The sequence below is a fragment of the Pseudomonas sp. ANT_H4 genome, from assembly GCF_008369295.1.
In the GTDB taxonomy this organism is placed as follows: Bacteria; Pseudomonadota; Gammaproteobacteria; order Pseudomonadales; family Pseudomonadaceae; genus Aquipseudomonas.
Genome location: NZ_VOBG01000007.1, coordinates 171,685 through 226,493, shown reverse-complemented (window position 1 = coordinate 226,493; position 54,809 = coordinate 171,685). Strand labels below are relative to the sequence as shown.

The window sequence follows — 54,809 nt, the reverse complement described above, 5'->3', positions numbered from 1 at the left end:
AACTCCACTGCCAGCCACCGTTGTTGGCCGCCAGGTCGCCATCAATCAAGTGACGCATGAAGAAGCGCTCGCCTTCGCGCCAGTCGATCAACAGGTTCTTGGTGAGGAACATCGCCACCACCATGCGCAGGCGGTTGTGCATCCAGCCTGTTTCCAGCAACTGGCGCATGGCTGCGTCGATGATCGGCAGGCCGGTGCGGGCTTGCTGCCAGGCGGCCAGGTCTTCAGGTGCGTGGCGCCAGGCCACAGCTTCGGTTTGGGGGCGAAAGGCGCGGTGGCGGGAGACCCGTGGATAGCCCACCAGGATGTGTTTGTAGAACTCGCGCCACAGCAATTCGTTGATCCAGGTAATAGCGCCAATATCGCCGCTTTCAAACTCACCTCGGTTGCTTTGCAGTGCAGCGTGCAGGCACTGGCGCGGCGAGACCACACCGGCGGCCAGGTAGGCGGACAACTGGCTAGTGCCGGGCTTGGCCGGGAAGTCTCGCTCGTGCTTGTAGTTGCTGATCTGCCCGTCGGCGAATTGCTCCAGGCGGCGCCGCGCCTCGTTTTCACCCGCTGGCCACAGGGTACGCAGGCCTTCGCTGGGCGTGGCGAAACCGCTGACGTGCTCAGGGACCGGATCGCTTTTCAGGTCCAATACAGTTTGCGTCCTGGGCGTTGCCACCAATCGGGGCAGGGCGCTGTGCAGGCGGTTGTAACAGACTTTGCGAAACTGGCTGAACACCTGGAAGTAAGTACCGGTCTTGGTCAGCACGCTGCCGGGTTGGAACAGCAACTGGTCCAAGTAGCGGTGGAAGGTGACGCCCTGGCCCTCCAGCGTCTGGGCGACGGCTGCGTCGCGACGGCTTTCATGGATGCCATATTCTTCGTTGACGTGGACCGACTCGATCGATAGCTCCTGGCACAATTGCGCCAGCACCTGCGGCGCCTGATCCCACGTTGCGGCATGACGGATCAGCAGTGGGATGTTCAATTCAGCCAGGGCTTGGCTCAAGGCCTGCAGGTTGCGCAGCCAGAAATCCACCTTGCACGGTGCATCGTCATGGGCAAGCCATTGATCGGGGGTGATCAGGTAGACAGCTGCCGTTGAGCCTCGCTGGCTTGCGGCAGTGAGGGCGGTGTTGTCATGCAGGCGCAGGTCGGTGCGCAGCCAGGTCAAGTGCATTTAGAGAAGTCCACGCTGGATCAATGCCTGATGGGCCGACAACGGGTCTTCGGCCAGGAATAATTCAGGGATGTCATGGGTTAATACGGATAACTCGGCCTGGTGGATGCATACCGTTGGTCCGGCCATTAAGGTAGGGCAACTGACGCCGCTCAGGAGTTTCGCCAAGGCCATCAAATTGATGGCCTTGCTCGAGTAAAGCAGCACCGCACGGGGCTGCAAATGCTCGACGGCCAGGGCCAGTTCGCCGGCGGGCAGTGGCCAGTCGAAGACCTCTACAGGGCAGTCGGCGCTGCTGGCCAGCCAGGCGGTCAACCACAAGTGGGGTTCCAGTGGCAGGTCCGAGTGATTGATCAACAACAACGGCGCACCATTGAGCTGACGGTTGTTGTGGTACATCCGGGCGCCGAACTTGCTGCGCAGCCAGGAATGGAAAAACACCCGCTCCATTTGCGCACCGAATTGCCCTTGCCAGCGTTGTTCAAGTTCCTTGAGCAGCGGCAGCAACAGCTGCTCGCACAGGGTACGCGGCGGGTACAGCGCCATGGCCTGGTTGAAGGCATCGTCCACCCGGCGCTCGGCCAGTTGGCTGATGGCCAATAGCAGATGTTGGCGCAGGCTATACCATTCGTTTTCTATGTTGTCGTCGACGGATTGTGCAGCGTCGATCAGCTGTTTTACCTGGCTGACCGGTACGCCACGGTTGAGCCAGGTGAGGATGGTATGGATACGTTGCACGTGATCGGCAGAAAACAGCCGATGCCCCTTGGGCGTGCGTTGCGGCACGATCAGGCCGTAACGCCGTTCCCAAGCGCGCAGGGTTACGGCGTTGACACCGGTCTGGCGCGCCACTTCGCGAATCGGCAGCCAGCCTTGTTCCAGGGCCTGGGCAAAGTCTTCGCCGGGTTCGATAAGGTCTTGCTCAAGAGTGTTCATGGGTTAAATCGCATTACGCAGGCTGAGGTTTTCCGGGTGCGGTTGCAGGTAAGCCTGCTGCGCTATGTAGCGGTCCGGATGTTGGCGAAAGTGGTGTTTGAGCAAGGTCATCGGCACCACCAGCGGCACGATGCCGTGGCGGTATTGGCCGATGACGGTCTGCACTTCCTGTTTGTCTTCGGCGCTGATGGCCTGCTTGAGGTAACCGCTGATGTGTTGCAGCACGTTAGTGTGGGTACCGCGGGTGGCGCATTTTTTCAGCGCCGTCATCAGCTCACTGAAATAGGCTGCACTCAGTTGGTTGAGGTCGGCATTTTTGCTCATGCTGCCCAGCAGGTGGCCGAGGCTTTTGTAGTGGGCCGGGCTGTGGGCCATCAGCAGGTATTTGTAGCGCGAGTGGAATACCAGCAGGCGGTGGCGGGTCATGCCTTCGGCCAGCAACTGTTGCCAGGTGGCGTAGACGAAGACTCGGGTCAGGAAGTTTTCCCGCAGTATCGGGTCATTGAGACGACCGTCTTCTTCCACCGGCAGATTTGGGTGGCGGGTACAAAACGCCTGGGCGTAGATACCGCGTCCGCCGCCATCGATGGGCATGCCGTTGTCCTGATAGACCTTGACTCGTTCCAGGCCACAGGAGGGTGATTTCTGCATGAAGATGTAGCCGCAGAGGTCGGTGTGTTCGCCAGCCATCTGTTGGCCATAGTCGTCCAGCGGCTGGGTTACGTTCAGTTCGCGGTGAACGGTGCCGACCGCTTGTGGTTGCAGCGGGTCGCCCACCAGGCGGATCGGTTCTCGGGGGATGCCCAGGCCGATGGCGACTTCGGGGCACAAGGACACGAAGTCGAAATAATCCGTCAGTGTCTGGCTGCACAGTTGCGATTGCTTGTGTCCACCGTTAAAGCGCACGTTCTCGCCCAGCAGGCAGGCACTGATGGCGATTTTGGGTTTGCCGGTGGTGGACGGGGCGCTGGACATGCCAAAACCTCTGCAAGATTCCTGTACAGAATATTATTTGTGTACAACTAAACCTCATCATAGGTTTGATGCTGTACAAGTCAATTTATTTGTACAGTTATTTTCCGTCGGGTTATTTCCAGCCCATTTTCCAGTCTTCGGCATTTTGCAGGGTGTGCCAGGCCAGGCGTTCGCCACGGCGGGTGAGTACAGCTTGCAATTCGATTTCCAGCACCGTGCCTTCTTCGTCGCGGAACAATTCGCTGACCAGGAAGTGTTTTTCTCTGTTGCGGGGGCGGGCCGCTGTCCACTTCGACAGCAGCAATTTGGTGGGATTGATGCGGTTCACTGCAGGTGCTCGATCAGCCGCTTTGCCGCTTCCTGGCCGCTGAGCCAGGCACCTTCGACCCGGCCCGACAGGCACCAGTCGCCGCACACGTACAGCCCCAGATCGGCGTCGGCCAGCACGCCCCATTCGTGGCTGCTGGCCGGCCGGGCATAGAGCCAGCGGTGGGCCAGGCTGAAGGAGGGGGCAGGCATGGCGCAGTGCAGCAGTTCGGCGAACGCGCCGTGCAGCAGCTCGATCACCGCTTCCTTGGGCAGGTCAAGGTGCTGCTTGCTCCAGGTGCTGGTGGCATGGAGCACCCAGGTGTCGAGGGTGTTCTCGCGCCCCGGTTTGCTGCGGTTGCGGGCCAACCAGTCCAGCGGGCTGTCCTGCACGAAGCAGCCTTCCATGGGTGTATCCAGGGGCGTGTCGAACGCCAGGGCGATGGCCCAGGTAGGGTCCATTTTTACCCCGGCGGCGGCACTGGCCAATTTTGGTACGGCAGCCAGCAGCGCAGTGGCCTGGGGCGCCGGGGTGGCGATGATCACATGGCTGAAGGGGCCATGGTTGCCGCCGTCGGCGTCCAGCAGGTTCCAGTGCTGTTTACCCTGGAACACTTCGGTGATGCGGCAGCCGAACTCCACAGGCAAGTCGTCAAGCAGGGCGCGGGTGATGGCACTCATGCGGGGCGTGCCCACCCAGCGGGTCTGTTCATCAGGGGAGGGGCTGAGCTGGCCGGACTGGAAGTTGTACAGCTGCGGCTTCCATTGGGCGACCCAACCATTGGCCTGCCAGCGTTGCACTTCGTTGACGAAGCGCCGGTCGCGGGCGGTGAAGTACTGGGCGCCCAAGTCCAGGGCGCCAGCATCACTGCGCTTGCTGGACATGCGTCCGCCGCTGCCACGGCTTTTATCGAAGAGTTGTACAACGTGCCCGGCATCTTTTAACGCGCGGGCGGCCGAAAGTCCGGCGATGCCGGTACCAATGATCGCGATGGGAACAGTCATGGAGGGCCTCGTTTTACCGTTGGGTACAGGCTACGTCGTCACCAATAGCTGTACAATATTATTTTTTGGTATAAGTTTTGACGTGCCTGAACGTTTGGCGTGACCTATGGTTAAACCTGCGGGTTAAACCAACGTGCGCCGGATTAAAAAGATCCCTGCTTATAAAATAGACCAGTGATGGCCGGCGAACGTTACACGAGGAAAATCTCATGCATATTTTGCTGACCGGTGGTACGGGTCTGATCGGTCGCCAGCTCTGCCAACATTGGCTGGCACAGGGGCATCGCTTGAGCGTCTGGAGTCGTCGCCCCGAGCAGGTGGCCAAACTCTGTGGTGATCCGGTGCGCGGCATAGCCCGTCTGCAAGACCTGGCGGAGCCGGTGGATGCGGTGATCAACCTGGCCGGAGCGCCTATTGCCGACCGGCTCTGGACCCATAAACGCAAGGCCCTGTTGTGGAGCAGTCGGATCAGTCTGACCGAAACCCTGCTGGCTTGGCTAGACGGCCTTGAGCACAAACCTGCGGTGTTGATCTCCGGTTCTGCGGTCGGTTGGTACGGCGACGGCGGTGAGCGCGAGCTGACTGAAGACAGTGGCCCGGTGCAGGACGATTTCCCCAGCCAACTGTGTATCGCCTGGGAAGAAACCGCCCAGCGTGCCGAAGCCCTCGGCATACGCGTGGTATTGGTGCGTACAGGCTTGGTGCTGGCGGCGCAGGGCGGCTTTTTGTCGCGCCTGTTGCTGGCGTTTAAACTGGCGCTGGGCGGGCCCATCGGTAATGGTCGGCAATGGATGCCATGGATCCATATCAAGGATCAAATCGCCTTGATTGATTTTCTTCTGCACAAGAGCAACGCCAGGGGTCCTTATAATGCCTGCGCGCCTCATCCGGTGCGCAACCGCGAGTTTGCCAAAACCCTGGGCAAGGTACTGCACCGTCCGGCGTTCATGCCCATGCCGGCCTTCGCCCTGCGGGTGGGGTTGGGTGAGTTGTCCGGCTTGTTGCTGGGCGGTCAGAAGGCGGTCCCGGAACGGCTGTTGGCCGCCGGTTTCACATTTCAGTTCACTGAGTTGCACGCGGCCCTGGATGACTTGTCCAGCCGCCTCTAGAGATAGGATGTTGCATGACGGATCACGCGTTGTTACTGGTCAACCTGGGTTCACCGGCGTCCACTTCGGTGGCCGATGTGCGCAGCTACCTCAATCAGTTCCTGATGGACCCTTATGTGATCGACCTGCCGTGGCCGGTACGGCGTTTGCTGGTGTCGTTGATCCTGATCAAGCGTCCCGAGCAATCGGCCCATGCCTACGCCTCGATCTGGTGGGAGGAGGGTTCGCCGCTGGTAGTCCTTAGTCGCCGCCTGCAACAGCAGATGACTGCCCAGTGGACCCAGGGCCCGGTGGAACTGGCGATGCGCTACGGCGAACCGTCGATTGAAAGCGTGCTGACTCGCCTGGCCGCCCAGGGCATCCAGAAAGTCACCCTGGCGCCGTTGTATCCGCAATTTGCCGACAGCACCGTGACCACGGTGATTGAAGAAGCCCAGCGGGTAGTGCGCGAGAAGAAGCTCAAGGTGCAACTCTCGATCCTGCAGCCGTTCTACGATCAGCCGGAATACCTTGATGCCCTGGTGGCCAGTGCCAGGCCGCATTTGCAGCAAGACTTTGATCACCTGTTGTTCAGCTTCCACGGCCTGCCGGAGCGGCACCTGACAAAGCTCAATCCTGGTCATGCATTCGATGGCGCCTCTGACTGCTGCGCAAATGCCTCGCCAGAAGTCCGGGCCACTTGCTATCGCGGGCAATGCTTCAGCGTCGCCCAGGCTTTTGCCGAGCGCATGGGCTTGCCGGATGGCAAGTGGTCGGTGGCATTCCAGTCGCGCCTGGGTCGGGCGAAGTGGATCGAACCCTATACCGAGGCCCGGTTGGAAGCGCTGGCCAAGCAAGGGGTTAAGAAGTTGTTGGTGATGTGCCCGGCGTTTGTCGCGGACTGCATCGAGACCCTCGAAGAAATCGGTGATCGCGGGTTGGAGCAGTTCCGTGAGGCGGGGGGCGAGGAGTTGGTACTGGTGCCGTGCCTTAATGATAATGAGCAGTGGGCGGCGGCGCTCAATACGTTGTGTGAAAGAGCGCCGCTGCAATTGTAGGCGCCGTGGTTACAGGTTGAGGGTCAGGCTGACGGTGAAATTGCGCGGCTCACCGGGGTTGACCCAGTAGTTGCTGTAGGAGCGCTCGTAGTATTTTTCATCGAACAGGTTATTGAGGTTCAGGCCCACCGTGACGTTGTCGCTGGCTTTGTAATGGGCCAGCAGGTCGACGGTGTGATAGGCCGGCAATTGAAAACTGCCACCGGCCTCGCCCGAGCGATCGCCGACGTAGGTGAAGGCGGCGCCCAGATCAGAGCCACGCAGCAGGCCATCCTGAAACTCATACACCCCCAACAGGCTGCCACTGCGCTTGGCCACGCCGAGAATGCGGCTGCCGGCAGGGATGGCCTTGTCGCCCCTGGTGACTTCGGCATCGATGTAGGCAAAGGCGCCAATGACCCGCACAGCGTCGGTTAATTGCCCGGTCAGTTGCAGGTCAAATCCCTGGCTGCGAGCCTTGCCCATGGCGCGGCTGGTGTTGGTGTCCGGGTCCAGGGTGAGGACGTTTTCCTTTTCGATATGGAACGCGGCGAGGGTGGTGCTCAGGCGGTCGTCGAACAGCTCACTCTTGATACCTACTTCGTAGCCCACGTCTTCTTCAGGCTTGAAGGATTTACCGCCAGCGTCCAGGCCATTGTTGGGCTTGAATGAGGTGGAGGCGTTGGCAAACAGACCGACTTGAGGCGTCAGTTGATACAGCAGGCCGGCGCGCTGGGTCAGGGCGTCGTGGGTCTGCTTGCTTTTGGCGTGGTTATGGGTGAAGTCGTCAGTGCTTTGTTCGAAGTGTTCGAAACGCGCGCCGACCATGCCCCGCAGACGGTCAGTGAAGACGATCTGGTCCTGTAGGTTCAGTGCCTGGCTTTTGACCTGTTCGAAGAAGTCGGTGCCGGAGCGGGCGCCGTTGGGTTTGGGCTGGCCGTAGATCGGCTTATAGATGTCGATGGGGTAACTGCCAGCAATGGCGGTCACCCGTTCTTTCTTGCGGTAGTCCTCGTATTCGGTACCGATCAGCAGCTCATGCTGCCAACTGCCAATGTCGAACAGGCCGCGCAGTTCCAGCTGGGTGATGCTGTCGTGCCAACCGGTGGAACGTTCGCGATAACGGCGGTTGATGGTGTGGCCATCGGCGTTCACTGCGCGGTTCTCCGAGGCGTCGCCCCTCAGACTGCCTTGTTTGTAATGGCTGGCCAGGCGTAGTTTCCAGGCATCGTTCAGATGATGCTCAAGGGTCGCTTGCAGGCGGTTGTTGTGGTTGTCGATAGCGCCGTCGTTGGGCTCGCCGAGGAAGGTCGAGCGGGAGACGCCGCTCCAGCGGTTATTGGGGGCGACGATGCCGCGGTCGAAGGTCGAGCTGTGACGCACGAATTCACTTTCCACCAACAGGCGGGTGTCCGGGTCCAGTTGCCAGATGAACGATGGTGCGACGAACACGCGCTTGCTCTGCACGTGATCGCGAAAGCTGTGGTTGTCTTCCACCGCCAGGTTGACCCGCGACAACACGCTGCCTTCGCTGTCCAGCGGGGTATTGATGTCAACCGCGGTGCGGTAGCGATCCCAGCTGCCGGCGCTGGTCTGCACAGTGGTAAAGGCTTCGGGCTGCGGTTTTTTGGTGACGATATTGACGGTGCCGCCGGGGTCACCGCGACCATAAAGGCTGGCGGCAGGGCCCTTGAGCACTTCGATCCGTTCGATATTGGCCGCGTCCGGGGTGCTCGGGTAGCCACGGTTAGCGCTGAAACCGTCCTGGTAGAACTCCGAGGTGGTGAAGCCGCGCACGCTGTATTCGTAGAGGGTCAGGCCGCCGAAGTTGTTCTGCTTGGACACGCCGCCGGCAAACTCCAGGGCACGCTCGACATTGGTGCTGCCCAGGTCCTTGAGCACCGTGGCGGGAATCACGCTGATCGATTGGGGGATATCTCGCAGGGCGGTGTCGGTCTTGGTCGCACTGGCGGAGCGGGTGGCGCGATAGCCCTTGACCGGCTCGGTGGCCGATTCGTAAGCGTCGGCGGTGACGCTGATGGCGTCCAGTTCAACGGTGTTGGTGTCTTCGGCGAACACCGGGTCCACCAGCAGGCCCAGGGCGATGCCTGCCAGTGGAGCAAATTTACGAGACGTCATGGTAGAGCGTTCCAATATCAGTATTGAAACAATATAACATGACTGATGAGAGTGTATCTCTTTTGAGCTTTGCCCTTATTCCTGTTCTTTTACTGGCGCGGGCGGCGGCCGCAACCCGACTTCTGCCGACAGCTTGATCTCTTTGCCGTTGCGCATCACCTGGATGGCAACTTTCTCGGTGGGTTTTATCCGCGCCACCTGGTTCATCGACTTGCGGCCATCGCCAGCCGGTTCGCCGTCGATACTGAGGATCACATCGCCGACCTGCATGCCGGCTTTCTCGGCCGGGCCACCCCGCAGGATCCCCGCGATGACGATTCCTGGCCGCCCTGTCAAACCAAAGGATTCTGACAACTCCTTGGTCAGCGGCTGCACTTCAATCCCCAGCCAGCCACGAATCACTTGGCCGTGCTCGATGATTGACTTCATCACTTCGGTGGCCAGTTTTACCGGGATCGCGAAGCCGATGCCTTGGGAACCACCGGATTTGGAGAAAATTGCGGTGTTGACCCCGGTCAGGTTGCCGCTGGCATCCACCAGCGCGCCGCCGGAGTTGCCGGGGTTGATTGCGGCGTCGGTCTGGATAAAGTCTTCGTAGCTGTTGAGGCCCAGTTGATTGCGCCCGGTGGCGCTGATGATGCCCATGGTCACCGTCTGGCCGACACCAAACGGGTTGCCGATGGCCAATGCGACGTCACCGACCCGCAAGCCTTCGGAGCGGCCGATGGTGATCGACGGCAGGTTCTTCAAATCGATTTTCAGTACTGCGAGATCGGTTTCCGGGTCGCTGCCGACCACGCGGGCCAGGGTTTCCCGGCCATCACGCAGGGCGACGACGATCTGGTCGGCGCCGGTGGTCACGTGGTTGTTGGTGAGAATGTAGCCTTCCGGGCTCATGATCACCCCGGAGCCGAGGCTCGATTCCATGCGCCGCTGCTTGGGCGAGTTGTCACCGAAGAAACGCCGGAACTGCGGGTCTTCAAACAGAGGGTGCGCCGGTTTGTTGATGACTTTGGTGGTGTACAGGTTGACCACGGCGGGCGCTGCGACGGTCACCGCATCGGCATAGGTCACCGGGCCCTGTTGCACCGCGCTGGTTTGCGGTGCCTGTTGCAGGTTGACGTCCAGGCTCGGCAGGCCGACCCATTGGGGATAACGCTGAATAATCAGCGTGGCAATCAGCACGCCGGCCAGCAATGGCCATCCAAAAAAACGCAGTGCCTTGAGCATTAAGCAAATCCTGACAGGTTGCAGGGGGCGCGGGAGCGCCCATAATGTGGCGCATTATACGAGGCCGCGAGCGCCTCTGAACGGGATATTTAGGAGTCTTTTATGGCCGTCGCCCTGAGCACCCTCGTAGAAGAAGCAGATCGCTACCTAGGCAGCGCAAAAATTGCCGATTACTGCCCCAATGGCCTGCAGGTTGAGGGCCGGCCGCAAGTGCTGCGCATCGTCAGCGGCGTGACCGCCAGCCAGGCATTGCTGGACGCAGCGGTTGAAGCCCAGGCCGATCTGGTGCTGGTGCACCACGGTTATTTCTGGAAAGGCGAAAACCCGTGCATCACCGGCATGAAACAGCGCCGCCTCAAGACCTTGCTCAAGCACGACATCAGCTTGCTGGCGTATCACCTGCCTTTGGATCTGCACCCGGAGGTTGGCAACAACGTGCAGCTTGCCAGGCAGTTGGATATCACCGTTGAAGGCCCACTGGACCCGGACAACCTTAAGGTCGTGGGCCTGGTCGGTTCCCTGGCAGAGCCCGTGTCGCCCCGTGACTTCGCTCGCCGCGTGCAGGAAGCCATGGGCCGCGAGCCGTTGTTGATCGAAGGCAGCGAAATGATCCGCCGCGTCGGCTGGTGCACCGGCGGCGGCCAGGGCTACATCGATCAGGCCGTGCTGGCGGGAGTCGATCTGTACCTGAGCGGTGAAGCCTCCGAGCAGACGTTCCATAGTGCTCGGGAAAACGGCATCAGCTTTATTGCAGCCGGGCATCACGCCACCGAGCTCTATGGGGTGCAGGCGTTGGGGGATTACCTGGCAAGGCGCTTTGCCCTGGAGCATATATTCATTGACTGCCCCAACCCGATTTGAGAGCCAAACCCACCGGCATATTCATATATCGTTTCGATCTATCCAGCGCCCTGATTAGAAGCAGGTGCTGTGCTAGCATGCCTCGCTCGAACACGGCCCGTTGGCCGTCCATAAGATCGTTTTCGTGAGTAGCCATGGTCGACAAACTGACGCATCTGAAACAGCTGGAGGCGGAAAGCATCCACATCATCCGCGAGGTCGCCGCCGAGTTCGATAACCCGGTGATGCTCTACTCGATCGGTAAAGACTCCGCCGTGATGCTGCACTTGGCGCGCAAGGCATTCTTCCCCGGCAAGCTGCCGTTTCCGGTGATGCACGTCGACACCCAGTGGAAATTCCAGGAGATGTACACGTTCCGCGACCGTATGGTCGAAGAGCTGGGCCTGGAGCTGATCACCCACGTCAACCCTGACGGTGTGGCGCAAGGCATCAATCCGTTTACCCACGGCAGCGCCAAGCACACCGACATCATGAAGACTGAAGGCCTGAAGCAGGCCCTCGACAAGTATGGTTTCGACGCAGCTTTCGGCGGCGCCCGTCGCGATGAAGAGAAATCCCGTGCCAAAGAGCGCGTGTACTCATTCCGCGACAGTAAGCACCGCTGGGACCCGAAAAACCAGCGCCCTGAGTTGTGGAACGTCTACAACGGCAACGTCAACAAGGGCGAGTCGATCCGTGTGTTCCCGCTGTCCAACTGGACCGAGCTGGACATCTGGCAGTACATCTACCTTGAAGGCATCCCGATCGTGCCGCTGTACTTCGCCGCCGAACGCGATGTGATCGAGAAAAACGGTACGTTGATCATGATCGACGACGACCGCATCCTTGAGTACCTGTCCGACGAAGACAAAGCCCGTATCGTCAAAAAGAAAGTACGTTTCCGTACCCTTGGCTGCTACCCGTTGACGGGCGCGGTGGAGTCCGAGGCTGAAAGCCTGACGGACATCATTCAGGAAATGCTCCTGACGCGAACTTCCGAGCGCCAGGGCCGTGTCATCGACCACGATGGCGCAGGCTCGATGGAAGACAAAAAACGTCAGGGTTATTTCTAAGGGGTTGTCATGTCGCACGTATCTGATTTGATCAGCGAGGACATCCTCGCCTACCTGAGCCAGCACGAACGCAAGGAAATGCTGCGCTTTCTGACCTGTGGCAACGTCGACGACGGCAAGAGCACCCTTATTGGGCGCCTACTGCACGACTCCAAAATGATCTACGAAGACCATCTGGAAGCCATCACCCGCGATTCGAAGAAAGTCGGCACCACCGGTGACGATATCGACCTGGCGTTGCTGGTCGACGGCCTGCAGGCCGAGCGTGAGCAGGGCATCACCATTGATGTGGCTTACCGCTATTTCTCCACTGCCAAGCGTAAATTTATCATCGCCGACACCCCTGGCCATGAGCAGTACACCCGCAACATGGCCACCGGTGCTTCCACCTGTGACCTGGCGATTATCCTGGTGGATGCCCGCTACGGCGTGCAGACCCAGACCCGTCGCCACAGCTTTATCGCCTCGTTGCTGGGCATCAAGCACATCGTCGTCGCGATCAACAAGATGGACCTCAACGGCTTTGATGAAAGCGTGTTCGAGTCGATCAAGGCCGACTACTTGAAGTTTGCCGATGGCATCGCCTTCAAGCCGAGCACCATGACCTTTGTGCCGATGTCGGCGCTCAAGGGCGACAACGTGGTGAACAAGAGCGAGCGCTCGCCCTGGTACACCGGCCAGTCGCTGATGGAGATCCTTGAAACCGTCGAGATCGCCAACGATCGCAACTACACCGACCTGCGTTTCCCGGTGCAGTACGTCAACCGTCCGAACCTGAACTTCCGTGGTTTTGCTGGCACCCTGGCCAGCGGTATCGTGCACAAGGGCGACGAAGTCGTGGTGCTGCCGTCGGGCAAGAGCAGCCGCGTCAAATCCATCGTCACCTTCGAAGGTGAACTGGAACACGCAGGTCCCGGCCAGGCCGTGACCCTGACCATGGAGGACGAGATCGACATCTCCCGTGGCGACCTGCTGGTGCATGCCGACAACGTGCCGCAAGTGACCGACGCCTTCGACGCCATGCTGGTGTGGATGGCTGAAGAACCGATGCTGCCGGGCAAGAAATACGACATCAAGCGCGCCACCAGTTACGTGCCAGGTTCCATTACCAGCATCGTCCACCGTGTCGACGTGAACACCTTGGCCGAAGGCCCGGCCAGTGCCTTGCAGTTGAACGAGATCGGCCGGGTCAAGGTCAGCCTCGATGCCGCCATCGCCCTCGATGGTTATGCCAGCAACCGCACCACGGGTTCGTTCATCGTCATCGACCGTTTGACCAACGGCACCGTCGCGGCAGGCATGATTATCGCCCAGCCGGTGACTCATGGCAGCGCGGCGCAGCACGGCAAGTTGGCCCATGTAGCCACCGAAGAGCGCGCCCAGCGCTTCGGCCAGGAGCCAGCCACCGTGTTGTTCAGCGGCCTGTCCGGCGCGGGCAAAAGCACCTTGGCCTATGCGGTTGAGCGCAAGCTGTTCGACTTGGGCCGTGCGGTGTTTGTGCTCGATGGCCAGAACCTGCGCCATGACCTGAATAAAGGTCTGCCACAAGATCGCGCCGGGCGTACCGAGAACTGGCGTCGTGCCGCCCACGTGGCGCGTCAGTTCAACGAAGCTGGCCTGTTGACCTTGGCCGCCTTCGTCGCCCCGGATTCCGAAGGCCGCGAACAGGCCAAGGCGCTGATTGGTGCTGATCGTCTGCTGACGGTGTATGTGCAGGCGTCGCCGCTGGTATGCGCCGAGCGTGATCCGCAAGGCTTGTATGCGGCGGGCGGGGATAACATCCCTGGCGAGTCCTTCCCGTACGACGTGCCGTTGAACGCCGATCTGGTGATCGACACCCAGGCGTTGTCGCTGGAAGAAAGCGTCAAACAAGTGCTGGAGCTGTTGCGTCAGCGCGGCGCGATCTAAACATCGTCGCTACAAAAGAGCCCGCCACCGATCACTCGGTGGCGGGCTTTTTCATGGCATCAACCTGGATCATTTGTAGGCGCGAGCTTGCTCGCGAAAAACCCGAGAGTGCCGTTGGGTGTCAGGCTAACAGCGTTATCGTTAACGACCATCGCGAGCAAGTTTGCTCCTACAAAGGGCGCGCGGGGAAGTCGCGGTGCAGCTTTTCCAGCAACAGATCCTTCTCTTCCCACAACCCATTGATCCACCCCTGGAACTGCAACCGATACTCCCCATCCTGCTCATAATTTTTGCCAATGAACTCGGCCGGGATCTGCACCTCTTCGAACTGCACCACCACATCCTGCACATTGCCACACAGCAAATCCCAATAGCCGGGCCGCCCGCTAGGGTAGTGAATGGTCACGTTCACCAGCGACTTCAGTTGTTCACCCATGGCATCCAGCACAAACGCAATGCCGCCGGCCTTGGGCTTGAGTAGGTAGCGAAACGGTGATTTCTGCTGGGCATGCTTGCCCTCAGTAAACCGCGTGCCCTCGGCGAAGTTGAAAATGCCCACCGGGTTGTGGCGAAACTTCGCGCAGGTCTTGCGGGTGGTTTCCAGGTCTTTGCCTTTCTTGTCCGGATATTTTTCCAGGTAGGCCTTGGTATAGCGCTTCATGAACGGGAAGCCCAACGCCCACCAGGCCAGTCCGATCACGGGGACCCAGATCAATTGCTGCTTGAGGAAAAACTTCAGCGGGCGAATACGGCGGTTGAGCACGTACTGCAGCACCATGATGTCTACCCAGCTCTGATGGTTGCTGGTTACCAGATAAGAATGCTGATAATCCAGCCCTTCAAGCCCTGTCAGTTGCCAGCGCGTGCGTCGCACCAGATTCATCCAGGCCTTGTTATTACTGATCCACGCTTCGTGAGTGTGATTCATCAGCCACTCGCTGAAGCGCTGGGCGAACGGCAGCACCTTGAACAGCGCCACGATAAACAGGAACGAGCACAGCAGGATCGTGTTCAACGCCAGTAACAGCGAGGCGATCACCCCGCGCACGGCGGGAGGTAGAAAATCCAGCATTTAGACATCCATAGGTCGGTTGGCGGCTTGAATGGCGGTCAGGGCGATGGTGTAGACAATGTCGTCCACCTGGGCCCCACGGGGCAGATCATTGACCGGCTTGCGCAGGCCTTGCAACATCGGGCCAAGGCTCACGCAATCGGCGCTGCGTTGCACCGCCTTGTGGGTGGTGTTGCCGGTGTTCAGGTCCGGGAACACGAACACCGTGGCCTTGCCCGCGACCAGGCTGTTGGGCGCCAGTTGGCGGGCGACGGTTTCGTTGGCAGCGGCGTCGTACTGCAGCGGGCCGTCGATCAGCAGCGAGCTTTGCGCTTCATGGGCGAGCAAGGTGGCTTCGCGGACTTTCTCCACCTCTTCGCCGCTGGCCGAGTCTCCGCTGGAATAGCTGATCATCGCTACGCGCGGGGTGATGCCGAAGGCGGCGGCCGAGTCGGCGCTTTGCAGGGCGATCTCCGCCAGTTCCGCCGCGCTTGGGTGCGGGTTCATCACGCAGTCGCCGTAGACCAGCACCTGCTCGGGGAACAGCATGAAGAATACTGACGACACCAGGGTGCAGCCCGGCGCCGTTTTAATCAGCTGCAGGGCTGGGCGGATGGTGTTGGCGGTGGAGTGGATGACGCCCGAGACCAGGCCGTCGACTTCATCCAGCGCCAGCATCATCGTGGCGATTACCACAGTGTCTTCAAGCTGCTGCTCAGCCATCGGCGCGTTGAGGCTTTTGCTCTTGCGCAAGGCCACCATTGGCTCGACATAACGCTGGCGAATCAGATCAGGGTCAAGAATCTCCAGCCCTTCGGGCAGTTCGATGCCCTGGGCGCGAGCCACTGCTTCCACGTCCGCCGGTTTGGCCAGCAGCACGCATCGGGCAATGCCCCGCGCCTGGCAGATCGCTGCAGCCTGCACAGTCAGCGGTTCGCTGCCTTCCGGCAAAACGATGCGCTTGTTGGCCGCCTGGGCGCGCTGGATCAACTGATAGCGGAACACCGCCGGCGACAGGCGCATTTCCCGTGGCGTACCGCAGCGCTGGTGCAGCCAGCGGGCGTCCAGGTGGCTGGCGACGAAGTCGGTGATGATCTCCGCGCGCTCGCGGTCATCAATCGGGATTTCCTTGTTCAGGCTGTTGAGCTGGTTGGCGGTCTCGTACGAGCCGGTGCTCACCGACAACACAGGCAGCCCGGCCTGGAACGCACCACGGCACAGGTCCATGATCCGAGGGTCGGGCAGGGTGTCGCTGGTCAGCAGCAGGCCGGCCAATGGCACGCCGTTGATGGCGGCGAGGCTGACGGCGAGGATGATGTCGTCGCGATCCCCCGGCGTCACCACCAATACGCCGGGCTTGAGCAGCTCCACGGTATTGCGCATGGTGCGCGCGCAAATGATGATCTTGGTCATGCGCCGAGTTTCGTAATCCCCGGCGTTGAGTATCTGCGCGCCCATCAGGTCGGCGACGTCACGGGTGCGCGGGGCGTTGAGTTCGGGTTGGAAGGGAATGCAACCCAGCAGGCGGAAGTCGCCACTGCGTAGCAACGGCGAATGCTCTTTGAGGCGCGCGGAGAAGGCTTCCATGCTTTCGTCGGTGCGCACCTTGTTGAGGATCACGCCGAGGACTTTCGGGTCCTTCGGCCCGCCGAACAGTTGGGCCTGCAGTTCCACGCGGCCCGATAGCTCGGTGAGCACGTCGTTTTCCGGGGCCGAGACTAGGATCACGTCGGCATCCAGGCTTTTGGCCAGGTGCTGGTTGACCCGAGCCGCATAGCTGGCGCTGCGGGTCGGCACCATGCCTTCGACGATCAGCACGTCCTTGCCCACGGCGGCCTGTTGGTAAAGGGTGATGATTTCTTCCAGCAGCTCATCGAGCTGGCCGTCGCCGAGCATCCGCTCGACATGGGCCAGGCCCAGGGGCTGGGGCGGCTTCAGGCCGTGGGTGCGGGCCACCAGTTCGGTGGAGCGCTCCGGCCCGGTGTCGCCGGGGTGCGGTTGGGCAATCGGTTTGAAAAAGCCGACTTTCAGCCCGGCCCGTTCAAGGGTACGCACCAGCCCAAGGCTGATGGAGGTCAGACCCACACCGAAATCGGTGGGCGCGATAAAAAAAGTCTGCATGCGAATTCTCTGATGGGTTCAAGCCTATGTCTGGCCTGTAACCGAACTTCAATCCCTAAGGTTATCCCTAACTGAGCCTTGCGCGCACCAGCCACAGTCAAAGCGCTGGCCTATTTTTTCCAGGCGTTGTGCACGATCTTCTACCCAGGCCCGGGATTGCCAGGGTGGTTGGTGGCGCAGGTGTTGGGTGTGGCCACAGGAAAGCTCGGCGACCCAATGTTGGTCTTCATCCTGATGAAAACCGATGACCGTCGGGTCTATTGATCGACTCCGTCCGTCCGGGTTCTGTTCGCTTTCGGGCAAATCCTTGTTTAGACTTGTCCGTTCTTCATTCTTATGCAAAAGGTCTCGCCCCATGCTGATCGCCGCCAATAAGGCTGTCTCCATCGACTATACCCTGACCAACGACGCTGGTGAGGTCATCGACAGCTCCGCCGGCGGCGCGCCGCTGGTCTACCTGCAAGGCGCAGGTAACATCATCCCAGGCCTGGAAAAGGCCCTGGAAGGCAAGAAGGTCGGTGATGAACTGACCGTTGCCGTAGAACCTGAAGATGCTTATGGCGAATACGCTGCCGAACTGGTCAGCACCCTGAGCCGCAGCATGTTCGAAGGCGTCGACGAGATGGAAGTGGGCATGCAGTTCCACGCATCCGCTCCGGACGGCCAGATGCAGATCGTCACCATCCGCGACCTGGACGGCGATGACGTTACAGTCGATGGCAACCACCCGCTGGCAGGCCAGCGCCTGACCTTCCAGGTCAAGATCGTTGATGTGCGCGATGCTTCCCAGGAAGAAGTGGCCCACGGCCACGTTCACGGCGAAGGCGGTCACCACCACTGATTGATGGGCTACGCTCTGTCAGTTGGATAAAGGCGCCTTCGGGCGCCTTTTTTAATCGGCGGCTATTATTGCCGACTTGGCGGTTGTAATCTCGAACTGCCGTTTTGCGAAGAACATGGGAAATCGGAGTTCGTCATGAGTGCTTTCCACGACCTTAAACTCAAAGCCCTGGATGGTCAGGAGCTGCCTCTGGCGCCCTTCAAGGGGCAAGTCGTGCTGGTGGTCAACGTGGCCTCCAAGTGTGGTTTGACACCGCAATATGCGGCGCTGGAAAACCTCTACCAGCAATACAAAGACCAGGGTTTTACCGTGCTGGGTCTGCCGTGCAATCAATTTGCCGGCCAGGAGCCAGGCACCGAGGAAGAAATCCAGGCGTTTTGCAGCCTCAACTACGGCGTGACTTTTCCGTTGGGCAGCAAGCTTGAGGTCAATGGCCCTGAGCGTCACCAGTTGTACCGGCTGCTGGCGGGCGAGGGTGCGGAGTTTCCTGGGGATGTCACCTGGAACTTCGAAAAATTCCTGTTGGGCAAAGATGGTCGGGTATTGGCGCGCTTCTCACCGCGTACTGCACCTGATGATCCGACCGTGGTCCAGGCCATCGAGAAAGCCCTGAGCTGAACACAGCCTCACAAGGGGCGAGCAAGCTCGCTCCAACAATAATTGTCCTGCTTTTACCCTTTAATCACTGCAATCAATAGTGCTGTTCAGCACAACGCGCGCTCCATATTATCCTTGTCATAAAATCCTTCTCCCGTGGAGTGCTCCCATGCCTGTCCAAGCTCTGTTCAAACCCTTCCAGCTCGGTGCACTGCAACTGTCGACCCGCGTGGTCATGGCGCCGATGACCCGCTCGTTTTCACCGGGCGGCGTACCTAATTCCAAGGTGATTGAGTACTACCGCCGTCGTGCTGCCGCGGGTGTGGGCCTGATCATCACCGAAGGCACCGTGGTCGGGCATCAAGCCTCCAACGGTTACCCGAACGTCCCGCACTTCTACGGCGAAGCAGCGCTGGCCGGCTGGAAAAAAGTGGTCGATGCCGTGCACGCCGAAGGCGGCAAAATAGTCCCGCAGCTGTGGCATGTGGGTAGCGTGCGCCGCATCGGCACTGAGCCTGATGCCAGCGTGCCGGCTTATGGTCCGACCGAAAAGCTCAAGGACGGCAACGTTGTGGTCCATGGCATGACGGTCCAGGACATCAAGGAAGTCATCGCCGCCTTCGCCCAGGCCGCCAAGGATGCGCAGAACATCGGTATGGACGGCGTGGAAATCCACGGTGCCCACGGTTACCTGGTGGACCAGTTCTTCTGGGAAGGCAGCAACCAGCGCACCGACGAATACGGTGGCAGCCTGGCTAACCGCTCGCGGTTTGCCATCGAGTTGATTCAAGCGACCCGCGCCGCAGTGGGACCGGACTTCCCGATCATTTTGCGTTTCTCCCAGTGGAAGCAGCAGGATTACACCGCGCGCCTAGTGCAAACCCCTGAAGCGCTGGGTGAGTTCCTCAAGCCGCTGTCCGACGCGGGCGTGGATATTTTCCACTGTTCCACCCGCCGTTTCTGGGAGCCAGAGTTCGAAGGCTCCGAACTGAACCTGGCCGGCTGGACCCGCAAGCTCACCGGCAAGCCAACCATCACCGTGGGCAGCGTCGGCCTGGACGGCGAGTTCCTGCAATTTATGGTCAACACCGACAAGATCGCGCAGCCGGCAAGCTTGGAAAAGCTCCTGGAACGTCTGAACAACGATGAGTTCGATCTGGTAGCCGTCGGCCGTGCGCTGCTGGTGGACCCGGACTGGGCGGTGAAGGTGCGCGAAGGGCGTGAGGGCGATATTTTGCCGTTCAGCCGTGAAGCGTTGACTACTTTGGTGTAAGTGGCGGCAGGACGGGCAGTTGCTGCCCGTCCTCACACACCCCGCGCAACTGTCGTTCAAACTGCTCGATAATCGCTGGCCAACCCTGCCGACTGGCATGCTGCCTTGCATTGAGCCGCACCCGCCGCAAACTCTCGTGTTCTTCCAGTAGCCAGTTGGCCGCGTCGCAAAACGCTTCCTCATCCCCTGGCATCGCCAGCACGCCACTGTAGCCATGGCGAATATGCTGGGTGGCGGCCGCCTGGTCGTAAGCCACCACACCGAGCCCTGAAGCCATGCCTTCCAGCACCACATTGCCGAAGGTTTCGGTCAGGCTGGGAAACAGAAACAGATCCCCCGAGGCATAGTGCCGAGCCAGCTCCTCGCCGCGTTGAGTACCGCAAAAAATTGCCTCGGGCAGCGCTTTTCTCAGCATTTCTCGTTGGGGCCCGTCACCGACGATGATCAGCTTTAGCTGCCGCTGTGGATAAGTGGCCTGCAGCGAATCGAAGCAGCGTTTGAGCAGCCCCAGGTTTTTCTCTGGTGCGAGGCGTCCGACATGCAGCACCGCAATGTCCTCGTTCCCCAGGCCCCAGCGTTCGCGCAAGGCATTGTCGCGCTTGGCCGGATGAAACAACTGACTGTCGACGCCCCGTGACAACAGTTCCAGGCGCTCGAAGTGACGGCGCTCCAGTTCCAGGCGCTGACTGACGCTGGGAACCAGGGTCAGGGTCGAGCGGTTGTGAAACCAGCGCAAGTAGTGGGTCAACACCCGGCTCAACATGCCCAGGCCATATTGGCGGGTGTACTGCTGGAAGTTGGTGTGAAAACCGCTGACCACGCTGATTCCCAAACGCCGTGCCGCACGCAGTGCCGATAAGCCCAGCGGGCCTTCGGTGGCGATGTACAACACATCCGGGCGTTGGCGCTTCCAGCGGCGCAGCAGCTTGTGCATCGACGATTGCCCCCATTGCAGGCCTGGATACCCAGGCAGCGGCCAGCCGCGACACAGCAATAGGCTCTCGTCACTGGCACGGCTTTGGTCGCTGCCCTGGCGCGGTCGGACCAGTTCCACCTGATGCCCGCGCGCGCGCAGGCCGTCACACAGGCGGCCAAGGGTATTGGCCACCCCGTTGATCTCCGGTGGGAAGGTTTCAGTAATGAGGGTGATGTGCAGGGAAGCTGTCGTCATGACGCCAGTGTCGGCGCGGGCCATGTCGTCATTGTGTCATTAAGATGATGGATTTATGACGGCGTGGCCCGGCAACTGGATCAGTTAAACGGTGTCTTCGCCGGTTGCACCGGCAAGATAGGTTCGCTGGCGGCTACGGCTCCCCTGGCCTCGCCTCCCAGCATCAATCCGAGCATCAATCCGAGCATCAGCATCAACGGTCTGTACAGGGTGCGCTTCCCACAGGCTTATAGTTTTAATAAACGTGTGCCGGGTGTGCAATGCTGTTTACTTAAGCTCGGTGCTTCAGGTACATCCGCATTTGTGGCGAGGGGGCTTGCCCCCGTTGGACTGCGCAGCAGTCCCATTTTGGGGCCGCTTCGCGACCCAACGGGGGTAAACCCCCTCGCCACAGGTTTCTTGCTCACCTCAAGATTTTCTTAAGTGAACAGCATTGGTGCCAGATGTGGGATTGTCACCATGATCCAGATCAATCAAGCAGGTCAGCGCTTTTCCACCGTCATCGCCTCGGCGCCGCGCTCACGCACCCAGAACAAGGTCGCCCCGGCCACCGCCGCTGGCATCATCAGCAGGTTGACCACCGGGATCAGCAACACCAAGTAGACGATCCCGCCAAAACTCATGCTCTGCCAGCGTTTTTCACGCAGCCAGGCGAGCATTTCGTTCCAGCCCAGTTTGTGGTTGTCCGCCGGGTAGTCGATGTATTGGATTGCCATCATCCACACCCCAAACAGCAGCCACAGCGGTGCGGCCACCAGGTTGACCACCGGAATGAACGACAGGATAAACAGGCCGATGGCCCGCGGCAGGAAGTAGCCCAGCTTACGCATTTCCCGGGCCAGGGTGCGTGGGACCATGGCGAACAGCTCGGCCCAGCTGAAGGCCGGGAAGTCATCGGTGCCACGCACCACCACTTCGACCTTTTCCGCGAGAAAGCCGTTGAACGGTGCGGCAATGATGTTGGCAAGCATGGTGAAGGTGAAGAACACCATCAGCACCACCAGCACCACGAATAGCGGCCATAGGAGATAATTCAGGAAGCTCAGCCAGCTTGGCAGGGTCGGCATCAGCGTATCGACCCACAGGCTGAACTGATGGCCGGCCAAATAGATCAATCCGACGAACAGTATCAGGTTGATCGCCAGGGGCAGCAGGACGAACAGGCGCAGGCCTGGGCTGAGGATCAGTTTGAGACCTTCGCGCAGGTATTGTGGGCCTGAGAGGACGGGGGCGGGCATGGATGACTCCGGGCAAGGTGACGAACGCGCTGACCTTACCGGCTTTGCATTCAAGGCGAAAGCACGGCCGGTACGTCGACATTAACGGTAACAAACCGGTTGATTAATAGGCGTGGCAGCATAGAGACCACCTATGAGCTGGATTGTTATTCCGTATTTCCTTAATCTTGCCCCCCTCGATACGCTACACCCATTATTTTTCAGGGCCTGCGAGTTCAAGCCTTCCCCAAGTGCTTCGCAGTCCTTTTTTATTCCAGCCGGTCTGCCGGCGTTCCGCTCAAGTATCTCGGGGCGGTCGATAGGAGTGAGTCATGTCTGAAGTCCGTCATTCGCGAGTGATTATTCTCGGTTCCGGCCCTGCCGGTTACAGCGCTGCCGTCTACGCTGCCCGTGCCAACCTCAAGCCGCTGTTGATCACCGGCATGCAAGCGGGCGGTCAGTTGACCACCACCACCGAAGTCGACAACTGGCCGGGCGACGTCCATGGCCTGACCGGTCCGGTGCTGATGGAGCGCATGAAAGAACACGCCGAACGCTTTGAGACCGAGATCGTCTTTGACCACATTAACGCGGTCGACTTCTCGAAAAAGCCTTACAGCCTGACCGGCGACAACGGCGTCTACACCTGTGACGCGCTGATCATCGCCACTGGCGCCAGTGCCCGCTACCTGGGCCTGCCGTCAGAAGAAGCGTTCATGGGCAAGGGCGTTTCCGCTTGCGCCACCTGCGACGGTTTCTTCTATCGCAACAAACCGGTTGCCGTAGTCGGTGGCGGCAACACTGCCGTGGAAGAGGCGCTGTACCTGGCCAATATCGCCAGCACCGTGACCCTGGTTCACCGTCGCGAGACCTTCCGCGCCGAGAAGATCCTGATCGACAAGCTGCATGCCCGGGTTGCTGAAGGCAAGATCATCCTCAAGCTCAACGCCACCCTGGATGAAGTCCTGGGCGACAACATGGGCGTGACCGGTGCTCGCCTGAAAAACAACGATGGCAGTTTCGACGAACTGACCGTCGACGGCGTGTTCATCGCCATCGGCCACACCCCGAACACCTCGTTGTTCGAAGGTATGCTGACCGCCAAAGACGGTTACCTGGTGGTGCAGGGCGGCCGTGAAGGCAACGCCACTGCGACCAACATCGAAGGCATCTTTGCCGCCGGTGATGTGGCTGACCATATTTACCGCCAGGCCATTACGTCCGCCGGCGCCGGTTGCATGGCAGCACTGGATGCCGAGCGTTACCTCGACGGGTTGAAGGACGCTACGTTCTAAATCGTTGAAATGAAAAAAAACCGGCGAAAGCCGGTTTTTTTATGTGAGCGATCTGATGATCTGATCGTTCCCACGCAGGGCGTGGGAACGATCATTCAGCGGCGAGTCAGAGGCTGTGTGGCAAACTTCACGCCCGCCAACCCATGTTCAATCAATGCACGAATATTGCCATGGTCACTGCCCTCAGGCGTGGCCAGCACCGACCGGTAATGCTCGCCAAACGCCAGCAGTGTTTCCTGATCGCTCAAGCCTTCCAACAAGGCCAGGCCCAGGGTCTTGCAAGAACCTTCGTTCTGCCCTGCAGCGTTTTCCACACTGGCGTTGGTGAAGGCCTGTGGCTGGTAATCGTAGCCGGCGGCGACAAAGGCCAAGGTGTCGGCCAAGACGTGTTCGCCGCTATTGAGGCTGGCGCGGAGGGTGTTCAGGTCAGTCATGGGTTTTTCCCTTGGCGAACGCCGCGTGCTGTTCGGCGCTGGCTTCTTGCTGGTATTGGGCTTTCCATTCGGCGTACGGCATGCCGTACACCACTTCACGGGCGTCATCGAGGCTGACCTCGATCTGGCGCTCATCGGCCTCGGCCTTGTACCACTTGGACAGGCAGTTGCGACAGAACCCGGCGAGGTTCATCAGGTCGATGTTCTGTACATCCTTGCGGCTGTCCAGGTGTGCGACCAGTCGGCGAAAGGCGGCGGCTTCGAGTTCAAGGCGTTGTTGATCGTTCATAATGCTCACTGCGAATGTAAGGGGTTAGCGACTCGCCGCGAGGGTGATCGACACCGACTCGGCAAAACGCAACGCATGGGGCTTGTCGACTTCGACTTCGGCATACAGCACCGACTCGTTGCTCATCACCAGGTCCAGCAGTTCCTGGGTCAGGCGCTCCAGCAGGGCAAAGCGATTACCCTCCACGTGGGCAATGATGGCCTTGGTGATGGTGCGGTAGTTCAACGCGTGGTCGATATCGTTGTCGCGTACGGCTTTCTGGGCGGCATACAGGATGGTCAGGTTGATCAACACATCCTGCTTGTTGAGGATTTCATCCTCGTTGATCCCGATAAAGGTACGCAGGCACAGGTCCTTGACCCGGATGCGCGCCATGCCTGGCTGAAGTTGTGGCATTGCTACTTGCTCCGTCCAATCAGTTGCAGGAACTCCATGCGGGTGGTGTTCGACTCGCGGAAGGCGCCGAGCATCACCGAGGTGTTCATGGTTGAATTCTGTTTTTCCACGCCGCGCATCATCATGCACATGTGCTGGGCTTCGATCACCACCGCCACGCCAGCGGCCTGGGTAACGTCCTGGATAGCGTCGGCGATTTCCCGTGTGAGGTTTTCCTGAATCTGCAGGCGTCGGGCGAACATGTCCACGAGGCGCGCAATCTTCGACAGCCCCAGCACCTTGCCCGTCGGAATATAGGCCACATGGGCCTTGCCGATAAAGGGCAGCAGGTGATGCTCGCACAGGGAATACAACTCGATGTTGGCGACGATCACCATTTCGTCACTGTCGGAAGCGAACAACGCGCCGTTGACGATCTCATCAATGCTCTGGGTGTAGCCATGACACAGGTACTGCATGGCCTTGGCCGCGCGTTTTGGCGTGTCGAGCAAGCCTTCGCGTTCCGGGTCTTCACCCAGGCCCTTGAGAATCTCACGGTAGTGCTGAGGCAGGGATAAAGTCATACAGCATCCTCGCAAACGGCTTATTTGATGTGTCGCCCGCCGTTGACGGTCAGGGTCGTTCCGGTGATATAAGGGTTATCCAGCAGGTAACGCACGCTCTGGTAAATCACTTCGGGACCGGGCTCGATGCCCAGTACCGACTTGCCTAGGACCTTGGCGCGGTAGGCCGCGTCGTCGTCTTCGTTGAACATCACCATTGCCGGCGCGATGCCGTTGACCTTGATCTGCGGCGCGTATTTGGCGGCAAAGGATAAGGTCAGGCTGTCGAGCCCGGCCTTGGTGGCGCAATAGGCGATGTGCTGGCGGCTGCCCTTGCGGGTCACGTCGTCGCTGATGTGCAGGATATCGGCCGGTATGGAACGTTGCAGCAAGTGCGCACAATGAAGGTTGATCAGGTACGGCGCAAGCATGTGCACGCTGAACATGTCAGCAAAGGCCCGGCTTTCATCGCCCGGCGTTTCCGCTTCCCAGGCCGAGGCATTATGAATGATCGCGCGCAGGCTGCTGGTATGAGCGTTCAGTTCATCGATGAAGGCAAGGATGCCGGCCTCGCAGGAGAAGTCGGCAAACAAGGCAATCGCGCCGCGATCACGCAGGGTCTGTACGCCGGGACGTTCGCTGCGATAGCTGAAAATCACCGGCTGCCCCTCGTCCAGCAGGCGTAAAGCGCAATGCAGGCCGACACGCTGGCCGGCACCGGTGATCAGGATCGGGGCGGGAGATGAGGTCATGGGAGGCTCGGGTCGCTGGGAGGCTAAAACTATACCAGCGACCGGCCAGTTGCGGACTAGCTCAAACCGCTGCTTCAGTGGGTTTTACCCGCAATGGCGCAGGATGTAACCAACTGGCCAGCAGATGAGTCGACAGCGGAATAAAGAGGTAGACCATCAACGGCGTCAGCGCCAGGGTGCTGACCAGTACGCGACTCAATAGCCCCAGTTCGGCGAGCAACGGCTCAAGCCCGAAATTGAACAGTAGCGACACCGGGAAAAATGCCAGCCAGATGGCAACTGCCTGCTTCCAGCGCGGGGGGCGTTGGCCGATCGCGCCAAACCAGCCGTCCATGCCACGGACTCGATGTTCCGACGGGTCGGCGAACAACTCGCTGCCACGGCCGAGCCAGGCGCTGCGCGAGGCGGAGAACTCCCAGGCATGCAGGGTCTGCTCATTGGCAAAACGGAAGATGATCTGGAATTCGTCGTCATCGGGAGGCGGTGCAAGCACGCCGGAGCCCAGATAACCGGGGAAGTCAGTGGCCAATTGCTCGCCTTCGCGCAACCAGACCATCAAGTCTTGATAGCGACCTTTGGCCACGCGGCGCGCGACCATCAAGGTAACGGGTAGGGTAGACATTGTGTATCTCCGTATATATGGGCGCACGGTACCGGGTAGGTGGCGCACCAGACGCAGCTGCGGGGTAGAGCGGCTGCGCTAAATTTCTGGTTTTAAAAACCTAGCAAGGATTATTCCTGAATTGACGAAATACACCAGCGGCATTGGTCGGTTGGGCCAGGACCTTGAAACCGACAGGTGTAAGGCGTTAAATGGGATCCAACTTTTTTCCTGGTGTTTGTGTTCACTGATGCCTGTAATCACTGCTCTTCAACTTGAAACTGCGCATGGCGGCACATCCAATGGGGATGAGCTGTTCCCGATTCGCGAAGTAGCGAGATTGACAGGAATCAACCCGGTCACGCTGCGGGCGTGGGAGCGACGCTACGGCCTGATTCAGCCGGTGCGCACCGAAAGCGGGCATCGGTTGTATTCCCGGGACGATATTGAGACCGTCCATCGTATTCTCGATTGGATTGAGCGCGGCGTCGCGGTCAGTAAGGTGGGCAAGATTCTCGCTCGCGGCGATGGGCCAGACCTGTCACCGCGCAACGTCCGGGAAGACGCCGAATATCACGAGTGGACTCAGTGGCAACTGCAACTGCAGCAGGCCATCGGCGCTTTTGATGATCGGCAGTTGGACCGTCTGTACGGGCAGATCTTTGCCGCTTACCCCACGCCAGTGGTGTTTCAGGACATCCTGATGCCGCTCTGGCACCAGCTGTTGCGCCATCAGGGCCGTTTTGGCCAGGCTAGCGAGTGGCTGTTTTTCGACAGTTTCTTGCGTGCCCGGACCTGGCAGCGCCTGCAACTGGCATGTGCCTCCCAAGCGCCGCGGATATTGCTGGCCGTCATTGCTGGTGAATGCCGTGAACTGGAGTTGCTCGTAGCCGGTGTATTGATGGGCGGTGACGAGTTGGCTGTTCGCGTACTGAGCATGGGCCAGCCATTTGATGAGTTGACGCTGATCTGTGAAAAGACCCGGCCGCAAGCCTTGGTGGTGTTTTCCAACCATTCGCCGACCAGCGAATTGCCGCGACGTTTGAGTCGGTTGGCATTGACCCTCAATTGCCCGTTGCTGTTGGCCGGCGATGCCTCGGACCTGGCCGAGCACTACTTGGCCGGTTCGTCCATCGGCTGCCTGGGTAATGAAGGGCGATTGATGCAGCGGCGCTTGCAGCAGTTTCTCGGCGGGACGCTGGATACCTGAGATCAGGCGTGAACTTCAGGGTGGGCGAGGCGGTGTTGTTGCAGGATGAACTGGCGCAGGCGTTCGGTTTCGTCTACGTCTCCCTGGCTTAAGCGGTAGGCGAACAAGCCCTGGGCGTTTTCTCGCTCAAAGGTGCCACGCAGGGCAATACGCTCGTAGCCCGAAGGGCTGAACCACAAAGAAAAGGTTTTCGGCGGTTTGCTCCGGCCTCGGGCTTCCACCAGCACCCCTTTGAACGACACCTCATGAACAAGTAGCACGCCGGGCTGGCCCTTGATGTTCTCCAGGGCCACCGGCTCCTCAAGCAGCAACCGCCACGGCCGAATCATCGGCCCGTCTTCGAAAATGCTCGGCACGCCCAAGCGCAGGTGGACGGCATTAAACTCGTCTTCCACCAGTTGCAGCGGAAAGGTCATTTGCTGGTTATCGAATTGTGCCTGGATGGTGACGTGTTCATGGGCCGCCAGGCGGGTGAGCAGATCACGAATCTGCGCACCGCCATTGACCATCAGGCTCGACGACGCGTCCCGCACATTCAATTGCGGGTTATGGTGCATGGTCTGGATAAAATCCAGCTCGTCCTGCGTCAATAGCGCGTCGCGTTGCATTGATCGGGCTCAAGGAAATGCATGGAAAAATCGATTATCGCTCTAATGACCGCATTTTCTAAATTTTGTTAGATCCGCTCGTCGCTTTGAGTGCGAAAAGTTCGGCTGTAACGGCGGCCAGTTGGCTTTCCAGTTGCGCGACACGCTGCTGAGCCTTGACTTGAGCCGTGATGTCTTTTTGCACACCGACGAAGTAAGTCTGTTTATCGGCTTGGTTGTAAACCGTTGATAACGACAGCTCATTCCAGAAATGCGTGCCGTCCTTGCGGTAATTACGCAGGATTGCCCGGCAGGCGCCTTCGGTGTCCAGCGCTTCGCGAATGGCTATCAGTGAGGGCTGGTCACGATCGCCCGATTGCAGGAAGCGGCAGTCCTGGTAGAGGATTTCTTCGCGGGTGTAGCCGGTCAAGCGTTCGAAGGCGGGGTTTACATAAATCAATGGTTTGTCTTTGCCTTCCTTTTCGGCGATGACGATGCCGTCGTTGGAGGCGTTGATGACCATTTGCATCAATTGGGCGTTAATCATTGAGCGGTCCATGGCTTGTTTTTGGAGTGTGCAGTTTAAGACACGCCAACGGCCTGTCTACTTGCCATCATTGAATAGTAGGCGGCATTCACTGAAACGTTCGCGCCAGCTGTTAATATCCCAGGCTTTTACTCAGCTACAGGATCAGTTTGATGAAAGTCGCCATCCTTTCCGGCTCGGTGTACGGCACGGCTGAAGAAGTCGCCCGCCACGCTGCAACACTCCTTAATGCAGCCGGTTTCGACGCCTGGCACAACCCTCGGGCGACCCTGGCGGACATCCAGGGCTTTGCCCCCGAGGCTTTTTTGGCCGTTACCTCCACCACCGGCATGGGCGAGTTGCCGGACAACTTGCAGCCGTTGTATTCGACCATCCGCGACCAATTGCCGGCAGCCTGGCGTGGTTTGCCTGGCGCGGTGATCGGCCTGGGCGACTCCAGCTACGGCGATACCTTTTGCGGCGGTGGCGAGCAAATGCGCGAGTTGTTTGGCGAGTTGGGCGTGCGCGAAGTGCTGCCGATGTTGCGTTTGGACGCCAGCGAAAGTGTGACCCCGGAAACTGACGCCGAACCGTGGCTGGCCGAGCTGGTTACTGCACTGCGCGGCTGATCGGGTACTCGCGCAGCAATGCCAGCCAGGCCTGGGCAGCTTTCGACAGATAAGCGCCCTCACGCCAGATAAAGGCGATGTCCCAGCGCAGGTACTCCGGGGCCTTGAGCGTCAGGCGTACCACGCCGGGGCGCACCAGGCCCCGGGCCACCACGCTGGGCAGCAACACCACGCCCTGGCCGGCGGCCACCAGCGCCGCGAGAAAATCCGCCTGGCCGCTGCGTCCGCTTTCCTTCGGTGTAAAGCCCACCTGCTGACAGGCTTGCAGCAATCGGTCGTTCAAGACAAAGCTGCGCTGGTACATCAGGAACGGCGTGTCCGCCAATTCCTCCAGGCGGATCTGCGCGTTATCCGCCAGGGGATGGTCCATCGGCAACAAAGCATCCAGCGGCTCATCGCAGAACGCTTGCCAGGCAAAGGCCGGGTTGGTGGGCATCAAGCTGCCGCCTACTTCCAGTTCGCCATTGAGGATCGCCTGCTCAATGTTGCGGCTGCCGCCTTCAAGCAACTGGATGGTCACATTGGGATAGCGCCGTCGGTATTCGGCAAACAGGCGGGCGAACAGAATGTCACCGCCCAGTTGCGGCAAGCCCATGCGCAATTCGCCGCGGGTCATCTGATTCAAATCGTCCAGTTCACTGAGCAACTCGTTTTGCAGGCGCAACATCGCTTCGGCCCGTTGCAACACCACTTGGCCGGCGGCGGTCAGGCGTACCTGCGAGCCCATGCGATCGAGCAGCGGCGTGCCGAGGCTCTGTTCCAACTGCGCCACCTGCTTGCTGACGGCAGATTGGCTGATGTGCAGGGTTTTTCCCGCCTGGGTAAAACCACCTCGATGAACCACTTCGACAAAGCTGCGCAGCTGTTTGAATTCCATTGCCATGATTCCAGTTTGGAATAGTTTGCAGTCTAACAATTCGCTTTGGGGATGTCAGGCGACTCTTTAAAATGAGTGCTTGCGAGGACTCAAAGCTCATGAAAAGTTTCACCTTCAAACACCTTGGCCGGTTGCTGGTTGAACTGGTGGTACTGCTGGCGATTTACCTGCTGGGCTGTCAACTGGCGGTGTGGCTGGCGTGGCCAATTCCCGGCGGCGTGATCGGCCTGGGCCTGTTGTTACTGGTATTCGCCAGCGGCCTGATCAAGCCGGCGGCCCTGCAATTGGGCGCTGGCGTGTTGATTGCGGAAATGCTGCTGTTCTTTATTCCGGCCCTGATGAGCCTGCTCGACTACGGTGGCCTGCTGCGCCATGACGGTTGGCGGATCATGCTGGTGATCGGCTTCAGTACCCTGATGGTCATGCTGGTAACGGCCTTCACCGTAGAGGTGGTATGCCGCTGGAAACTGCGCCATGAAGCTTGAGCTGATGCCGATGTTCTGGTTGGCCCTGACGTTGGCCGCCTATGTGTTCAGCCGCTGGATCTACCGGCGCACCGGGCGCTACTTGTTGTCGCCGCTGATTCTGGTGCCGGCGCTGTTGCTGGCGGTGGCTGTGCCGCTGAACACCGCTTATGCCGAATACTCCACCGACACCCACTGGCTGATGTTGGTGCTGGGCCCGGTCACCGTGGCCTTTGCCATTCCGATCTGGCAACAACGCCAGTTGCTGATGCGCCATTGGCCGGCGTTGTTGCTGGGGATGCTGGCGGGCAGTGTGGCTTCCATCGGCACCTCGTTCGGGCTGGCCAAGGCGTTGGCATTGGACAGTTCGGTAACCCTGTCGCTGGTGCCGCGCTCGATCACCACGCCGTTTGCCATGCCCATGGCCCATGACCTGGGCGGCGTGCCAGAACTGACGGCGGTATTCGTGATGTTCACCGGCGTATTTGGTGCCATGCTCGGCGGGGTGCTGCTCAAGTGGCTGCCGTTGCGCAGTGCCCTGGCTCGGGGCGCCTTGTTTGGTGTCGGGGCGCATGGGGCGGGCGTCAGTCGTGCCCATGAAGTGGGCAGTGAGGAAGGTTCGGTGGCGGGCCTGGTCATGGTCTTGACGGGTTTGCTCAACCTGTTCGCCGCACCTTTATTGGTGTCGCTTCTCTGACACGCATTGAACAAAATCGAACTATCCTGATGGCTGACTCGCTCGGTCATCAAGCTGGCTGCCAATGCAACTACCGCAACCGTGACCTCTGACTAGACTGGCCTTTCACCCGAAAGCCCTTCGCCTAGAAAACAATAAGAAAACCACACCATCGAGGTCATTGCCGTGAGCCTAGCCCCCGTTCAATCGACACAGAGTGTAAAAGATCAGGTCAGCGCCGCCGAATGGCAGACCCGTATCGACCTGGCAGCCTGTTATCGCCTGGTGGCCATGCATGGCTGGGATGACCTGATTTTCACCCATATCTCGGCCAAAGTGCCGGGCACCGAAGACTTCCTCATCAACCCGTTCGGGCTGATGTTTCACGAGATCACCGCATCGAGCCTGGTCAAGGTCGATCAGGCCGGCAACAAGCGGATGGACAGCCCCTACGAGATCAATCCGGCGGGCTACACCATTCACAGTGCGGTACACCAAGTGCGGCATGACGTGGTCTGCGTGCTGCATACCCACACCGCTGCCGGTGTTGCCGTGTCCGCCCAAAAGCAAGGCGTGCTGCCCATCAGCCAACAGTCGTTGTTCGTACTGTCCAGCCTGGCCTATCACGCTTATGAAGGCGTGGCGCTGAACCACGAGGAAAAGGCTCGCTTGCAGGCCGACCTCGCAGAGAACAACTTCCTGATGCTGCACAACCATGGCCTGCTGACCTGCGGCGGTACCATCGCTGATACGTTCCTGATGATGTTCACCTTCCAGCGTGCCTGCGACATCCAGGTGCTGGCGCAGAACGGAGGCGCCGAGTTGATCGCCATCGAGCCGCAGGTTCTTGCCGGCGCCAAGGCGATGATCGCCGGGGTCACCAAGAGTGCCCAAGGCATGGGTGGCACGCTGGCCTGGCCGGCGCTGCTGCGCAAACTGGACAAACAAGACCCTGGATACAAACTCTGATGCCACTGGCCGAGATTCCTCTGAGTGCCTGGCGCAAGCGTGGGCAGAGCTTTGTCTTTCGCGGCCAGACCATTCGTTACTGGGTGGCCGGGCAGGGCGAGCCGTTGCTACTGATCCATGGCTTCCCCACGGCCAGTTGGGATTGGCACTACCTCTGGCAGCCCCTGGCCCAGCGCAATCTGGTGATCGCCTGCGACATGCTGGGCTTCGGCGATTCGGCCAAGCCCCTGGACCACACCTATTGCCTGTTGGAACAGGCTGATTTGCAGCAGGCGCTGCTGGAACATCTTCGGGTGCCGCAGCCTGTCCACGTAATGGCCCATGACTACGGCGATAGCGTCGCCCAGGAGCTGCTTGCCCGGCATTACGAGGGGCGCTTGCAGATGGCCAGTTGTGTGTTTCTTAACGGAGGGTTGTTCCCTGAGACCCATCGCCCGGCCTTGGTGCAGAAACTGCTGCTCAGCCCCTTGGGCTGGATGATCGGTCGTGCCTTTGGCCGCAACGCCCTGGCCAATAGTTTCATGCAGATATTCGGCTCTGACACCCGTCCCAGCGAAAGTGCCCTGGACGATTTCTGGAGTCTGATCGAAAGCCACTACGGCCCGCGCATCCTGCACAAACTGATCGCCTACATCCCCCAGCGACGCCAGCAGCGCGAACGCTGGGTGGCGGCCATGCAGCGTGGCGAGGTGCCGTTGCGGGTCATTGATGGTGAAGTGGACCCTATTTCCGGCGCCCACATGGTCGAACGCTATCGTGAGCTGGTGCCGCAGGCCGATGCAGTGTTGCTGGCCAACATCGGTCACTACCCGCAGATCGAAGCACCAGTTCAGGTGCTCAAGCATTACCTGTCGTTTCGCGAGCGTATTGCGCAAGCGCCGCCTCGGGTGGCCTATTCCTGACAATCATCCCCCAGCCTTATTGCGCACCATTCAGCCTTAGCCGTATTTATTGTGACCAGAAGCCCGGTGCCTGACACTCCACCCATCGTCCACTATTGCCGCTGGAGTTCTGTATGAGTGAGCCTGTGCATTTGCAAGATAAGGTTGTGATCGTCACTGGTGCCGGCGGCGGGTTGGGCCGGGCCCATGCGCTGTTATTCGCCAAGCACGGGGCCAAGGTTCTGGTCAACGATCTGGGCGGCTCGGCCCAGGGCGAAGGCGCCAATGCTTCGGCGGCAGACCGTGTGGTGGCCGAGATTCGCGAGGCTGGCGGGATTGCCGAAGCCAACCACGACTCGGTCACCGATGGCGACAAGATCGTGCAGAACGCTCTCGACGTTTTTGGTCGTGTCGATGTGGTGGTGAACAACGCCGGGATCTTGCGAGACAAGACCTTCCATAAAATGGACGACAGCGACTGGGACCTGGTTTACCGGGTGCATGTCGAAGGTGCCTACAAAGTCACCCGCGCTGCTTGGCCCCATATGCGCGAGCAAGGTTATGGTCGGGTGATCTTCACCGCGTCGACCTCCGGGATCTACGGCAACTTTGGCCAATCCAACTACGGCATGGCCAAGCTCGGCTTGTACGGCCTGACCCGCACCCTGGCCCTGGAAGGGCGCAAGAACAACATCCTGGTCAATGCCATCGCGCCGACCGGCGGCACGCGCATGACCGAAGGCTTGATCCCGCCGCAAGTCTTCGAGCGTCTCAAGCCGGAGCTGGTCAGCCCGTTGGTGGTGTACCTGGGCAGCGAGGCCTGTCAGGAAACCTCCGGGCTGTTTGAGGTGGGGGGCGGCTGGATTGGCAAAACCCGTTGGGAGCGCAGCCTGGGCATGGGATTCGATCCCGAGGCTGGTTTTTCCCCGGACGATGTGGCGGCCCATTGGCAGCAAATTTGCGACTTCGAAGGCGCGGCCCATCCCAGGGACACTATAGAGGCGTTGAAGGAGATGATGGCGAACCTGCAGAAGTACGCCCTGTGATCGTTACATGAAAAACATTTAATCCAGCGGGGCGCCTACAGTGCCCCGTTTTATTTCATGCATAAAAAAGGCCGCTGCAAAGGCAGCGGCCGAAGTAAGACGTTGGATCAAGGAGCAACAAATCAACGTCAGTAAACACGGGTAACAGACTGAAAGTAGAGGTCAATCTGTTGGATTCTGGCTTTTCTCCCCATTTGGGAAGCGGGTTGTTTACCCTGAAAGTCCAGCAAGAATAGTCCCTTGTAACAGAATGAAAAACACTGATTCAGGACAAGGACTGTTACCAATTCAGTAACAGTCGTCTTAATACTCATCCATCCTCTTGATAGCGCTTCATCCATCCCGTCCATATCCCCGCTAAGACCCAACCCAGAGCGCCAATTAATCCTTTCGAGCGACAACGCGAATACCTCCTTGGTGCGCTTATCGCTCCTGATGTTGGGCAGTAGGGTGGGGCCTTCTGTTACACCACCGGGGAAGACGCATGACAAGAACAACAATGCGCGCCATCTTCAGGCCACAGGCGCTGGCTGCTGCGGTTGCTTTGGGATGCTGCGCGCAGGCGCAGGCTGTTTCGTTCAACATCGGGGAGATCGAAGGGCAATTCGACTCCTCACTCTCGGTAGGCGCCAGTTGGGGCATGCGCGATGCCGACAGCAAACTGATCGGTATTCCCAATGGCGGCAGTGGCCAGGCGTCGACCGGGGATGACGGTCGGCAGAACTTCAAGAAGGGCGAAACCTTCTCCAAGATCTTCAAGGGCCTGCACGACCTGGAGCTCAAGTACGGCGACACCGGCGTGTTTGTGCGTGGCAAGTACTGGTACGACTTCGAGCTCAAGGACGAAGACCGCGAGTTCAAACAGATCAGCGACCACAATCGCAAGGAAGGCGCCAAATCCAGCGGTGCGCAGATCCTCGATGCCTTCGTCTACCACAACTATTCCCTGGGCGATCTGCCAGGCACCGTGCGCGCCGGCAAGCAGGTGGTCAGTTGGGGTGAAAGTACCTTCATCGGCAACTCCATCAACAGCATCAACCCTATCGACGTATCGGCCTTCCGCCGGCCTGGCGCCGAGATCAAGGAAGGGCTGATTCCGGTGAACATGTTGTTCGCCTCCCAGGGCCTGACCAACCAACTGACGGTGGAAGGTTTCTACCAGTTGGAGTGGGACCAGACGGTGCTGGATAACTGCGGCACCTTCTTTGGTGGTGACGTGGCGGCCGACGGCTGCACCAACAACTACACCGTCGGTAGCCCGGCGATCCGGCCGCTGCAACCGGTGGCCGCGGCGTTCGGCCAGGGCTTTGATGTGACCAATGAGGGTGTGGTTGTCCATCGTGCCGGCGACCGTGATGCGCGGGACTCCGGGCAGTTCGGCGCAGCTCTGCGCTGGTTGGGGGACGACACTGAGTACGGCCTGTACTTCATGAACTACCACAGCCGTACGCCAACCGTTGGCACCCTTACTGCCAACACCAACCTGGCGACGATCAATCGCATCCGCGACACCGCCAACGCCATCGCCCCTGGCACCGGCTTCGGCCTGGCCCAAAGCACCATGCTCGGGCGTGGCCAGTATTATCTTGATTACCCGGAAGACATCCGCCTGTACGGCGCGAGTTTCGCCACCACCTTGCCCACCGGTACGGCCTGGACCGGGGAAATCAGCTACCGCCCCAATGCACCGGTGCAACTCAACACCACGGACCTGACCCTGGCCCTGGTCAATCCGATTGTCGGTGGCGCCGCGTCACCGATCCAGAGCTCATTTGGCTCGGACAATACCGGCTACCGGCGCAAGGAAGTCACCCAGTTCCAGACCTCCATGACCCAGTTCTTCGACCAGATCCTGGGCGCTGAACGCCTGACTTTGGTCGGCGAAGCGGCCATCGTGCGGGTCGGCGGGCTGGAGTCGAAAACCAAACTGCGTTATGGCCGCGATTCGGTGTATGGCCAATATGGTTTTGGCGGCGATACCGACGGTTTTGTCACCTCCACCTCCTGGGGTTATCGCGCCCGGGCAATCCTTGAGTACAACAACGTGATCGCCGGGATCAACTTCAAGCCCAACTTGTCCTGGTCCCACGACGTCAAGGGTTACGGCCCCAACGGCCTGTTCAACGAGGGCTCCAAGGCTATCAGCGTCGGTGTCGATGCGGACTACCGCAACACCTACACCGCGAACCTGAGCTACACCGATTTTTTTGGCGGTGACTACAACACCCTGACTGACCGCGACTTCCTCGCGCTGAGCTTCGGCGTGAACTTCTGATTCGCAATAAGAAGGACAACAACCATGCGTAAGACGATTTTGCAGTGCGGCGTGTTGGCGCTGAGCCTGTTGGCGGCCAACGTGATGGCGGCAGTGTCGCCGGAAGAAGCGGCCAAGTTGGGCACCACCCTGACCCCGGTGGGTGCCGAGAAGGCTGGTAACGCCGATGGATCGATTCCGGCCTGGACCGGCGGTATCCCGAAAAACGCCGGCGCGGTGGACAGCAAAGGCTTCCTGGCGGACCCGTTCGCCAGTGAAAAACCCCTGTTCGTGATTACCGCGGCCACCGTCGACAAGTACAAGGACAAGTTGTCCGAGGGACAGGTAGCGATGTTCAAACGCTACCCGCAAACCTACAAAATTCCGGTCTACCCGACCCACCGTACGGTCAACCTGCCAGCGGACATCTACGAGTCGATCAAGCGCAGCGCGCTGAACGTCAAGTCGATCAACGACGGCAATGGCCTGGAGAACTTCACCGGCAATCGCTACTACGCCTTCCCGATTCCCAAGACCGGCGTTGAGGTGCTGTGGAACCACATCACCCGTTACCACGGCGGCAACCTCAAACGCATCATCACCCAGGCCACGCCGCAGACTAACGGCAGCTACACGGCGATCCGCTTCGAAGAAGAAGTGGCGGTGCCGCAGTTGATCCCGGACATGGACCCGGTCAAGGGCGCCAACGTGTTGAGTTTCTTCAAGCAGTCGGTCACGGCACCCGCGCGCCTGGCGGGCAACGTGCTGCTGGTGCATGAAACCCTCGACCAGGTGAAGGAGCCGCGTCTGGCCTGGATCTACAACGCCGGCCAGCGTCGGGTGCGTCGTGCGCCGCAAGTGTCCTACGACGGGCCGGGTACTGCTTCCGATGGCCTGCGCACCACCGACAACTTCGATATGTTCTCCGGCGCGCCAGACCGCTATGACTGGAAGCTGGTGGGCAAGAAGGAGGTGTACATCCCCTACAACAGCTACAAGCTCGACTCGCCGTCCCTCAAGTACGACGACATCATCCAGGCCGGGCACATCAACCAGGACCTGACCCGCTACGAGCTGCACCGGGTCTGGGAAGTGGTTGGCACCGTCAAGCCGAGCGAGCGGCACATCTATGCCAAGCGCCACATGTACATCGACGAAGACAGCTGGCAGGTCGCGCTGGTGGATCACTATGACGGTCGTGGCCAACTGTGGCGCGTTGCCGAAGGCCATGCGCAGTTCTACTACGACCACCAGGTGCCGGCCTACACCGTCGAGACCCTGTACGACATCATCGCCGGCCGCTACATCGCCCTGGGGATGAAAAATGAGGAGAAAAGCAGCTTCGTGTTCGGCTTTGCGGCCAAGGCGGCGGACTACACCCCGGCGGCGTTGCGCGCCTCAGGTGTTCGCTAATATTTAGTTGAAATGCAATCGAAATGTGGGAGCCGGGCTTGTCGGGTCCCACCTTTAGACGTCGTGCCGGGACTTCTTTGAATCCCGGTTTTTTTATGCCCGGCAATCAGCCCGCTGAATACTCCTTCAACAACCGCCGACCACAGGACTAGGGTAGGGGCACGCCGCCTAATAATAAAAAACAGGGATGCCGTAATGACTGCCATGACCCGGTGCCTGGATCGTCCTGGATTCATGCCACGCTTGTCTGCCCATCACCTGTTGCGCCCACGCCTGGCCGGGCCTTTGCTTACGGCAGCGGCGCGGGTGAAATTGCTCTGTGCACCGGCCGGCAGTGGCAAGAGCGCGCTGCTCGCCGAATGCGCGCTACAGGCGCCTTCGAGCTGCCAAGTGTATTGGCTGCCTCTCAATGGAGTGGTCCTCGACACCCTCGACTTTTGCCAGCGCCTGGCGCAAAGCCTTGGCTTGGCCTTTACCGATGAAGCCACGCTGCTGCTGGATCTGGGCCGCTGGCAAACCTCGGCGTGGCTGTTTCTCGATGACTTTTGCCGGGTGCCGTCGCCTGAGTTGGATGCCTTGCTCGACCGCGCTCTGGCGGCCAGCAGCCCGGCCCTGACCTGGTGGCTGGGCGCACGGCGGCGGCCGTCCTGCAACTGGCCGCGACTGCTGCTTGATGATGACCTGTGGGAGTGCGGGGGTGAGGAACTGGCCTTCAATCACGAGGACGTCCAGCAACTGATCAGCCATCACTCCCATGCCGGGCAGACTGCCGACAAGGTGCTGCAATTCAGCGCCGGCTGGTGCGCCGGAGTGCGTATCGCCCTGCTTGAGGGTGATGGTCACGCGGACAGAGGCGCTTGGCATGGCCGTTCGCAAACCTTGCTCGACTACCTGCAACACGAGTTGTTCAGCACCTTGCCCGCGGAACTGGCCGAAGCCTGGCGCGTGCTGGCACACCTGCCACGGTTCAATCCGGGGTTGTGTGAACACCTGTTCGGTTTTGGTGAGGGTGCAGAATATTTGCGCGATTTGCAGACCCTCGGCGCCTTTATCGAGCCGTGGGAGGATTCGCCGGACTGGCTGCAGGTCTTCCCGCCCCTGGCGCAACTGTTGCGGGACGAAGCCTGGCCGGCCAAACGCTCCTGGCACCGACGGGCCTGTCAGTGGTTTACCCTCGCAGAGGACTGGCAAGCGGCGTTCGAACAGGCGCTGTTGGCCGAGGAGTACGAAGTCGCCGTCAGCCTGTTGCAGCATTTCAGTTTTGAAGACCTGTTCCGCCAGCAAAACGCGGTGCTGCTGTTGCGCCTGCATGAGCAGCATGGCGATGAACTGATGCTGGGATCTGCGCAGTTGGTGGGGCTGGTGACGGCAGCGTTGCTGTTTGCTGGACGCTTTGATCAGGCTGCGTTATGCATTGATCAATTGGCCCGCTTCACCCCGCAACCCACGGCGCCGTTGCAGCGTCATCTGCTGGCTCGCTGGCAGGCGCAGTGGGGCTGGCTGTTGCATTTGGGCGGAGAGGCCGTACGCGCCCGCGAGCATTTTCTTGAGGCCCTGCAAGATTTGCCGGACAGCGCCTGGACGTCGCGGCTGATGTGCCTGTCGGGCCTGACTCAACAAGCCTTGCTGCGGGGTGAGCTGGACGTGGCCCAGACACTGAACCGTGAGGCGCTGTGCCTGGCGCGAGCTCATGGTTCGCTGTTGCTGGAGGCTTTGCTGGAGCTGGATCATGCGCAGTTGCTGGAGCAGCGCGGCGCGCCGTATCGGGCTCAGAGCCTGCTGGAGAATGTCCAGGCGATGCTGGTCCGGCAGCGGCTCAAGGCCGGGCCATTGGTGGGGCGAATCGCCCTGCGGCGAGGGCATCTCGCCTTGCGCCAAGGTCAAGATACCGTGGCCGCCGAGTGCTTTGAGTCGGGCCTGGGCATGTGCCTGCACAGCCAGGACAAACGTGTGCTGTATGGGTTTCTCGGGCTCGCCTTGTTGGCGGCCAACAAGGGCGATTACGACCAAGCCTTTATTCAGCTGCGGGACGCCGAGCGCCTGATGCAAACACGGCAGGTGCCCGACACGGTGTACCGGGCGGTTCTGTTGTTGCTCAGCGGGCATTTCTGGTTGCAACAGGGGCGCGCCGAACTGACCCTGGAGGCCGTCAGCCGCGTGCTGCGTCACTATCGCGGGCCGAAGGCGAAACAGGCACCGCCGGCCACCCTGGAGCTGATCCCTCGCCTGGAATATTTGCAGGTGCTTGCCGAAGTGAAATTGCGCCGCGCCGACGAACCGCTGGCCCGGCTCAACGCCTTACTGGACACCGCCCGGCAACGGGGCATGCTCTGCCTGGAAGCGGAATTGCACCTGGTATTGGGGGAAGTGGCCTGGCAAGTGGGTGATCGGCCGTTGGCCGTGCGCTCACTGCAAGCGGGGCTGGAACTGGCAGGGCGTTGCCGGGTGCAACAGGCGATTCGCGAGTTGCGGTTGCGTCAGCCGGGGTTGTTGAGTGAATTGGGGCTCGAACCCCAGGAAATGTTGACGGCCGCTGGCGAAAATCCCCTTAGCCATCGTGAGCTGGAAGTGCTGCAGCTGATCGCATTGGGCAGCTCCAACCTGGAAATTGCTGATCAATTGTTCATTTCGCTGCACACGGTGAAAACCCATGCGCGGCGGATTCACAGCAAGCTTGGCGTGGAGCGCCGCACGCAAGCGGTGGCGAAGGCCAAGACACTGGGGTTGATGGCTTAAGGCTGATACCCCATCCGCCAACTCACCGCCTGGGTTGCTGCCAGCAAGCGCTTGGCTGCTGGCCCGTCCTCATCGGCGTGAAACAGCGAAGTCGGCCCTACGACTGTCAACACTGCCGCCACTTGCCCGACGGCGTTAAACACCGGTGCCGATAGCGCATCGACCCCCGGCATCAGCAAGCCGTGGACAAAGTGCAGGCCGCGCTGGCGAATCTGTTCACAGGCCGTGGCGTATGCCTGATCGTCCGCTAATGTATGGGCGATCCCGGCCTCTATCTCCCGCTGGCGCAAGTCCACGGTTTCCCGCGACGGCAGAAAGGCGCTGAACACCAATCCTGTGGAGGAACTGAGCAGCGGCAGCACCGAACCCAATTGCGTCACCACCGTCACGGCGCGCACCGCCGGCTCGATATGCACCACGGTTGCGCCCTGGTTGCCCCACACCGCGAGAAAGCAGGTTTCGTTCAATTCGTCCCGCAGTTCCGCCAGGGGCAGGGCGGCGACTTTCAGTACATCCATGCTACCCAGGGCGGCCAACCCGACGCGCAAGGCTTCGCGGCCCAGGCCGTAATGGTTGGTGGCGGTGTTCTGTTCGGCAAAGCCCGAGGCAATCAGCGCCTGTAAGTAGCGGTGGACCTTGCTCGCCGGCATCTGCACATGTTCGGCCAGGCGCGACAGCGAGGTGGCCGGCGACAGTTCGGCCAGGGCCTTGAGGATGTCGGTGCCGACCTCGGCCGAGCGGACTTTCTGTTTACCGGTGTCGCGGGTAGCGCGCGGCTTTTCCATGGAGGGCATGAATCCGAAAGACGAATGGGCGTCTTTATAGCTTGACGGTCAATACCAATCAAATTACGTTATGCGTAATTGGATTACGATAAAAATAACTTCAGCGTAGAGGAAGATCCATGACCCTCGATTATCAATCGGGCTTTGGCAATGAATTTGCCAGCGAAGCCCTGCCAGGCGCATTGCCCGTCGGCCAGAACTCCCCGCAAAAAGCGCCCTACGGGCTGTACACCGAACTATTCTCCGGCACCGCCTTCACCATGGTCCGCAGCGAAGCCCGGCGCACCTGGCTGTACCGCATCCAGCCGTCGGCCAAGCACCCGGCGTTCGTCAAGCTGCAGCGGCAATTGGCCGGTGGCCCGCTGGGTGCTGTGACCCCCAATCGGCTGCGCTGGAACCCGCTGGATATTCCGATCGAACCGACCGATTTCATCGACGGCCTGGTGGGCATGGTCGCCAATTCGGCGGCGCAAAAACCGTCCGGCATCAGCATTTACAACTACTGCGCCAATCGCTCGATGGACCGGGTGTTCTTCAACGCTGACGGCGAACTGTTGATCGTTCCCGAGCAAGGCCGCCTGCGCATCGCCACCGAACTGGGTGTGCTGGATGTCGAACCGCTGGAAATCGTCGTACTGCCTCGTGGCCTGAAATTTCGTGTCGAACTGCTGGACGCCCAGGCCCGCGGCTACGTCGCCGAAAACCATGGCGCCCCGCTGCGCCTGCCGGACCTTGGCCCAATTGGCAGTAACGGCCTGGCCAATCCACGGGACTTCCTCACCCCCGTGGCCCATTACGAAGACCTCAAGCAGCCCACGACGCTGACGCAAAAATTTCTCGGTGAGCTGTGGGGCTGCGAGCTGGATCATTCGCCACTAAACGTAGTGGCCTGGCACGGCAACAACGTGCCGTACAAATATGACCTGCGCCGCTTCAACACCATCGGTACCGTGAGTTTCGATCACCCGGACCCGTCGATCTTCACCGTATTGACCTCGCCCACCAGCGTCCACGGCCTGGCTAATCTCGACTTCGTGATCTTCCCACCGCGCTGGATGGTGGCGGAAAAAACCTTCCGGCCGCCATGGTTCCACCGCAACCTGATGAACGAATACATGGGCCTGATCCAGGGTGCCTACGATGCCAAGGCCGAAGGCTTCCTGCCGGGTGGCGCGTCCCTGCACAGTTGCATGAGCGCCCACGGGCCGGATGGTGAGACCTGCACCAAGGCCATCGCCGTGGACCTGGGGCCCAACAAGATCGATAACACCATGGCGTTCATGTTCGAGACCAGCCAGGTGCTGCGTCCCACTCAGTTCGCACTGGAATGCACGCAGCTGCAAAACAATTACGACGCTTGCTGGGCCTCGCTGCCGGCAACCTTCAACCCGAACCGGAGATAACCCATGACTCAGTCCACCATCATTCGCAGTTGGGTGACCTCCGCCAACGGTCACCGCGATTTCCCTTTGCAAAACCTACCGCTGGGTGTGTTCAGCCTTAATGGTTCGGCGCCGCGCAGTGGCGTGGCCATTGGTGAGCATATTTTCGACCTGCATGCCGCGCTGGATTTCTTTGAAGGCCAAGCCCGCGGTGCTGTAGAAGCTACCGCTGGCGGTCAATTGAACGCCTTCTTCGACCTGGGCCGTGGCCCCCGTATTGCCCTGCGCGAGCGCCTTTTTGAGCTGCTCAGCGAAGGCAGCACCCTGCGAGGCAAACTGGAAGCCCTTGGGGCGAAAGTGCTGCCTCTGGCCGCCGATTGCCAGATGCACCTGCCGGCGAAGATCAATGACTACACCGACTTCTACGTCGGCATCGAACACGCACAAAACGTCGGCAAACTGTTCCGTCCCGAGAACCCATTGCTGCCCAACTACAAGTATGTGCCGATTGGTTATCACGGCCGTGCGTCGACTATTCGCCCGTCGGGCACGGATGTTCGCCGCCCAAAAGGCCAGACCCTGCCCGCCGGCCAGACCGAGCCAACCTTCGGCCCTTGCGCCCGGTTGGACTACGAACTGGAACTAGGTATCTGGATCGGTCAGGGCAATGCCATGGGCGACTCGATTGCCATTGGCGACGCTGCTGAGCACATTGCCGGTTTCTGCCTGCTCAACGACTGGTCGGCGCGGGATATCCAGGCCTGGGAATACCAGCCGCTGGGGCCGTTCCTGTCGAAGAGCTTTATCACCAGCATCTCGCCGTGGGTGGTGACGGCCGAAGCACTGGAGCCGTTCCGCAAGGCTCAACCGGCGCGTCCCGAGGGCGATCCGCAGCCGCTGTCATACCTGTCGGACACGCGTGACCAAGCGGCCGGTGCCTTTGATATCGAGCTGGAAGTGCTGCTGACCACCCAAACGATGCGCGAGCAAAACCTACCGGCCCATCGTCTGACCCTGAGTAACACCCGGCATATGTACTGGACCGTGGCGCAGATGGTTGCGCACCACAGTGTCAACGGCTGTCAGTTGCAGGCCGGTGACCTGTTTGGTTCGGGCACCTTGTCCGGGCCTGAGGCTGGGCAGTTCGGCAGCCTGCTGGAAATCACCGAAGGCGGGAAAAAGTCGATTGAATTGGCGTCCGGTGAAGTCCGTAAATTCCTTGAGGATGGCGATGAAATCATCCTGCGGGCCCGCTGCACCCGTGATGGTTTTGCCTCCATCGGCTTTGGCGAATGCCGGGGCACTGTGGTCGCGGCGCGCTGAGAGGGCAGGGCGATGGAACTCTATACCTACTACCGTTCCACTTCGTCGTATCGGGTGCGTATCGCGTTGGCGCTCAAGGGCCTGGATTTTCAGGCGGTACCGGTCAATCTGCTGGTGCCCAAGGGCGGCGCCAATCGTCAGCCGCAGTACCTGAGGATCAACCCGCAAGGTCGCGTGCCGGCCTTGCGTACCGAGGATGGCGAACTGTTGATTCAGTCGCCAGCGATCATCGAATACCTGGAGGAGCGTTATCCACAGGCGCCATTGCTCTCCCGCGACCTGGCGACCCGTGCCCACGAGCGGGCGGTGGCCTCGATCATTGGTTGCGATATCCACCCGTTGCACAACTCCAGCACGCAGAACCTGCTGCGCCAGTGGGGGCATGACGAGGCACAAGTGCTGGAATGGATCGGCCATTGGATCAGCCAAGGGCTTGGGGCTGTGGAGCAGTTGATTGGGGATCAGGGCTATTGCTTTGGCGAGCAGCCGGGGATGGCAGATGCCTTTCTGATTCCGCAGGTGTATGCAGCCGAGCGGTTTAAGGTGTCGTTGGCGGCGTACCCACGGATTCGACGAGTGGCGGCGCTGGCTGCGCAGCATCCGGCGTTTGTTCAGGCACATCCTGCCAACCAACCTGATACCCCGGACACGCCATAGAGCAGTGTGGCTTGCCTGCGATAGCTATACAGATTGCCAGCTTTCGCGCGCTACTCGACATTCGCAAAACCCTGGCTAAATCCTGAGTCGGTCGCCGATCAATTGTAGGCGCTGTCGAGCCTTGGCGAGGCTGCGATGGAAGCAATACGGTTTAGCTTGCAAGCCAAGCCATCAGCCTCTCAGTGCACCACCGAGTTGGGCGGCAAATGCCCCAGCCGCTCAGTCAGTCGCAGCCGTTGGATCGGGTCTTCACTGAGCATTAGCGCATGCTCCAAGTCAAAGCGCTCGGCGTTCGGGCAGTCCAGGCGCTGATACAAGCTGGCCCTGGCCAGGTAATCGGCGGCGCTGGCATTGCCCAGTTCGAGCACTCGCTCAGCGTCCACCAGGGCGGCCAGGTGATTGTCGTTGGACAGGTGCAGCTGGCGCAGGTTACGCGACAGCCGTTGCAGGATCTGCCGAGGTTCGGCGGTGTGCAGGTGGTCGGCTTGCAGCTTGAGGTTCGGCCCATATTGGCGTTGCAGCAGTTCGCGGCAATCGCTGGGGTACAAGCGCCTGCCACCGCAAGGGTCCAGCAGATGATCCGCGCCAGATACTCGCAGCAGGAAGTGCCCCGGAAAGTTCACCCCGACCATGGGAATGTCCAGGCGCCGCGCCAGTTCCAGGGCGATCAACCCAAGGGCCAATGGCTGCCCGCGCAGGCGTTGCAAGACTTTGTCCAATAGGGCGGCAGCGGGGCGCAGTGGGGTGTAGTCATCCTGGGCGAACCCCAGGTCGTTCATTCGCCGCAACAATGGCTGGCCGAGCTCATCGGCTGGCAGCATCGGCATGCTGAGGCTGATCCGCTGCTGCAGCAGCTTGAAGTCGTGCAGGATGGTCAGCGGTTCCACGGCCGGGTCATGCTCGGCAGCAATCCACAGCGCGGCTTCAAACAGCGCGGGCGGTGACCGGTCCAGACAGGCAAAAAAGGCTTGGCGGGGATTCATCACTTTCTCCGACGGATGTCCCGTTTTAGCCTTGCTGTGAAGTTTCGTCCAGTCTCTTGAGAAGCGTCCTATCTGGTTATGTCGTAAAGCCCGTAAAACCGGCGGGCTTATTCCGGCGTACTTCGGCAAGCTTTCACCGGCAGCCTATACTTATCGACTACAAGAAGTGATTCGGGAGCTCGACGATGTTTGCTCTCATGCACGGCACTCGCCTTGAATCGCTGCACCTGAGTGTTGACCCGGTGACCGGGTTGAAGGCGGTCATTGCCATTCATAGCAGCCGCCTGGGGCCCGCCCTGGGTGGTTGTCGCTACCTTGCCTATCCGGACGATGAAAGTGCCGTGGCGGATGCTGCGCGCCTGGCCCAGGGTATGAGCTACAAGGCCGCCCTGGCTGGCTTGCCCGTGGGCGGTGGCAACGCGGTGATCATTCGCCCCGCCCATGTGGAAAGCCGTGCGGCGCTGTTCGAAGCTTTCGGTCGCTGCATTGAACAACTCGACGGCCGCTACATCACCGCCATCGACAGCGGTACCTCCGTGGCCGATATGGATTGCATCGCCCAACAAACTCGCTACGTCACCAGCACCACCGCCGCTGGCGATCCATCACCCCATGCCGCCATGGGCGTATTTGCCGGCATCCGTACCACTGCCATGGCGCGCCTGGGCAGCGATAACCTGGAAGGCTTGCGGGTGGCAATCCAGGGCCTGGGCAATGTGGGTTTCGCCTTGGCCGAGCAACTGCATGCTGCTGGTGCTGAATTGCTGGTCAGCGATATCGACCACGGCAAGGTACAACTGGCCATGGAACAACTGGGCGCCCACCCGATTGCCAACGACGCCTTGCTCAGCACCCCGTGCGACATCCTCGCACCCTGCGGCCTGGGCGCGGTACTCAACCGCCTAAGCGTCGCCCAGTTGCGTTGCGCGGCGGTGGCTGGCTCCGCCAGCGCCCAGTTGACCAACCTGCAAGTGGCCGACCAACTGGAAGGCCGCGGCATCCTCTACGCCCCGGACTATGTGATCAACTCGGGCGGGCTGATCTACGTCGCCCTAAAGCACGGCGGTGCAGAGCTTTCGACCATCACTGCCCACCTGTCGAACATTGGCACCCGCCTGACCGAAGTCTTCGCCCATGCCCAGGCTGAAAAACGCTCGCCCGCGCGGGTGGCGGATGAGTTGGCGGAGCGCTTGTTGTACCGCTGAGCTGTTCGTACAAAAGCCAGGCATTAAAAAGGCCCTGAACCAATGATTCAGGGCCTGTTCAATTCTGGCTTTATTCCGCCGGCGGGTTCAGCAACTCGGACAGCGCGTCCGGTTGGCTCTTGAACGCCTTGGCAAACACATCGCGATTCTTCGCCATGTAGATCCCGGCTTCCTCCACCTGCTGCTCGCTCAGGGACGGCACGGCTTTTTGCAACACTTCTGCCAGCAACTCGGCGAGTTCAAGCATTTTGTCATGACGGTCAGCTTCGGCTTTATCCATGAACAAACGCTCCAGATCTCGGCTGCTGCGGTATACCACTTCGACGGCCATTCACCACCTCACATGCCTTCACGATAGTTGTCTATTGCGACTACTGTATTTATATACAGCGAAAAGGATAAGCCAATCCACGGGGTTTGGATAGCAGCTTTTTAATGTAGTCGGGAAATGACATTTGTCAGCTGCCTGATTGCCGCATCGATGCACCGTGACAGCAATATAAATGCCTCATATCATCCCGCCACTCTCTCATTTTGCGGTCTCTGGCCTTTTTTCTGCATGCAGAGAAATCGTCATATCCCCCCGTCATTATCCGGTCGGGGCGATTTGCAGGAAGCGTGGCGTGGGCATCGGCTTGCGGTTGGTTAATTTTTGTACGGTGGTGGTGAGCAATGACAGAGTTGAAATGGGCTGAAAAACTGCGCAAAGGTTTACATGCGAACGCGGATTCGCTGGGCAATCTGGCGGTAGAGGCGTTTCACTATCTGGCGCTTTTCGGTATTGGCGCGATCACTGCCTATGCAGCGGTTCTGACCTTTATCGAGATGCTGTCCAAGGGCAGCATCAAGGTTGATGACATTTTGCTGCTGTTTATCTATCTGGAATTGGGGGCGATGGTCGGTATCTATTTCAAGACCAACCATATGCCCATCAGGTTTCTGCTTTACGTGGCCATTACCGCATTGACGCGGCTGTTGATCGGCGATGTTTCGCACCATAACGCCCCGGACCTGGGGATCATCTACCTGTGCGGCGGTATTCTGCTGTTGGCTTTTGCCATCCTGGTGGTGCGTTTTGCATCGTCCCGATACCCGTCTGTAAAGGATAAGTCGGAGCAGTGAGTTAAATCCCGGCAGCCAGCGGCGGCTGGCGGTTGGGCGGTCGTTGCAACACCTTGTGATTATCCCCATCCGTCATCACCGCCAGAATCTCCATGGCGCTATGCCCCTGTTCGATGGCAATACCGAACTGCACACTTTGCACCAGCCGCTTGAGTCGTTGCGGGTCGTTGCGTTGTGCGGCGCTGATCATGCGTTTGGCGACCACGCCGTCATCGTCGGAGAGGGTCAGCATAATGCTGCCGTCCAGGCGCTGGATGCTCAGGTTGACCCGGTATTTGGGCGCGAACGTGTCAGTGATGACCTGAAAAGGATTGTCCATTGTGCGTTACCGCCTGATAAGAACATGCAGTCATTGAGGGCCGGTGTCGGGATTAGTTCGTGCTACCTGACCACCGGCCATTCACTCGCTGAGGTTTTCACAACGTCCGTTTTCCTCAGTGCTGTACAGCAAGGTGCGTGCCGTATAAGGCGCCGCCTCGACATTGCGGCATAAAAAAGGAGAGCCCTGAGGCCCGCCTTTTCAGAGGTGATCCGTTTCAGGGCGTAAACGAGAAAACGATCGCAGACAGCGCAATCAGCCCGATCACCACCACGAACACGTTAGATACCTGGCCCGAATACTGGCGCAAAGATGGCACTCGACGGATCGCGTACATCGGCATCAGGAACAGCAGGCAGGCGATGATCGGCCCGCCCAGGGTTTCGATCATGCCCAGGATGCTCGGGTTGAAGGTCGCCACAGCCCAGCAGGTCAGGATCATGAACAGCGCGGTGCAGCGTTCCAGCCAACGGGCAGACAGGGTTTTATTACGGCTGCGCAGGGATTTGACGATCAGGCCCTGGAAGCCTTCGCTGGCGCCGATGTAGTGGCCCAGGAAGGATTTGGTGATCGCCACCAGTGCGATCAACGGCGCGGCGTAGGCAATGAGCGGGGTCTGGAAGTGGTTCGCCAGGTAGGACAGGATCGAAATGTTCTGGGCTTTCGCCGCTGCCAGGTCGGCCGGTGACAGCGCCAGTACGCAACTGAAGCAGAAGAACATCACCGTCAGCACCATCATGCAGTGGGCGATGGCCAGGATGCCGCTGCTTTTACGCTCGGCTTGAGGGCCGTAAACGCGCTTCTGGTCGACAGCAAAGGCGGAGATGATCGGCGAGTGGTTGAAGGAAAACACCATCACCGGGATCGCCAGCCACAGGGTCTTGAAGAACAGCGGCAATGGCATGCCTTCGCTGGCGGAGGCGAAAAATGCGCCGTTCCAGTTGGGGATCAGGCTCAGGCCCAGTAACAGCAAGGCGGCGACGAATGGGTAGACCAACACGCTCATGGCCTTGACGATCACACCCTGGCCGCAACGCACGATGGCCATCAGGCCAAGGATCAACACCAGCGACAAGATCGCCCGGGGCGGCGGCGTCATGTGCAGTTGGTGTTCCATGAAACTGCTGAGGGTGTTGGTCAGCGCCACGCTGTACACCAGCAGGATCGGGAAGATCGCGAAGAAGTACAGCAGGGTGATCAGCTTGCCGGCGCCGATGCCGAAGTGTTCTTCCACCACGTCGGTGATGTCGCCGGATTTACCCGACAACACAAAGCGCGTCAGCCCACGGTGGGCGAAGAAGGTCATCGGAAAAGCCAGCAATGCCAGCACCATCAACGGCCAGAAGCCGCCGACTCCGGCGTTGATGGGCAGGAACAAGGTGCCAGCACCGATGGCGGTGCCGTACAGGCCGAGCATCCAGGTAGTGTCGTGTTTGTTCCAGCCTGTTGTAACGGTGGTCGGTGTCAGGTCTACAGCGGGATTTTCGACAGCAGGTGTACGTACATCGGTCATCGTTATTGCCTCGTTATTGTTTTTACACGGGCTCACGTGGGGCGGTCAGGGAATGCTCCTCAGCACTCCACCCAGCTCACGGCCAAGCCGCCCCGTGAAGTTTCTTTGTATTTGTCGTGCATGTCGGCGCCGGTGTCGCGCATGGTGCGGATCACCCGGTCCAGGGAAATGAAGTGTTTGCCGTCGCCGCGCAGGGCCATTTGGGTGGCGTTGATGGCTTTGACGGCAGCGATGGCGTTGCGCTCGATGCATGGCACCTGGACAAGGCCGCCAACCGGGTCGCAGGTCAGGCCGAGGTTGTGTTCCAGGCCGATTTCGGCGGCGTTTTCCAGTTGTTCGGGGGATGCGCCGAGTATGTCTGCCAGGCCGGCGGCGGCCATCGCACAGGCCGAGCCGACTTCGCCCTGGCAGCCGACTTCGGCGCCGGAAATCGAGGCGTTTTTCTTGCAGAGAATGCCGACGGCCGCCGCTGCCAGGAAGAAATTGACCACGTCGTCGTCAGAGGCTTCGGCGTTGAATTTCATGTAGTAATGCAGCACCGCCGGAATGATTCCGGCCGCGCCATTGGTGGGCGCGGTGACCATGCGCCCGCCGGCGGCGTTTTCTTCGTTGACGGCGAGGGCGAACAGGTTGACCCACTCCATCGCCGATAACGTCGAAGTGATGACATTGGGTTTGCCGATTTCCAGCAGGCTGCGGTGCAGTTTCGCCGCGCGCCGTGGCACGTCCAGGCCGCCAGGCAAGATGCCTTCGTGACGCAATCCCTGCTCGACGCACTCGCGCATCACCGACCAGATATGCAATAGGCCGCTGCGAATATCGGCATCACTGCGCCAGGCCCGTTCGTTGGCCATCATCAGTTCGGAAACCCGCAGGCCGTGCTTTTTGCACAAGGCCAGCAGTTCGACGGCGCTGGAGAAATCGTAGGGCAACTCCACCTCGCTGGTGGGCGCAATACCTGATTCAGCTTCCTGCGCTTCGATAATGAAACCGCCGCCTATCGAGTAGTACGTCTGCTCGCTCAACAAGCCGTTTTCCCCATAGGCGTGCAGGGACATGGCGTTGGGGTGGTAGGGCAGGCTTTCATCCAGCAGCAGGAGGTCGTGTTGCCAGTTGAAGGCAATCGACGTTTTGCCGGCGAGCTGCAATTGACCAGACTCGCGCAACTGCCGGATGCGTGGACTAATCGAGGTGGGGTCGATGCTGTCGGGCCATTCGCCCATCAGTCCCATCACGCACGCGCGGTCGGTGGCGTGGCCAATGCCAGTGGCAGAGAGCGAGCCATACAAGCGGATCTCCACCCGTCGGGTTTCATTCAGCAATTGTTGGTCAACCAGAGCCTGGGCGAAGGACGCCGCTGCCCGCATCGGACCGACAGTATGAGAGCTGGACGGGCCGATACCCACCTTGAACAGGTCGAAAACGCTGATAGCCATGCTAAAGCCTTACAATAAATGGAGTAGTAATCGCTGCCATGTTTTGTAGGACGAGCGGAATTGGCGCGATACTGTCCCTCTAGCCCGGCACTGACCAACGACTTATCCTAAGACACCCTTTAGCAGGACTAAACCCTATGAGCCGTCCCCTGCATGCCCAGACTTACGTTTGGTTGCATGTGTTTTCCTGCGCAGCCCGGCATTTGTCGTTCACCCGCTGTGCCGAAGAGCTGCACATCACGCCGGGTGCGGTCAGCCAGCAGATTCGCCAGTTGGAGGAGCGTTTGGGCTTTCGCCTGTTTCATCGACGGGCACGCGGTGTTGAATTAACGACCGAAGGGCGGCGACTGGCGATTACCGTGGGCGAGGCTTACGGCAACATCGATGCCGAACTGCAGCGCCTGGACGCCGGGATGATCAGCGGCACCTTGCGCCTGCGCTCGATTCCGTCGTTTCTTGGCAAGTGGCTGACCCCAAGGCTGCCGCGTTTGCAGCAGCGCTTCCCGGATATTCAACTGCGCATGGTGGCCGAAGACAGCAGCATTGCCCTGCACGAGGGCGACTTCGACCTGGCCATCGATCTCAATGACGGCAGCTATCCCGGTTTGTTATCCACACCCCTGCTGGATGAGCAGATTTTTCCGGTGTGCGCGCCGAGCCTGTTGCGGGGTCGGCCGCCGCTGCACGGCCCGGCAGACCTGGTGCATTTCCCGCTGCTGCACGACATCACTGCCTGGCGTGGGAGTTATGAATATGCGGAGTGGGAGTTTTACCTGAATGCTATTGGCCATGACGCGGCTGATGCCCGGCGCGGGCATACCTTCAACCGCAACCACCTGACCATCGAAGCCGCCATCGCGGGCATGGGCGTGGCAATTGCCCGGCGAACCTTGCTCAATGATGAACTGGAGCGCGGCACCTTGATCGTACCGTTCGGCATCGCCGTGCCTAATCACAAACGTTACATGCTGCTGTATGCGCCGGGCGCGCTGAGCCATCCAGGCGTACGTGAGATGCATGACTGGTTGGTGGAGGAGGCGGGGATTTTTTGTGCATTGAACCCCTTGAGTGAGGGGCAACTGTAAGGAAATGGGAACGTAAGAAGATGTAAGCAACTCCCCACCCTAACAGTGCTTTTGGTTGTTGTCAGACTTAATTTGTAATGTGGAATTTATCTTTGCCAAGGGCTTGAATTGTTCCTCGGTCTGCTCAATTGTGTAATCAAGAGGTCATGGTTTCACCGCCCCGGTGTTGCAATTTGTGATCTCTCGCGAGCTAGCTGAAATAAGGGAAAAACTATGCAAATCCTAGTCAATAGCGATAACCATATTGAAAGCAGCATCCGACTGGAGGAGTGGGTACGTACTACCATTGAGAGCACGCTCGAACGTTATGAAGAGGACCTGACCCGCGTCGAGGTTTACCTGCGCGATGAGAACGGCGACAAGCCCGGTCCACACGATTTGAGTTGCCAACTGGAAGCACGACCAAAGGGCCATCAACCGCTTTCGGTCTCCCATAAAGCCGATACGCTGGAACAGGCGATCGATGGGGCAGCCGTCAAGCTGGAACGTGCGCTGGACCATCTGTTCGGCAAGCTGCAGGGTAAACCGCGTGCCAAGAGCGCGCCGGATAAAGCGGTCAATGAGACCGCGCTTGAAGAGGAATTCCTGGAAAACGAACAAGCTACGCTTAACAGCTGATAGCTGACACTTTTTTCAACCCCAATGAAAACGGGCCTGCCAATGCAGGCCCGTTTTCGTTCTGGCGTTTTAAAACGCCACCGACGTCTGCACGTATACCGTCGCTTCATCCGTTCTCTTTTGCTTATGAGAATATTTATCATTAAACTCGCGCCCTGACGAATCAGGCGCTCCAGGCATGAAAAGCAAAGCATCACTCCCTCTTTCTTACCGTCTCGGCGTGACGTCGCGGTTGCTGGCGGCTGTCGTGGGTGGTTACCTGCTGGCATCCCTGGCCAGCGTCTGCATGACCTTGTGGCTGCCACTGTCCCGGGCCGATGCGGTGGTCAGCGGGATGCTGAGTTCGTTCGTGTTCTACCTGCTGGTGGTGATCTGGTGTTTTGCCTGCCGCAGAGTCGCCCACGCCTGGTTTGGTGTGTTGGTGCCCAGTGCGGTGTTGGCTACCCTGGCGGGCCTGGCGTACTGGATGGCCCGACCATGAAAGAGGGATTTCGTCAGGCCATGGCCTGGTTGCACACCTGGAGCGGGTTGATTTTCGGCTGGCTGCTGTTCGCGATTTTCCTGACCGGCACCCTGGCCTATTTCAAGGATGAAATTACCCACTGGATGCAACCGGAAGTGCAGGCGCACGCCATTGATGACGCCCGCAGCCTGGCCTTGGCGCAAAACTACCTGCAACAACAGGCGCCCACCGCCGCCCGTTGGTTTATCAACTTGCCCACTAGTCGCGAGCCAGGCCTGTCGGTGAGGTGGCAAGACAAGGTCGACCCCGGCAGGCGCGGCAACTTCATCGAAAAACTCCTCGATCCGGTTACAGGCAATCAAATCCAGGCACGGGAAAGCATGGGCGGCGAGTTCTTCTACCGCTTCCACTTCCAGTTGCAGATGCCACATCCCTGGGGCCGCTGGCTGTCGACGATTGCCGCGATGGTGATGTTTGTCGCGCTGATCAGCGGGATCATCACCCACAAGAAAATCTTCAAGGACTTCTTCACCTTCCGCCCGCGCAAGGGCCAGCGTTCCTGGCTCGACGGGCATAATGCGGTGGGCGTGTTGGTGCTGCCGTTCCACCTGATGATCACCTACAGCAGCCTGGTGATTTTCATGAGCATGGTCATGCCGGCGAGCATCGTCGCCTCCTACGGCAATGACACCCGGGCATTTTTCAATGATGTATTCCCGGCCACCAACAACGCCCCGGCCCTCGGCCAACCGGCTCAATTGCTGCCCTTGGGGCCGATGGTGGAGCAGGCGCGGGCGCAGTGGGCGGGTGGACATGTTGGGCGGCTGGGGGTGAACAATCCGAGTGATGTGAATGCTTCGGTCAATGTATTTCGTGCCGGTTCCGACCGGGTGGTGCATGACTTCGGCAGCACTGTGTCCTTCAATGGCGTGACTGGCGAGATGCTCAAGGTCAGCGCAGAACAATCCCTGCCCATGGCCATTGGCGGCAGTTTCTATGGCCTGCACATGGGCCATTTCGCCGGCCCGGTGTTGCGCTGGTTGTACTTTGTTTTTGGCCTGGCGGGCACGGCGATGATCGGCACCGGGCTGGTACTATGGCTGGGCAAGCGCCAGCTCAAGCACGCCAATACCGGTGTGATGCCGTTTGAATTGCGCCTGGTTGAAGTGCTGAACATTGCCAGCATGTCTGGGCTGATGATCGCCATCGCCGCCTTTTTCTGGGCCAACCGCTTGCTGCCGGTAAGCTTCGCCGAGCGTTCGGACTGGGAAGTGCAGAGTTTCTTTATCGCCTGGGGCCTGACGCTGTTGCACGCAATCGTGCGTCGCGGTCGCCGGGCCTGGGTCGAGCAATTGGGCTTGGCCG

General features: G+C 59.9%; 55 protein-coding genes (2 of these 55 only partly in view). 28 read left to right on the top strand and 27 right to left on the bottom strand.

Annotated features, from left to right (window positions below):
* The 5 genes from phrB to FQ182_RS11820 all read right to left on the bottom strand — a co-directional run.
* On the bottom strand, window positions 1-1,168 hold the 5' portion of the coding sequence (gene phrB, locus FQ182_RS11840; protein WP_149411736.1) for a deoxyribodipyrimidine photo-lyase. It extends 278 nt beyond the left edge of the window; 1,168 of the gene's 1,446 nt are visible here — the first part of the coding sequence; it begins with the start codon at window positions 1,166-1,168; its stop codon lies beyond the left edge, outside the window.
* Window positions 1,169-2,104, bottom strand: coding sequence for a MerR family transcriptional regulator (locus FQ182_RS11835; RefSeq protein ID WP_149411735.1), 936 nt, complete (start codon window positions 2,102-2,104; stop codon window positions 1,169-1,171).
* A gap of 3 nt (window positions 2,105-2,107) precedes the next feature.
* On the bottom strand, window positions 2,108-3,079 hold the full coding sequence (locus FQ182_RS11830) for a DUF523 and DUF1722 domain-containing protein (RefSeq protein WP_149411734.1): 972 nt from the start codon (window positions 3,077-3,079) through the stop codon (window positions 2,108-2,110).
* A 112-nt stretch (window positions 3,080-3,191) separates the two neighbouring features.
* Window positions 3,192-3,407, bottom strand: a complete 216-nt coding sequence (locus tag FQ182_RS11825) for a TIGR02450 family Trp-rich protein (RefSeq protein ID WP_149411733.1) — start codon at window positions 3,405-3,407, stop codon at window positions 3,192-3,194.
* A complete protein-coding gene (locus FQ182_RS11820; RefSeq protein WP_149411732.1) occupies window positions 3,404-4,390 on the bottom strand; it encodes an NAD(P)/FAD-dependent oxidoreductase in 987 nt (328 codons plus the stop codon). The genes FQ182_RS11825 and FQ182_RS11820 overlap by 4 nt, the downstream gene beginning before the upstream one ends.
* A 209-nt stretch (window positions 4,391-4,599) precedes the next feature.
* On the opposite strand from FQ182_RS11820, the gene FQ182_RS11815 reads away from it, so the two are divergent.
* The gene (locus FQ182_RS11815) at window positions 4,600-5,499 is read left to right on the top strand and encodes a TIGR01777 family oxidoreductase (RefSeq protein ID WP_149411731.1); all 900 of its coding nucleotides are present in this window, start codon (window positions 4,600-4,602) and stop codon (window positions 5,497-5,499) included.
* 14 nt (window positions 5,500-5,513) lie between these two features.
* Window positions 5,514-6,536, top strand: a complete 1,023-nt coding sequence (gene hemH, locus FQ182_RS11810) for a ferrochelatase (protein WP_149411730.1) — start codon at window positions 5,514-5,516, stop codon at window positions 6,534-6,536.
* A gap of 9 nt (window positions 6,537-6,545) precedes the next feature.
* Here the strand turns inward: hemH and FQ182_RS11805 are convergent, their stop codons facing one another.
* Together FQ182_RS11805 and algW are read right to left on the bottom strand one after the other, a co-directional pair.
* Window positions 6,546-8,654 carry a TonB-dependent siderophore receptor gene (locus tag FQ182_RS11805; protein ID WP_149411729.1) on the bottom strand — a complete coding sequence of 703 codons (2,109 nt, stop codon included), beginning with the start codon at window positions 8,652-8,654 and terminating at the stop codon, window positions 6,546-6,548.
* Window positions 8,655-8,729: 75 nt separating this feature from the next.
* A complete protein-coding gene (gene algW / locus FQ182_RS11800; RefSeq protein ID WP_149411728.1) occupies window positions 8,730-9,884 on the bottom strand; it encodes a Do family serine endopeptidase AlgW in 1,155 nt (384 codons plus the stop codon).
* Window positions 9,885-9,986: 102 nt separating this feature from the next.
* On the opposite strand from algW, the gene FQ182_RS11795 reads away from it, so the two are divergent.
* The 3 genes from FQ182_RS11795 (at window position 9,987) to cysN (ending at window position 13,705) form a co-directional block, all read left to right on the top strand.
* Window positions 9,987-10,745, top strand: a complete 759-nt coding sequence (locus tag FQ182_RS11795; RefSeq protein WP_149411727.1) for a Nif3-like dinuclear metal center hexameric protein — start codon at window positions 9,987-9,989, stop codon at window positions 10,743-10,745.
* A gap of 134 nt (window positions 10,746-10,879) precedes the next feature.
* Window positions 10,880-11,797, top strand: a complete 918-nt coding sequence (cysD, locus tag FQ182_RS11790; RefSeq protein ID WP_149411726.1) for a sulfate adenylyltransferase subunit CysD — start codon at window positions 10,880-10,882, stop codon at window positions 11,795-11,797.
* A gap of 9 nt (window positions 11,798-11,806) precedes the next feature.
* Window positions 11,807-13,705 carry a sulfate adenylyltransferase subunit CysN gene (gene cysN, locus FQ182_RS11785; RefSeq protein WP_149411725.1) on the top strand — a complete coding sequence of 633 codons (1,899 nt, stop codon included), beginning with the start codon at window positions 11,807-11,809 and terminating at the stop codon, window positions 13,703-13,705.
* 169 nt (window positions 13,706-13,874) lie between these two features.
* On the opposite strand, the gene FQ182_RS11780 is transcribed toward cysN, so the two are convergent.
* Genes FQ182_RS11780 through FQ182_RS11770 form a run of 3 tightly spaced genes read right to left on the bottom strand, consistent with a single transcriptional unit; the run spans window position 13,875 to window position 17,234 of the window.
* Entirely contained in the window at window positions 13,875-14,777 is a 903-nt protein-coding gene (locus tag FQ182_RS11780; protein WP_149411724.1) for an acyltransferase, read from the bottom strand.
* On the bottom strand, window positions 14,778-16,877 hold the full coding sequence (gene pta, locus FQ182_RS11775; protein ID WP_149411723.1) for a phosphate acetyltransferase: 2,100 nt from the start codon (window positions 16,875-16,877) through the stop codon (window positions 14,778-14,780).
* Between the two features lie 48 nt (window positions 16,878-16,925).
* Window positions 16,926-17,234 (bottom strand): DUF3565 domain-containing protein, encoded by a 309-nt coding sequence (locus FQ182_RS11770; protein WP_149411800.1) that lies wholly within the window; start codon window positions 17,232-17,234, stop codon window positions 16,926-16,928.
* Here FQ182_RS11770 and FQ182_RS11765 point away from each other — a divergent pair.
* The 3 genes from FQ182_RS11765 (at window position 17,233) to FQ182_RS11755 (ending at window position 19,588) form a co-directional block, all read left to right on the top strand.
* Complete coding sequence (locus tag FQ182_RS11765) at window positions 17,233-17,718, top strand: peptidylprolyl isomerase (RefSeq protein ID WP_149411722.1); 486 nt, start codon at window positions 17,233-17,235, stop codon at window positions 17,716-17,718. The genes FQ182_RS11770 and FQ182_RS11765 overlap by 2 nt on opposite strands.
* A 135-nt stretch (window positions 17,719-17,853) precedes the next feature.
* Window positions 17,854-18,336, top strand: coding sequence for a glutathione peroxidase (locus tag FQ182_RS11760; RefSeq protein ID WP_149411721.1), 483 nt, complete (start codon window positions 17,854-17,856; stop codon window positions 18,334-18,336).
* A 148-nt stretch (window positions 18,337-18,484) separates the two neighbouring features.
* Window positions 18,485-19,588: an NADH:flavin oxidoreductase gene (locus tag FQ182_RS11755; RefSeq protein ID WP_149411720.1), complete on the top strand. Its 1,104-nt coding sequence runs from the start codon at window positions 18,485-18,487 to the stop codon at window positions 19,586-19,588.
* Here the strand turns inward: FQ182_RS11755 and FQ182_RS11750 are convergent.
* Together FQ182_RS11750 and cysZ are read right to left on the bottom strand one after the other, a co-directional pair.
* Window positions 19,575-20,759 (bottom strand): glycosyltransferase family 1 protein, encoded by a 1,185-nt coding sequence (locus FQ182_RS11750; protein WP_149411799.1) that lies wholly within the window; start codon window positions 20,757-20,759, stop codon window positions 19,575-19,577. The genes FQ182_RS11755 and FQ182_RS11750 overlap by 14 nt on opposite strands.
* 482 nt (window positions 20,760-21,241) lie before the next feature.
* Window positions 21,242-21,997 (bottom strand): sulfate transporter CysZ, encoded by a 756-nt coding sequence (cysZ, locus tag FQ182_RS11740; RefSeq protein ID WP_149411719.1) that lies wholly within the window; start codon window positions 21,995-21,997, stop codon window positions 21,242-21,244.
* A gap of 311 nt (window positions 21,998-22,308) precedes the next feature.
* On the opposite strand from cysZ, the gene trxB reads away from it, so the two are divergent.
* On the top strand, window positions 22,309-23,271 hold the full coding sequence (trxB, locus tag FQ182_RS11730) for a thioredoxin-disulfide reductase (RefSeq protein ID WP_149411718.1): 963 nt from the start codon (window positions 22,309-22,311) through the stop codon (window positions 23,269-23,271).
* Window positions 23,272-23,366: 95 nt separating this feature from the next.
* Here trxB and FQ182_RS11725 read toward each other — a convergent pair whose 3' ends face one another.
* From FQ182_RS11725 to FQ182_RS11700, 6 genes are all read right to left on the bottom strand, one after another.
* A complete protein-coding gene (locus FQ182_RS11725) occupies window positions 23,367-23,705 on the bottom strand; it encodes a HopJ type III effector protein (protein ID WP_149411717.1) in 339 nt (112 codons plus the stop codon).
* Window positions 23,698-23,994: a DUF1244 domain-containing protein gene (locus tag FQ182_RS11720; protein WP_133101987.1), complete on the bottom strand. Its 297-nt coding sequence runs from the start codon at window positions 23,992-23,994 to the stop codon at window positions 23,698-23,700. The genes FQ182_RS11725 and FQ182_RS11720 overlap by 8 nt, the downstream gene beginning before the upstream one ends.
* 24 nt (window positions 23,995-24,018) lie before the next feature.
* Window positions 24,019-24,390 carry a dihydroneopterin triphosphate 2'-epimerase gene (gene folX / locus FQ182_RS11715; RefSeq protein ID WP_149411716.1) on the bottom strand — a complete coding sequence of 124 codons (372 nt, stop codon included), beginning with the start codon at window positions 24,388-24,390 and terminating at the stop codon, window positions 24,019-24,021.
* Between the two features lie 2 nt (window positions 24,391-24,392).
* A complete protein-coding gene (gene folE / locus FQ182_RS11710) occupies window positions 24,393-24,953 on the bottom strand; it encodes a GTP cyclohydrolase I FolE (RefSeq protein ID WP_133101988.1) in 561 nt (186 codons plus the stop codon).
* A gap of 20 nt (window positions 24,954-24,973) precedes the next feature.
* Window positions 24,974-25,684, bottom strand: coding sequence for a dihydromonapterin reductase (folM, locus tag FQ182_RS11705; RefSeq protein ID WP_149411715.1), 711 nt, complete (start codon window positions 25,682-25,684; stop codon window positions 24,974-24,976).
* A 61-nt stretch (window positions 25,685-25,745) separates the two neighbouring features.
* Window positions 25,746-26,306: an antibiotic biosynthesis monooxygenase gene (locus FQ182_RS11700; RefSeq protein WP_149411714.1), complete on the bottom strand. Its 561-nt coding sequence runs from the start codon at window positions 26,304-26,306 to the stop codon at window positions 25,746-25,748.
* Between the two features lie 229 nt (window positions 26,307-26,535).
* Between FQ182_RS11700 and FQ182_RS11695 the strand changes: the two genes are divergently transcribed.
* Window positions 26,536-27,495, top strand: coding sequence for a MerR family transcriptional regulator (locus tag FQ182_RS11695; RefSeq protein ID WP_149411713.1), 960 nt, complete (start codon window positions 26,536-26,538; stop codon window positions 27,493-27,495).
* Between the two features lie 2 nt (window positions 27,496-27,497).
* On the opposite strand, the gene FQ182_RS11690 is transcribed toward FQ182_RS11695, so the two are convergent.
* Together FQ182_RS11690 and FQ182_RS11685 are read right to left on the bottom strand one after the other, a co-directional pair.
* The gene (locus tag FQ182_RS11690) at window positions 27,498-28,103 is read right to left on the bottom strand and encodes a hypothetical protein (protein WP_149411712.1); all 606 of its coding nucleotides are present in this window, start codon (window positions 28,101-28,103) and stop codon (window positions 27,498-27,500) included.
* 58 nt (window positions 28,104-28,161) lie between these two features.
* Window positions 28,162-28,629 (bottom strand): PAS domain-containing protein, encoded by a 468-nt coding sequence (locus FQ182_RS11685; protein ID WP_149411711.1) that lies wholly within the window; start codon window positions 28,627-28,629, stop codon window positions 28,162-28,164.
* A 152-nt stretch (window positions 28,630-28,781) separates the two neighbouring features.
* On the opposite strand from FQ182_RS11685, the gene FQ182_RS11680 reads away from it, so the two are divergent.
* Entirely contained in the window at window positions 28,782-29,237 is a 456-nt protein-coding gene (locus tag FQ182_RS11680; RefSeq protein WP_133101994.1) for a flavodoxin, read from the top strand.
* Here the strand turns inward: FQ182_RS11680 and FQ182_RS11675 are convergent.
* Complete coding sequence (locus tag FQ182_RS11675) at window positions 29,218-30,114, bottom strand: LysR family transcriptional regulator (protein WP_149411710.1); 897 nt, start codon at window positions 30,112-30,114, stop codon at window positions 29,218-29,220. The two genes, FQ182_RS11680 and FQ182_RS11675, sit on opposite strands and share 20 nt — an antisense overlap.
* A 98-nt stretch (window positions 30,115-30,212) precedes the next feature.
* Between FQ182_RS11675 and FQ182_RS11670 the strand changes: the two genes are divergently transcribed.
* The 8 genes from FQ182_RS11670 to FQ182_RS11635 all read left to right on the top strand — a co-directional run bounded on the left by FQ182_RS11670 (window position 30,213) and on the right by FQ182_RS11635 (window position 40,553).
* Window positions 30,213-30,599: a CidA/LrgA family protein gene (locus FQ182_RS11670; RefSeq protein ID WP_149411709.1), complete on the top strand. Its 387-nt coding sequence runs from the start codon at window positions 30,213-30,215 to the stop codon at window positions 30,597-30,599.
* Entirely contained in the window at window positions 30,589-31,275 is a 687-nt protein-coding gene (locus tag FQ182_RS11665) for an LrgB family protein (protein ID WP_133101997.1), read from the top strand. The genes FQ182_RS11670 and FQ182_RS11665 overlap by 11 nt, the downstream gene beginning before the upstream one ends.
* A gap of 165 nt (window positions 31,276-31,440) precedes the next feature.
* Window positions 31,441-32,223, top strand: coding sequence for a class II aldolase/adducin family protein (locus FQ182_RS11660; RefSeq protein WP_149411708.1), 783 nt, complete (start codon window positions 31,441-31,443; stop codon window positions 32,221-32,223).
* Window positions 32,223-33,125 carry an alpha/beta fold hydrolase gene (locus FQ182_RS11655; RefSeq protein ID WP_149411707.1) on the top strand — a complete coding sequence of 301 codons (903 nt, stop codon included), beginning with the start codon at window positions 32,223-32,225 and terminating at the stop codon, window positions 33,123-33,125. Before FQ182_RS11660 ends, FQ182_RS11655 begins: the two co-directional genes overlap by 1 nt.
* A gap of 113 nt (window positions 33,126-33,238) precedes the next feature.
* Entirely contained in the window at window positions 33,239-34,150 is a 912-nt protein-coding gene (locus FQ182_RS11650; RefSeq protein ID WP_149411706.1) for an SDR family oxidoreductase, read from the top strand.
* 484 nt (window positions 34,151-34,634) lie between these two features.
* Complete coding sequence (locus FQ182_RS11645) at window positions 34,635-36,425, top strand: DUF1302 domain-containing protein (RefSeq protein WP_149411705.1); 1,791 nt, start codon at window positions 34,635-34,637, stop codon at window positions 36,423-36,425.
* 24 nt (window positions 36,426-36,449) lie between these two features.
* Window positions 36,450-37,817 carry a DUF1329 domain-containing protein gene (locus tag FQ182_RS11640; RefSeq protein ID WP_133102002.1) on the top strand — a complete coding sequence of 456 codons (1,368 nt, stop codon included), beginning with the start codon at window positions 36,450-36,452 and terminating at the stop codon, window positions 37,815-37,817.
* Window positions 37,818-38,012: 195 nt separating this feature from the next.
* Window positions 38,013-40,553, top strand: coding sequence for a LuxR C-terminal-related transcriptional regulator (locus tag FQ182_RS11635; protein WP_149411704.1), 2,541 nt, complete (start codon window positions 38,013-38,015; stop codon window positions 40,551-40,553).
* Here the strand turns inward: FQ182_RS11635 and FQ182_RS11630 are convergent.
* Entirely contained in the window at window positions 40,550-41,338 is a 789-nt protein-coding gene (locus FQ182_RS11630; protein WP_149411703.1) for an IclR family transcriptional regulator, read from the bottom strand. The genes FQ182_RS11635 and FQ182_RS11630 overlap by 4 nt on opposite strands.
* 119 nt (window positions 41,339-41,457) lie before the next feature.
* Between FQ182_RS11630 and hmgA the strand changes: the two genes are divergently transcribed.
* From hmgA to maiA, 3 genes are read left to right on the top strand one after another with little or no spacing between them, the layout of a single operon-like run.
* Window positions 41,458-42,741, top strand: a complete 1,284-nt coding sequence (hmgA, locus tag FQ182_RS11625; protein ID WP_149411702.1) for a homogentisate 1,2-dioxygenase — start codon at window positions 41,458-41,460, stop codon at window positions 42,739-42,741.
* A 3-nt stretch (window positions 42,742-42,744) separates the two neighbouring features.
* Complete coding sequence (gene fahA, locus FQ182_RS11620) at window positions 42,745-44,043, top strand: fumarylacetoacetase (protein WP_149411701.1); 1,299 nt, start codon at window positions 42,745-42,747, stop codon at window positions 44,041-44,043.
* A 12-nt stretch (window positions 44,044-44,055) separates the two neighbouring features.
* Window positions 44,056-44,700 carry a maleylacetoacetate isomerase gene (maiA, locus tag FQ182_RS11615; RefSeq protein ID WP_149411700.1) on the top strand — a complete coding sequence of 215 codons (645 nt, stop codon included), beginning with the start codon at window positions 44,056-44,058 and terminating at the stop codon, window positions 44,698-44,700.
* Between the two features lie 179 nt (window positions 44,701-44,879).
* Here the strand turns inward: maiA and FQ182_RS11610 are convergent, their stop codons facing one another.
* The gene (locus FQ182_RS11610; protein ID WP_149411699.1) at window positions 44,880-45,683 is read right to left on the bottom strand and encodes a SirB1 family protein; all 804 of its coding nucleotides are present in this window, start codon (window positions 45,681-45,683) and stop codon (window positions 44,880-44,882) included.
* Window positions 45,684-45,868: 185 nt separating this feature from the next.
* Between FQ182_RS11610 and FQ182_RS11605 the strand changes: the two genes are divergently transcribed.
* Window positions 45,869-46,888, top strand: coding sequence for a Glu/Leu/Phe/Val dehydrogenase dimerization domain-containing protein (locus FQ182_RS11605; protein ID WP_149411698.1), 1,020 nt, complete (start codon window positions 45,869-45,871; stop codon window positions 46,886-46,888).
* A 70-nt stretch (window positions 46,889-46,958) separates the two neighbouring features.
* Here the strand turns inward: FQ182_RS11605 and FQ182_RS11600 are convergent, their stop codons facing one another.
* A complete protein-coding gene (locus tag FQ182_RS11600; RefSeq protein WP_010564043.1) occupies window positions 46,959-47,219 on the bottom strand; it encodes a YebG family protein in 261 nt (86 codons plus the stop codon).
* Between the two features lie 341 nt (window positions 47,220-47,560).
* On the opposite strand from FQ182_RS11600, the gene FQ182_RS11595 reads away from it, so the two are divergent.
* Window positions 47,561-48,010, top strand: a complete 450-nt coding sequence (locus FQ182_RS11595; protein ID WP_133102011.1) for a phosphate-starvation-inducible protein PsiE — start codon at window positions 47,561-47,563, stop codon at window positions 48,008-48,010.
* A 1-nt stretch (window position 48,011) separates the two neighbouring features.
* Here the strand turns inward: FQ182_RS11595 and FQ182_RS11590 are convergent, their stop codons facing one another.
* The 3 genes from FQ182_RS11590 to FQ182_RS11580 all read right to left on the bottom strand — a co-directional run bounded on the left by FQ182_RS11590 (window position 48,012) and on the right by FQ182_RS11580 (window position 51,278).
* Entirely contained in the window at window positions 48,012-48,329 is a 318-nt protein-coding gene (locus tag FQ182_RS11590; protein ID WP_149411697.1) for a DUF3509 domain-containing protein, read from the bottom strand.
* Between the two features lie 217 nt (window positions 48,330-48,546).
* Window positions 48,547-49,842 carry a serine/threonine transporter gene (locus tag FQ182_RS11585; RefSeq protein ID WP_149411696.1) on the bottom strand — a complete coding sequence of 432 codons (1,296 nt, stop codon included), beginning with the start codon at window positions 49,840-49,842 and terminating at the stop codon, window positions 48,547-48,549.
* Window positions 49,843-49,901: 59 nt separating this feature from the next.
* Complete coding sequence (locus tag FQ182_RS11580; RefSeq protein WP_149411695.1) at window positions 49,902-51,278, bottom strand: L-serine ammonia-lyase; 1,377 nt, start codon at window positions 51,276-51,278, stop codon at window positions 49,902-49,904.
* Between the two features lie 137 nt (window positions 51,279-51,415).
* Here FQ182_RS11580 and FQ182_RS11575 point away from each other — a divergent pair, with 137 nt between their 5' ends.
* The 4 genes from FQ182_RS11575 to FQ182_RS11560 form a co-directional block, all read left to right on the top strand.
* Window positions 51,416-52,363, top strand: coding sequence for a LysR substrate-binding domain-containing protein (locus tag FQ182_RS11575; protein ID WP_149411694.1), 948 nt, complete (start codon window positions 51,416-51,418; stop codon window positions 52,361-52,363).
* A gap of 213 nt (window positions 52,364-52,576) precedes the next feature.
* The gene (locus FQ182_RS11570; protein ID WP_133102016.1) at window positions 52,577-52,981 is read left to right on the top strand and encodes an HPF/RaiA family ribosome-associated protein; all 405 of its coding nucleotides are present in this window, start codon (window positions 52,577-52,579) and stop codon (window positions 52,979-52,981) included.
* 178 nt (window positions 52,982-53,159) lie between these two features.
* A complete protein-coding gene (locus tag FQ182_RS11565) occupies window positions 53,160-53,462 on the top strand; it encodes a DUF3649 domain-containing protein (RefSeq protein WP_149411693.1) in 303 nt (100 codons plus the stop codon).
* Window positions 53,459-54,809, top strand: partial view of a PepSY domain-containing protein gene (locus tag FQ182_RS11560; protein WP_149411692.1) — the 5' portion only. The gene runs 221 nt beyond the window's last position; the window shows 1,351 of its 1,572 coding nt (coding positions 1-1,351); the start codon lies at window positions 53,459-53,461; the stop codon falls past the right edge of the window. The genes FQ182_RS11565 and FQ182_RS11560 overlap by 4 nt, the downstream gene beginning before the upstream one ends.

What these genes read in the sequence shown, in the direction of transcription:
- FQ182_RS11835 (WP_149411735.1), bottom strand. Translation starts at nt 2,104, where the DNA reads ATGAACACTCTTGAGCAAGACCTTATCGAACCCGGCGAAGACTTTGCC.
- FQ182_RS11830 (WP_149411734.1), bottom strand. Translation starts at nt 3,079, where the DNA reads ATGTCCAGCGCCCCGTCCACCACCGGCAAACCCAAAATCGCCATCAGT.
- FQ182_RS11820 (WP_149411732.1), bottom strand. Translation starts at nt 4,390, where the DNA reads ATGACTGTTCCCATCGCGATCATTGGTACCGGCATCGCCGGACTTTCG.
- FQ182_RS11815 (WP_149411731.1), top strand. Translation starts at nt 4,600, where the DNA reads ATGCATATTTTGCTGACCGGTGGTACGGGTCTGATCGGTCGCCAGCTC.
- hemH (WP_149411730.1), top strand. Translation starts at nt 5,514, where the DNA reads ATGACGGATCACGCGTTGTTACTGGTCAACCTGGGTTCACCGGCGTCC.
- FQ182_RS11805 (WP_149411729.1), bottom strand. Translation starts at nt 8,654, where the DNA reads ATGACGTCTCGTAAATTTGCTCCACTGGCAGGCATCGCCCTGGGCCTG.
- algW (WP_149411728.1), bottom strand. Translation starts at nt 9,884, where the DNA reads ATGCTCAAGGCACTGCGTTTTTTTGGATGGCCATTGCTGGCCGGCGTG.
- FQ182_RS11795 (WP_149411727.1), top strand. Translation starts at nt 9,987, where the DNA reads ATGGCCGTCGCCCTGAGCACCCTCGTAGAAGAAGCAGATCGCTACCTA.
- cysD (WP_149411726.1), top strand. Translation starts at nt 10,880, where the DNA reads ATGGTCGACAAACTGACGCATCTGAAACAGCTGGAGGCGGAAAGCATC.
- cysN (WP_149411725.1), top strand. Translation starts at nt 11,807, where the DNA reads ATGTCGCACGTATCTGATTTGATCAGCGAGGACATCCTCGCCTACCTG.
- FQ182_RS11780 (WP_149411724.1), bottom strand. Translation starts at nt 14,777, where the DNA reads ATGCTGGATTTTCTACCTCCCGCCGTGCGCGGGGTGATCGCCTCGCTG.
- pta (WP_149411723.1), bottom strand. Translation starts at nt 16,877, where the DNA reads ATGCAGACTTTTTTTATCGCGCCCACCGATTTCGGTGTGGGTCTGACC.
- FQ182_RS11765 (WP_149411722.1), top strand. Translation starts at nt 17,233, where the DNA reads ATGCTGATCGCCGCCAATAAGGCTGTCTCCATCGACTATACCCTGACC.
- FQ182_RS11770 (WP_149411800.1), bottom strand. Translation starts at nt 17,234, where the DNA reads ATGGGGCGAGACCTTTTGCATAAGAATGAAGAACGGACAAGTCTAAAC.
- FQ182_RS11760 (WP_149411721.1), top strand. Translation starts at nt 17,854, where the DNA reads ATGAGTGCTTTCCACGACCTTAAACTCAAAGCCCTGGATGGTCAGGAG.
- FQ182_RS11755 (WP_149411720.1), top strand. Translation starts at nt 18,485, where the DNA reads ATGCCTGTCCAAGCTCTGTTCAAACCCTTCCAGCTCGGTGCACTGCAA.
- FQ182_RS11750 (WP_149411799.1), bottom strand. Translation starts at nt 20,759, where the DNA reads ATGACGACAGCTTCCCTGCACATCACCCTCATTACTGAAACCTTCCCA.
- cysZ (WP_149411719.1), bottom strand. Translation starts at nt 21,997, where the DNA reads ATGCCCGCCCCCGTCCTCTCAGGCCCACAATACCTGCGCGAAGGTCTC.
- trxB (WP_149411718.1), top strand. Translation starts at nt 22,309, where the DNA reads ATGTCTGAAGTCCGTCATTCGCGAGTGATTATTCTCGGTTCCGGCCCT.
- FQ182_RS11725 (WP_149411717.1), bottom strand. Translation starts at nt 23,705, where the DNA reads ATGACTGACCTGAACACCCTCCGCGCCAGCCTCAATAGCGGCGAACAC.
- FQ182_RS11720 (WP_133101987.1), bottom strand. Translation starts at nt 23,994, where the DNA reads ATGAACGATCAACAACGCCTTGAACTCGAAGCCGCCGCCTTTCGCCGA.
- folX (WP_149411716.1), bottom strand. Translation starts at nt 24,390, where the DNA reads ATGCCACAACTTCAGCCAGGCATGGCGCGCATCCGGGTCAAGGACCTG.
- folE (WP_133101988.1), bottom strand. Translation starts at nt 24,953, where the DNA reads ATGACTTTATCCCTGCCTCAGCACTACCGTGAGATTCTCAAGGGCCTG.
- folM (WP_149411715.1), bottom strand. Translation starts at nt 25,684, where the DNA reads ATGACCTCATCTCCCGCCCCGATCCTGATCACCGGTGCCGGCCAGCGT.
- FQ182_RS11700 (WP_149411714.1), bottom strand. Translation starts at nt 26,306, where the DNA reads ATGTCTACCCTACCCGTTACCTTGATGGTCGCGCGCCGCGTGGCCAAA.
- FQ182_RS11695 (WP_149411713.1), top strand. Translation starts at nt 26,536, where the DNA reads ATGCCTGTAATCACTGCTCTTCAACTTGAAACTGCGCATGGCGGCACA.
- FQ182_RS11690 (WP_149411712.1), bottom strand. Translation starts at nt 28,103, where the DNA reads ATGCAACGCGACGCGCTATTGACGCAGGACGAGCTGGATTTTATCCAG.
- FQ182_RS11685 (WP_149411711.1), bottom strand. Translation starts at nt 28,629, where the DNA reads ATGATTAACGCCCAATTGATGCAAATGGTCATCAACGCCTCCAACGAC.
- FQ182_RS11680 (WP_133101994.1), top strand. Translation starts at nt 28,782, where the DNA reads ATGAAAGTCGCCATCCTTTCCGGCTCGGTGTACGGCACGGCTGAAGAA.
- FQ182_RS11675 (WP_149411710.1), bottom strand. Translation starts at nt 30,114, where the DNA reads ATGGAATTCAAACAGCTGCGCAGCTTTGTCGAAGTGGTTCATCGAGGT.
- FQ182_RS11670 (WP_149411709.1), top strand. Translation starts at nt 30,213, where the DNA reads ATGAAAAGTTTCACCTTCAAACACCTTGGCCGGTTGCTGGTTGAACTG.
- FQ182_RS11665 (WP_133101997.1), top strand. Translation starts at nt 30,589, where the DNA reads ATGAAGCTTGAGCTGATGCCGATGTTCTGGTTGGCCCTGACGTTGGCC.
- FQ182_RS11655 (WP_149411707.1), top strand. Translation starts at nt 32,223, where the DNA reads ATGCCACTGGCCGAGATTCCTCTGAGTGCCTGGCGCAAGCGTGGGCAG.
- FQ182_RS11650 (WP_149411706.1), top strand. Translation starts at nt 33,239, where the DNA reads ATGAGTGAGCCTGTGCATTTGCAAGATAAGGTTGTGATCGTCACTGGT.
- FQ182_RS11645 (WP_149411705.1), top strand. Translation starts at nt 34,635, where the DNA reads ATGACAAGAACAACAATGCGCGCCATCTTCAGGCCACAGGCGCTGGCT.
- FQ182_RS11640 (WP_133102002.1), top strand. Translation starts at nt 36,450, where the DNA reads ATGCGTAAGACGATTTTGCAGTGCGGCGTGTTGGCGCTGAGCCTGTTG.
- FQ182_RS11635 (WP_149411704.1), top strand. Translation starts at nt 38,013, where the DNA reads ATGACTGCCATGACCCGGTGCCTGGATCGTCCTGGATTCATGCCACGC.
- FQ182_RS11630 (WP_149411703.1), bottom strand. Translation starts at nt 41,338, where the DNA reads ATGGAAAAGCCGCGCGCTACCCGCGACACCGGTAAACAGAAAGTCCGC.
- hmgA (WP_149411702.1), top strand. Translation starts at nt 41,458, where the DNA reads ATGACCCTCGATTATCAATCGGGCTTTGGCAATGAATTTGCCAGCGAA.
- fahA (WP_149411701.1), top strand. Translation starts at nt 42,745, where the DNA reads ATGACTCAGTCCACCATCATTCGCAGTTGGGTGACCTCCGCCAACGGT.
- maiA (WP_149411700.1), top strand. Translation starts at nt 44,056, where the DNA reads ATGGAACTCTATACCTACTACCGTTCCACTTCGTCGTATCGGGTGCGT.
- FQ182_RS11610 (WP_149411699.1), bottom strand. Translation starts at nt 45,683, where the DNA reads ATGAATCCCCGCCAAGCCTTTTTTGCCTGTCTGGACCGGTCACCGCCC.
- FQ182_RS11605 (WP_149411698.1), top strand. Translation starts at nt 45,869, where the DNA reads ATGTTTGCTCTCATGCACGGCACTCGCCTTGAATCGCTGCACCTGAGT.
- FQ182_RS11600 (WP_010564043.1), bottom strand. Translation starts at nt 47,219, where the DNA reads ATGGCCGTCGAAGTGGTATACCGCAGCAGCCGAGATCTGGAGCGTTTG.
- FQ182_RS11595 (WP_133102011.1), top strand. Translation starts at nt 47,561, where the DNA reads ATGACAGAGTTGAAATGGGCTGAAAAACTGCGCAAAGGTTTACATGCG.
- FQ182_RS11590 (WP_149411697.1), bottom strand. Translation starts at nt 48,329, where the DNA reads ATGGACAATCCTTTTCAGGTCATCACTGACACGTTCGCGCCCAAATAC.
- FQ182_RS11585 (WP_149411696.1), bottom strand. Translation starts at nt 49,842, where the DNA reads ATGACCGATGTACGTACACCTGCTGTCGAAAATCCCGCTGTAGACCTG.
- FQ182_RS11580 (WP_149411695.1), bottom strand. Translation starts at nt 51,278, where the DNA reads ATGGCTATCAGCGTTTTCGACCTGTTCAAGGTGGGTATCGGCCCGTCC.
- FQ182_RS11575 (WP_149411694.1), top strand. Translation starts at nt 51,416, where the DNA reads ATGAGCCGTCCCCTGCATGCCCAGACTTACGTTTGGTTGCATGTGTTT.
- FQ182_RS11570 (WP_133102016.1), top strand. Translation starts at nt 52,577, where the DNA reads ATGCAAATCCTAGTCAATAGCGATAACCATATTGAAAGCAGCATCCGA.
- FQ182_RS11565 (WP_149411693.1), top strand. Translation starts at nt 53,160, where the DNA reads ATGAAAAGCAAAGCATCACTCCCTCTTTCTTACCGTCTCGGCGTGACG.